This is a genomic window from Bacillus sp. SH7-1 (genome assembly GCF_008042405.1).
In the GTDB taxonomy this organism is placed as follows: Bacteria; Bacillota; Bacilli; order Bacillales; family Bacillaceae_G; genus Bacillus_A; species Bacillus_A thuringiensis_N.
The window spans coordinates 1-56,472 of record NZ_QNUD01000016.1 but is presented as its reverse complement, the minus strand read 5'-3'; the positions used below and the strand labels follow the sequence as shown (position 1 = coordinate 56,472).

Below are 56,472 nucleotides of genomic sequence, written 5' to 3'. Positions count from 1 at the left end.
AATAGATAATTGGATAGAGGAAGAGGTTGAATATGCTTTTGATGAATCACTTGGATATATTACGAGTTGCCCTACTAACGTTGGTACTGGATTAAGAGCTTCTGTAATGATTCACTTACCGGGACTCGTTTTAACGAAAAGAATTAGCCGTATTATACAAGTAATTCAGAAATTAGGGTTAGTAGTAAGAGGAATATACGGTGAAGGTAGCGAAGCGTTAGGTAATATATTTCAAGTGTCAAATCAAATGACGCTAGGAAAATCTGAAGAAGATATTATTGCAGATTTAAAGAGTGTCATTCAACAAATCATACAGCAAGAAAAAATGGCTAGAGAATTAATTGTACAAAATTCAAGTATTGAGCTTGAAGATAAAGTTTATCGCTCTTATGGCATACTAGCAAACAGTCGGTTAATTCAATCTGCGGAAGCGGCCACTTGCTTATCAGATGTACGACTTGGTATTGATTTAGGATATATAAAAGGTGTATCGAGAAATATTTTGACTGAGCTAATGGTCCTTACACAACCAGGCATTTTACAACAATATGCAGGAGGACCTTTAGGACCAGAAGAAAGAGATTATCGAAGAGCAACCTTAATCCGTGAGCGATTACGTATTGAAAAAAACTAAGCGCAAGTAGGAGGCGATTTCTATGATGTTTGGAAGATTTACAGAAAGAGCACAGAAAGTATTAGCTTTATCTCAAGAGGAAGCAATTCGCATTGGGCATAATAATATTGGAACAGAACATATTTTACTTGGGCTTGTACGCGAAGGGGAAGGAATTGCAGCAAAAGCGTTAATTGCTCTAGGATTAAGTCCAGAGAAAGTTCAAAAAGAAGTAGAAGCGTTAATTGGACGCGGAACAGAAGCTTCTCAAACGGTACATTATACACCGCGTGCTAAAAAGGTTATTGAGTTGTCTATGGATGAAGCTCGTAAATTAGGTCATTCTTACGTTGGAACAGAACATATCTTACTTGGTTTAATCCGTGAAGGTGAAGGTGTAGCAGCACGTGTTTTAAATAACTTAGGTGTTAGCCTAAATAAGGCAAGACAACAAGTATTGCAACTTCTTGGAAGCAATGAAGCAAGCTCAGGTCACCAAGGTGGTTCTTCAACAAATGCAAATACACCAACACTGGATAGCTTAGCACGTGATTTAACAGTTGTTGCACGTGAAAATCGTTTAGACCCTGTTATTGGGCGTGGTAAAGAAATTCAACGTGTAATTGAAGTGTTAAGCCGTAGAACAAAAAACAATCCTGTATTAATTGGAGAGCCTGGTGTAGGTAAAACGGCGATCGCAGAAGGATTAGCACAACAAATCGTAAATAATGAAGTTCCTGAAACTTTAAGAGATAAGCGTGTTATGACACTAGATATGGGTACAGTGGTAGCTGGAACGAAATATCGTGGTGAATTTGAAGATCGTTTGAAGAAAGTAATGGATGAAATCCGTCAGGCAGGAAATATTATTCTATTTATTGATGAACTTCATACATTAATTGGTGCAGGTGGAGCAGAAGGTGCCATTGATGCATCGAACATTTTAAAACCATCTTTAGCTCGCGGGGAGTTACAATGTATTGGGGCGACAACGTTAGATGAATATCGCAAATATATTGAAAAAGACGCGGCTTTAGAGAGACGTTTCCAACCAATTCACGTTGATGAGCCAAGTTTAGACGAATCAACTCAAATCTTGAAAGGTTTACGTGATCGCTATGAGGCACATCACCGCGTATCTATTACAGATGATGCAATTGATGCAGCTGTAAAGCTTTCAGATCGTTATATTACAGATCGTTTCTTACCAGATAAAGCAATTGATTTAATTGATGAAGCTGCTTCTAAGGTTCGCTTACGCTCTTATACAACACCACCAAATTTAAAAGAGCTTGAAGTGAAGCTTGAGGAAATTAGAAAAGAAAAAGATGCAGCTGTACAAAGTCAAGAATTTGAAAAAGCTGCTTCCTTACGTGATATGGAACAACGCTTGCGTGAGAAGTTAGAAGATACAAAGCGTCAGTGGAAAGAGAAACAGGGACAAGAAAACTCAGAAGTAACAGTAGAAGATATTGCAAATGTCGTATCTACATGGACGCGTATTCCAGTTTCTAAACTTGCACAAACAGAGACTGATAAATTATTAAACTTAGAATCCATTCTTCACGATCGTGTTATTGGTCAAGATGAAGCAGTAGTAGCTGTAGCGAAAGCTGTTCGTCGTGCTAGAGCAGGATTGAAAGATCCGAAACGTCCGATTGGTTCATTTATTTTCTTAGGACCAACAGGTGTAGGTAAGACTGAGCTAGCAAGAGCGTTAGCAGAATCTATGTTCGGTGATGAGGATGCAATGATTCGCATCGATATGTCTGAGTACATGGAGAAGCATTCTACCTCTCGTTTAGTTGGATCTCCTCCAGGATATGTTGGATATGAAGAAGGTGGACAATTAACGGAAAAGGTTCGCCGTAAGCCATATTCAGTTGTTCTATTAGATGAAGTAGAGAAAGCTCATCCGGATGTGTTTAACATTTTACTACAAGTATTAGAAGATGGTCGCTTAACGGATTCTAAAGGGCGTACGGTTGATTTCCGTAATACAATTGTTATTATGACATCTAACGTTGGTGCAGACGCGTTAAAACGTAATAAACATCTTGGATTTAACGTACAAGATGAGAGCCGTGATTATTCAGATATGAAAGGTAAAGTAATGGATGAACTGAAAAAAGCATTTCGTCCAGAATTCTTAAACCGTATTGATGAAATTATCGTGTTCCATATGCTTGAGAAAAAACATATTCAAGAGATTGTAACACTTATGGTGAATCAGTTAGTGAATCGCTTAAAAGAGCAAGAGATTGAATTGCATTTAACAGAAGGAGCGATTTCAGCCATTGCTGATAAAGGATTTGACCGAGAGTACGGTGCTCGCCCGCTTCGTAGAGCAATTCAGAAACATGTAGAAGATAGACTATCGGAAGAACTTTTAAAAGGTGCTATTGAGAAAGGACAAAAAGTTATCTTTGATGTTGAAGGAGAATCATTTGTCATTCATAGTGCTGAAAAGGTAAAATAAGTATAGACAAACTAAGAGGGCTACGAGATAGCCCTCTTTCTTGTACGAGAAGGATAAATTGTTTATAGATGAAAGTGAAGTGAAATATAAAACGATATGGCTAAAAAGAAAACAAAATTCACATGTCAAGAGTGTGGTTATCAGTCACCGAAATATATGGGGAAGTGCCCCGGATGTGGTCAATGGAATACGCTTGTTGAAGAGATGGAACCGGTTGTATCATCAAGGCGCCTTAATTATGCCAATGCAATTCAAACAGAAGTAACAAAACCAAGACGTCTTACAGAAGTAGAAACAAAGTCTGAGGCGCGTATTGAAACAAAATTTCAAGAATTTAACCGTGTACTTGGTGGTGGAATCGTAGATGGATCTTTAGTACTTATCGGCGGGGACCCTGGGATTGGAAAATCAACGTTGTTATTACAGATTTCATCGCAATTAGCAGATTCTTCATATGATGTACTCTACATATCGGGTGAGGAGTCAGCAAAGCAGATAAAACTTCGTGCAGATCGTTTGGATGTAAAGGGTAGTAATTTATTTGTTGTAGCAGAGACGGATTTGCAGCGAATTGCAACACACATTGAAGAGATGAATCCGGCCTTTGTTGTTATTGATTCCATTCAAACGATACATTTACCAGAAGTGACGTCAGCACCAGGAAGTGTGGCACAAGTACGTGAATGTACAGCAGAGTTAATGAAACTTGCAAAAACGAAAGGAATCCCTATTTTTATCGTCGGACACGTGACAAAAGAAGGTGCAATTGCAGGACCACGTATGTTAGAACATATGGTCGACGCAGTTCTTTACTTTGAAGGAGACCGTCATCATACATATCGTATTTTGCGAGCTGTTAAGAATCGTTTTGGTTCTACGAATGAAATGGGTATTTTTGAAATGAAAGAACTTGGCCTTGCGGAAGTCTTAAACCCGTCTGAAATTTTCCTTGAGGAAAGACCTGTTGGGGTTGCAGGATCAACCGTGGTAGCCTCAATGGAAGGAACAAGACCAGTGTTAGTAGAAATACAAGCATTAATCTCCCCTACTAGTTTTGGAAACCCTCGAAGAATGGCAACGGGAATTGATCATAACCGTGTATCTCTTATTATGGCGGTGCTAGAAAAAAGAACAGGTTTATTATTGCAAAATCAAGACGCATATTTAAAAGTGGCGGGTGGTTTGAAATTAGATGAACCAGCAATTGATTTAGCGGTGGCTTTAAGTATAGCTTCAAGTTTTAGAGATAAATCTACGGCACCAACCGATGCAGTAATAGGAGAAGTCGGATTAACTGGAGAAATAAGAAGAGTATCAAGAATTGAACAACGTGTACAAGAAGCGGCTAAATTAGGATTTCAACGTGCTATTATTCCTAGAAAAAATTTGGGAGGATGGACAATTCCGGATGGGATTGAGGTAGTAGGTGTATCTAATTTAGGGGAAGCGCTTCGTTTGACATTAGGAGGCTAGGCTATGGAAGAAAACAAGCAACGTGTCAAAAGTATGATTAATATTTTACAGCTCGTGGCTCCGGGAACACCACTGCGCGAAGGGATAGATAATGTACTTCGCGCACAAACAGGGGGATTAATTGTTCTTGGATATAACGAGCAGATTAAAAGTATTGTTGATGGAGGTTTTCATATTAATTGTGCATTCTCTCCTGCTAGTTTATACGAGTTAGCAAAAATGGACGGGGCGCTTATTTTAAATGAAACGGGAAGTAAAATTTTAATTGCGAACGCACAATTAGTTCCAGAGGCATCTATTGATTCTATTGAAACGGGAATGCGTCACCGAACGGCAGAGCGTGTAGCAAAGCAGACAGGTAGCCTTGTTGTGGCTATTTCACAAAGACGTAACGTAATTACACTATATCAAGGGAATTTACGTTATACACTAAAAGATATAGGTGTTATTTTAACAAAGGCAAATCAAGCTATTCAAACGTTAGAAAAATATAAAGCCGTATGGAATGATGGGATTACGAATTTGGGTATTCTAGAATTTGAAGAGGTTGTTACAATGTCCGAGGTGGTTCATGTTTTACATAGTGTTGAAATGGTACTACGTATTAAAAATGAAATATTGAGCTATATTCATGAACTAGGAACAGAAGGTAGGTTAATTCGTTTACAACTTACAGAACTACTAGCTGATTTAGAAGCAGAAGCAGCGCTATTAATAAAGGATTACCATCAAGAAAAAACACAAGACCATCATCAAATTTTGAAAAGGTTACAAGAACTTGCAAATACACAACTTCTAGAGGATAGTGATTTAGTTAAATTACTTGGATATCCAGGACAAACGAGTTTAGAAGAAAGTGTGACACCGAGAGGATACCGAATCACCAGCAAAATTTCACGTGTTCCACCACTTATCATTGAAAATTTAATTAACAGATTTAAAACTTTGCAAGGTGTTTGTCGGGCAACTATTAATGAATTAGATGATGTGGAAGGAATTGGGGAAGTCAGGGCGAAGAAAATACGAGAAGGCCTAAAAAGAATTCAAGAGCATCTCTATATGAGTAGACACAATTAAGAATATTACATTGATTCCATAATATAACGACACTAGAACACTTTTGGTATATGATATGATATATTGGTAAATAAAACTATTTATAAAAAAACACGTCCGCTTTTGCATTCGGCGTTTTGATTAGCGAAACAATGGTTAATAATGAGTAGGAGGTGGTTGGATGTTAAAACGGATTGTACAGCTCTTCTTTCTAGTAATTGGTGGAGCGTTAGGGATTTACTTAATCCCAAAAGTTATTAATGTATTAGACATCGGTGCCGTTCCTTTATTGGAAGGATCATATGTTCGAGCAATTATTGGTGCAATTATTTTATTTTTAACAACATTTTGGCTTGTAGATTATATCGTTCAACTTATTAAGCATATTGAAGAGGCTCTTGTAAAGGCGCCTGTAGCAGATGTTTTATTTGGTACATTAGGATTAATCTCTGGTCTTATTGTTGCATATTTAATTTTAATACCAATTCGTGAATTTACAATTCCAGTTATTAGTACAGTGTTGCAAGTTTTCTTTACTCTTTTACTTGGATATTTAGGATTCCAAGTAGGGTTTAAAAAGAGGAATGAATTGCTAGGATTATTTACATTACCACAACGTGGGAAGAAGAAAAATAATAATAGCGAGCATGAAGAAACTGAAACTGAGGTAGAAGAATCTACAACTCATTGGAAAATTCTCGATACGAGTGTAATTATCGATGGACGTATTGCTGATATTTGCCAAACAAAGTTTTTAGAAGGAACAATTGTGATTCCACAATTCGTGTTAGAAGAACTTCAGCACATTGCCGATTCGTCTGATGCTTTAAAGCGTAATCGTGGTCGTAGAGGATTAGACATTTTAAATCGTATTCAAAAAGAGATGCCGATTCCGGTAGAAATTTATGAAGGTGATTTCGATGATATTCAAGAAGTGGATAGCAAGCTTGTAAAGTTGGCGAAAATCACTGGTGGAACGGTAGTAACAAATGATTTTAACTTAAATAAAGTCTCTGAATTACAAGGGGTAACGGTGTTAAACATTAACGATTTAGCTAATGCAATTAAACCTGTTGTACTCCCAGGTGAAGAACTAAGCGTTTATGTTGTAAAAGATGGAAAAGAACAAAATCAAGGTGTTGCATATTTAGATGATGGCACGATGATTGTAGTAGAAGATGGTAGAGAATACGTAGGTTCGCAACTCAATGTACTTGTTACGAGTGTGTTACAAACATCAGCTGGTCGTATGATTTTCGCCAAACGTAAATTATTAGAAAAAGCATTATAAGTAGAGGATTATTAATATGTATACATTAATTATTCCAGCAGCTGGTCAAGGAAAGCGAATGGGTGCTGGCAAAAATAAGTTGTTTTTACTTATTAATGAAGTACCGATTATTGTGCATACGTTACGTGCTTTTGAAAAGGATAAAGCATGTAAAAATATTATCATGGCAATTAACGAAGAAGAGCGCCCATATTTTGAAGAGCTAATGCAGAAGTATCCGGTTGAAAAGCCGGTACAATTTATTCAGGGTGGAGCCGAAAGACAAGATAGTGTGTATAACGCAATTCAGCATACGAGTGATGTTAAGTATGTTCTTGTACATGACGGTGCGCGCCCGTTCGTAACAAATAAAGTGATCCAAGATGTATTAACTGCAGCAGAAAAATATGGAGCTTCCATTTGTGCGGTGCCAGTGAAAGATACCGTTAAGAAAGTACAGCAGGATGTTGTTGTCGAAACGGTAGAAAGATCTCAGCTTAAAGCTGTACAAACACCACAAGGTTTCTCTGTTTCTCTTTTGCGAGAAGCACATAGAAGTGCGAAGCAGAGTTGTTTCCTTGGTACAGATGATGCAAGTCTCGTGGAACGTATTGGGAAGCAAGTAGGTGTAGTAGAGGGGAGTTACTATAATATTAAAGTGACGACTCCAGAGGATTTACTAATTGCTGAAAGCTTTCTTCACATTCAAAAGAAATGATAGCAATGATTATAGCGAAGAAAAGCTCGGCAAAGGCCGGGCTTTTCTTTATAGGGATAGCGATATAATATAGAGTCATAAAGCTCAGTAGTTTAGCTTGAGGAGGATGTAAAGAATGTTTCGAATTGGACAAGGTTTTGACGTACATGAATTTGCGGAAGGTAGACCGTTAATTATCGGTGGAATTACAATTCCTCATGAGAAAGGATTGATCGGTCACTCGGATGCAGATGTATTATTACATACGATCGCAGACGCATGTTTAGGTGCAATTGCGGCAGGTGATATTGGAAAACATTTCCCTGATACAGACCCTGCCTTTAAAGACGCGGATTCAGCTGTGTTGTTACAGAAGGTTTGGGAATTTGTACGTGAACAAGGTTATGAGCTAGGGAACCTAGATTGTACAATTATCGCCCAAAAGCCGAAAATGGCACCACATATTGAAAGTATGCGTAAACGCATTAGCGAACTATTAGAAACGTCTATTGATAATATCAATGTAAAGGCAACGACAACAGAAAAATTAGGATTTACAGGTAGGGAAGAAGGAATTGCTTCTCAAGCAGTTGTTTTATTACAGAAAAAATAATGGTTTTTAATTCGTAAGATGGATAATCACATTTTTTTGGTGTACAATTATAGAATGTGTTGACATTAAGAATGGAAGGTGTACCAATTATGGAAAAGCAAGTGAGAGTGCGCTATGCGCCAAGTCCAACAGGACACTTACATATCGGAAATGCGCGTACGGCATTATTTAATTATTTATTTGCTCGTCATCAAGATGGTAAGTTTATTATTCGTATTGAAGATACTGATGTAAAACGTAATGTTGCTGGTGGAGAAGAAAGCCAATTAAAATACTTGAAATGGCTCGGTATGGACTGGGATGAAGGTGTTGATGTTGGTGGTGAATTTGGACCATATCGTCAAACAGAGCGTTTAGATATGTATAAAAAATTATATGAAGATTTATTAGAGCGTGGTTTAGCTTACAAATGTTATATGACAGAAGAAGAGCTAGAAGCGGAACGCGAAGGGCAAATCGCTCGTGGTGAAACACCTCGTTACGCAGGTAACCACCGTGATTTAACTGAAGCACAAGTGAAAGAATTTGAAGCTGAGGGACGTATTCCGAGTATTCGTTTCCGTGTACCAGCTGACCGTGATTACACATTTAAAGATATTGTAAAAGATGAAGTTGCATTCCATTCAAATGATTTCGGTGATTTCGTTATCGTGAAAAAAGATGGAATTCCAACTTATAACTTTGCGGTAGCAGTAGATGATCACTTAATGGAAATTACACACGTACTTCGTGGTGATGATCATATTTCAAACACGCCAAAACAAATGATGATTTATGAAGCTTTCGGTTGGGATATTCCGCAATTCGGTCATATGACTTTAATTGTAAATGAAAGCCGTAAAAAATTAAGTAAGCGTGATGAATCTATTATTCAATTCATTGAGCAATATAAAGAGCTTGGATATCTTCCAGAAGCAATCTTTAACTTTATTGCACTACTAGGTTGGTCGCCAGTAGGAGAAGAAGAAATCTTCTCTCAAGAAGAGTTTATCAAAATGTTCGATGCAGCTCGTTTATCAAAATCACCTGCATTATTTGATTCTCAAAAACTAAAATGGATGAACAACCAATATATGAAAAAGCAAGATTTAGATACGGTGGTAGAATTAAGCTTACCGCATCTAGTGAAAGCTGGACGTATAGGTGAAACCTTAAGTGAACAAGAACAAGCTTGGATTCGTGATGTAATTGCGTTATATCATGAACAAATGAGTTTTGGAGCTGAAATTGTAGAGCTTTCTGAAATGTTCTTCAAAGATCATGTTGATTATGAAGAAGAAGGACAAGAAGTATTAAAAGGTGAACAAGTACCAGAAGTACTTCGTGCATTTGCCGGTCAAGTAGAAGCACTAGAAGCGATGGAACCAGCAGCAATTAAGGCGGCTATTAAAGCGGTCCAAAAGGAAACAGGTCATAAAGGTAAAAACTTATTTATGCCAATCCGTGTTGCAACTACTGGTCAAACACATGGCCCAGAACTTCCTAATGCTATTGTACTTCTTGGAAAAGAGAAAGTTTTAAATCGTCTTCAAAAAGTAATTGGTTAACATTTTCTAGGTTTAGAAATATAATAAGTATACTTAAAACCTAATAAGGAAAAGCGACGAGAAGGAGAAGTAGAAAATCAGGCTTTTTACAGAGAGAACCACCTTTAGGCTGGAAGTGGTTTATAAGCGGATTTTTGAAATGCCCCTTCGAGTCTTCTGCTGAACAGCAAATCGTTTTGCGAAACGTCTTAGGGCGTAAAGTAAGCAGAAGCGGTGTACACCGTTATCAGAGATGAGTTTGAGGCTTCTTTAGCCTAAACAGAGTGGAACCGCGCTTATAAGGCGTCTCTGTCAATATGACAGAGGCGTCTTTTTTTATATCGTAAAAATGGGTATGAGTATAAGTTTTATCCCCGTGCATACAGATTTAGGGGGATAAATAGGGAGTTAAGGGAGTTAGTTCGCTCGAAAAAGCATCCCATAAAGGGGAGGGAACGTCGATGTTTAAGAGGCTTCGGGAAGATATTGAAGTCGTTTTTGAACAGGATCCAGCGGCAAGAAGTTATTTCGAAGTCATTTTGACTTACTCTGGATTACATGCAGTTTGGGCTCATCGAATTGCACATGCTTTTTATAAAAAGAATTTCTTCTTTATTGCACGTTGGATCTCGCAGGTTAGTCGTTTCTTTACTGGCATTGAGATTCATCCAGGAGCAACAATTGGTCGTCGTTTTTTCATAGACCATGGAATGGGGGTTGTAATTGGAGAAACGTGTGAAATTGGTGATAATGTAACGATCTATCAAGGAGTTACATTAGGTGGTACAGGTAAAGAAAAGGGAAAGAGGCACCCTACAATTCAGGATAATGTATTAATTGCAACGGGTGCTAAAGTACTAGGTTCTATTACAGTTGGAGAGAATTCTAAAATTGGAGCAGGGTCTGTCGTATTAAAAGAAGTCCCTGCACATTCTACAGTTGTAGGTATACCTGGCCGAGTCGTTATTCAAAATGGAGTAAAGATCGGTCAAGAATTAAACCATTCTGACCTTCCAGACCCAATTTTTGATAAATTAAAGGTCATGGAAGTAGAACTTGATAAATTGAAAAAACAACTTGAAGTAAAGGTAGAAAGGAAGGATAAAAATGACTATTCACATTTATAATACGTTAACACGTCAAAAGGAAGAGTTTACTCCATTAGAAGAAAATAAGGTGAAGATGTATGTATGTGGACCTACAGTTTATAACTATATTCACATTGGGAATGCAAGACCACCTATGGTATTTGATACGGTACGCCGTTATTTAGAATATAAAGGGTATGATGTACAGTACGTATCTAACTTTACTGACGTAGATGATAAATTAATTAAAGCAGCAAATGAATTAGGTGAAGATGTGCCGACAATTGCTGACCGTTTCGTTGAAGCATACTTTGAAGATGTAACAGCACTAGGTTGCAAACATGCAACAGTTCATCCTCGTGTAACGGAAAATATGGATATCATTATTGAATTTATTCAAGAACTTGTGAATAAAGGATATGCATATGAATCAGAAGGTGATGTGTACTTTAGAACGAAGGAATTCGAAGGGTACGGTAAATTATCGCATCAACCAATCGCAGACTTACGTCATGGTGCGCGTATTGAAGTAGGAGAAAAGAAACAAGACCCCCTTGATTTTGCTTTATGGAAAGCTGCGAAAGAAGGAGAAATCTTCTGGGAAAGCCCTTGGGGTAAAGGTCGTCCAGGCTGGCATATTGAATGCTCGGCAATGGCGCGTAAATACTTAGGAGATACCATCGATATTCACGCTGGTGGCCAAGACTTGGCATTTCCTCATCATGAGAATGAAATCGCGCAGTCTGAGGCGTTAACAGGAAAAACATTTGCACGTTATTGGATGCACAATGGATATATTAATATTAATAATGAGAAGATGTCTAAGTCACTTGGGAACTTCATTTTGGTTCACGATATCATTAAGCAATATGATCCGCAGTTAATTAGATTCTTTATGCTATCAGTACATTACCGTCACCCAATTAATTTTAGTGAAGAGTTATTACAAAGCACAAATAACGGGCTGGAAAGAATTAAAACGGCTTATGGTAACTTAAAACACCGTATGGGAAGTAGTACGGATTTAACAGATCATAATGAGAAGTGGTTAGCTGAGCTGGAAAAATTCCAGATTGCATTTGAAGAAGCGATGAATGATGACTTCAACACTGCTAATGCAATCACTGAATTATATAATGTAGCAAATCATGCAAATCAATATTTACTGGAAGAGCATACGTCTAAAGTGGTAATTGAAGCATATGTAAAACAACTTGAAACGTTATTTGATATTCTAGGGTTAGAATTAGCGCAAGACGAGTTACTTGATGAAGAAATTGAGGCACTTATTCAAAAACGCATTGAAGCTCGTAAAAATCGTGATTTTGCATTATCAGATAAAATTCGCGATGATTTAAAAGACCGTAATATTATTCTAGAAGATACCGCTCAAGGTACAAGATGGAAAAGAGGATAAGAATGATCGATGCAAAGCAATTAAACAGCTTAGCGTTAGCATATATGGGTGATGCGGTATATGAACAATATATCCGCTATCACCTACTTCAAAAAGGGAAAGTTCGTCCTAATCAATTGCATAGATTAGGGACGAGCTTCGTTTCGGCAAAAGCACAGGCGAAAGTTGTTTATCATTTATTAGAGACAGCATTTTTAACTGAGGAAGAAGAAGCGGTACTAAGAAGAGGGCGTAATGCAAATTCAGGTACTGTTCCGAAAAATACGGATGTACAAACATATCGACATAGTACAGCCTTTGAAGCGCTAATTGGCTATCATCACTTATTAAATAATCGTGAAAGATTAGACGAAATTGTGTATAAGGCAATTGCTGTTTTAGAAGAAAAGGAAGGGAGCACATCATCATGAGTAGTGAATATATTATCGGACGTAACCCTGTAATTGAAGCGTTACGATCAGGAAGAGATATTAATAAAATTTGGATTGCAGAAGGTGCTGCCAAAGGACAAGTACAAATTGTACTAGCACTAGCGAAAGAAAATAAGATTATTTTACAACATGCACCAAAAAAGAAATTAGATCAATTAGTTGAGGGGAACCATCAAGGAGTAATTGCTCAAGTGGCTGCCTACCAATATGCTGAGCTAGAAGATCTATTCAAGGTAGCAGAGAAGCGTAATGAAGATCCGTTCTTCTTAATTTTAGATGAAATTGAAGACCCGCATAATCTAGGTTCTATTATGCGTACTGCTGATGCAACAGGAGCTCATGGAATTATTATTCCGAAAAGAAGAGCTGTGGGACTTACAGCATCAGTTGCGAAAGCATCTACTGGAGCAATTGAATATATTCCTGTTGCACGCGTAACGAATTTATCTCGTACAATTGATGAATTAAAAGAACGTGGACTTTGGATTGCTGGTACAGATGCAAAGGGGAAAACGGATTACCGTAATTTAGATGGTAAAATGCCAATTGGATTAGTAATTGGAAGTGAAGGAAAAGGTATGAGTCGTATTATTGGTGAAAAATGTGATTTCCTAATCACTTTACCGATGGTTGGTAAAGTTACATCCTTAAATGCTTCAGTAGCCGCAAGTTTGTTAATGTATGAGGTATATCGTAAACGTAACGAAATTGGTAAATAAAAAATGAACGATATTTTAATCGTTGACGGTTACAACATTATTGGAGCTTGGGGAGATTTGAAGAAACTACGGGATGTAGATTTGCAATCATCAAGAGATGCATTGATTGATAAGATGGCGGATTACCAAGGTTATACAGGTACAAAGGTAATGATAGTCTTTGATGCTTATACAGTCCAAGGTATTGAAAAAAAGATGAAACAATCGCGTGTAGAAGTCATATTCACGAGGAAGAATCAAACTGCGGATGAAAAGATAGAGCAACTTGCGATTGAGCTTAGAAATATAAATACGCAAATATATGTTGCGACTTCTGATTATACGGAACAATGGGTTATATTTGCGCAAGGTGCCCTTCGGAAATCTGCACGTGAATTAGAGTTGGAAGTACAAGCGATGGAGCAACAAGTAAGAAGGCGTACACAAGACACAAAAGAAAAACAACCTGCCATGCGAAAGATATTTAGTAAAGATATTACAGAAAAGTTAGAAAAATTAAGAAGAGGAGAGCGTTGAAGCATTGACGCTCTTTATCTTTTTACTGTATAATATTGCTAAATAAATAGCGGTCGGAGGGATCAAGGTGGAAGTAGGCTTCGTAAGTGTAGGCGACGTTACATTTCGTGATTTAGAGGATGAGGCAATCGTTGAATTAGTTCGAAAAGGTAATACTGACGCTCTAGAATATTTGATTCACAAATATAAGAACTTTGTTCGCGCGAAATCAAGATCTTATTTCTTAGTGGGTGCCGATCGAGAAGATATTGTGCAAGAAGGTATGATTGGATTGTTTAAAGCGATTCGTGATTATAAAGAGGACAAGCTGTCTTCATTCAAAGCATTTGCTGAACTGTGTATCACTCGACAAATTATTACCGCTATTAAAACAGCAACCAGGCAAAAACATATTCCGTTAAATTCGTATGTGTCTTTAGATAAGCCGATTTATGATGAGGAATCTGATCGGACGTTATTAGATGTTATTTCGGAAGCGAAGGTAACTGATCCTGAAGAAATGATTATAAGTCAGGAAGAATATACAGACATAGAATCTAAAATATCTGAATTATTAAGCGATTTAGAAAGAAAAGTGCTTTCTTTATATCTAGACGGTCGTTCTTATCAAGAGATTTCGGAACAGTTAAATAGGCATGTGAAATCTATTGATAATGCTTTACAGAGGGTGAAGCGGAAATTGGAACGATATATGGAAATGAGAGAGAGTACCACTTTAAATTCATAACAAGTGCTACAGGTGTAAAAAATCACCTGTTTTCTTTTTGCAGAGAGTACAAAAGGCATGTCATTGACATTGTCTTTTGTTGTATGATACATTTTTAGGGACATAATGTTACAAGGTTGGTGTAACTAATGAGGAAAAAAGTTGTACTCTCATGTGAAGAGTGTAAAAATCGAAACTACTCTACGATGAAAGATACGAGCTCGGTAGAGCGACTTGAAATAAAGAAATTCTGTAAAACATGCAATCAGCATACAGTTCACAAGGAAACAAAATAAATAATTGAAATAATACACTGGAGGTCCCGTAGATGCGTTTAACGAACTTTTTCGGCGATGTAGGTCGCGAAATGAAAAAAGTAAGTTGGCCTAAAAAAGATGAATTACTCCGTTCAACAGCGACTGTTATCGCTACAGTTGTCTTCTTTGCGATTTTCTTCGCAGTGGTTGATATGGGCATTTCTTCTTTAATTCGGTTAATTCTTGGTTAATTCTTGAATAAGAAGCACTTATCCATGATATAATGTTATTTATAAGAACTGTGTAAAAGCCCGGTGAACGGGTTTTTTCATTTGCGCAAAAAAATGTACGTCAGGGAGGGAAGGACGCTCGTCCTAAATGAATGGAAAAAAGTTGGTATGTTGTCCATACTTATTCTGGATATGAAAATAAAGTAAAAGCAAACCTAGAGAAACGTGTAGAATCAATGGGTATGCAAGATAAAATTTTCCGTGTTGTTGTCCCGGAAGAAGTAGAAGTAGAAATGAAAAACGGTAAAGAAAAATTAATGAAAAGAAAAGTGTTCCCAGGTTATGTATTAGTAGAATTAATCATGACTGATGACTCTTGGTATGTTGTACGTAACACGCCAGGTGTAACTGGGTTCGTTGGTTCTTCTGGTTCTGGATCTAAACCATCACCTCTATTAGAAGAGGAAGTTGTTACCATTATGAAACATATGGGAATGGACAACGAAGTGGTTGATTTCGACTTTGAACTTCATGAGACAGTACGTGTAAATGAGGGACCATTCGCAGATTATACAGGTGCTATCGAAGAAATTGATGTGGAGAAGAAAAAGGTTAGCGTGCTTGTGGACATGTTTGGTCGCGAGACTCCAGTTGAACTTGACTTCCATCAAATTGAAAAATTATAAAATGAAACTTGAAATGATTTGTAAAAAGTGATAATATCTTTTAAGTCAGTACGTCTTCGTTATCGGAGACGTTTTTTGAAAGATTTTATCCTTACAGATAAAATATGACGTGGGAGGGCAAATCACTGTCCAATTGACCACATCACGGACTTAAGGAGGTGTGTCTCGTGGCTAAAAAGGTAATTAAAATGGTAAAACTTCAAATTCCTGCAGGTAAAGCTAACCCAGCTCCACCAGTTGGTCCAGCATTAGGACAAGCAGGTGTTAACATCATGGGCTTCTGTAAAGAGTTTAACGCTCGTACAGCAGATCAAGCTGGTCTTATCATCCCTGTTGAAATTACGGTATTTGAGGACCGTTCATTCACTTTCATTACTAAAACTCCTCCTGCTGCTGTTCTTCTTAAGAAAGTAGCTGGTATTGAGTCTGGTTCTGGTGAACCAAACCGTAATAAAGTGGCAACTGTTAAGCGTGATAAAGTACGCGAAATCGCTGAAACTAAAATGCCTGACCTAAACGCTGCTAGCGTAGAAGCTGCAATGCGTATGGTTGAAGGTACTGCACGCAGTATGGGCATCGTTATCGAAGACTAATTCGATTTGTTTTTAAAAAAGGTTGCGGGTCTGGAATTCCAATTCGCAACCTTTATTATCGTAAATGATTATCGTTTTTAAATAAATGGATGGCGCGCATCCTCAGGTTATACCTGAAAATAAGCGTAAACGTGGGAGGTTATTCCGCTAAAACCACATTCGAGGAGGAAATAAAAATGGCTAAAAGAGGTAAAAAGTACGTAGAAGCTGCAAAGCTTGTTGATCGTGCAACTGCTTACTCTGCAACAGAAGCAGTAGAATTAGTAAAGAAAACAAACACAGCTAAATTTGATGCAACTGTAGAAGTAGCATTCCGTTTAGGTGTTGACCCTAAGAAAGCTGACCAACAAATCCGTGGTGCAGTTGTTCTTCCGCACGGTACTGGTAAAGTACAACGTGTATTAGTATTCGCTAAAGGTGAAAAAGCTAAAGAAGCTGAAGCTGCTGGAGCTGACTTCGTAGGTGATGCTGATTACATCGGTAAAATCCAACAAGGTTGGTTCGATTTTGATGTAGTAGTAGCAACTCCTGACATGATGGGTGAAGTTGGTAAACTTGGTCGCGTATTAGGACCTAAAGGTTTAATGCCAAACCCTAAAACTGGAACAGTTACTTTCGATGTAACTAAAGCTGTTAACGAAATCAAAGCTGGTAAAGTTGAATACCGCGTTGATAAAGCTGGTAACATCCACGTTCCAATCGGTAAAGTATCTTTCGAAGATGCTAAATTAGTAGAAAACTTCAGCACAATCGCTGACACTTTACAAAAAGTTAAGCCAGCTGCTGCAAAAGGTACTTACATGAAGAACGTAACAGTTGCTTCTACAATGGGACCTGGCGTACGTGTAGACGTTTCTACATTAGCGTAAATTTTGGAAGTTGACTTCATAAAGAAGTTTTTATATAATCATTTATGTTGTGAATTTAATTAGTGTACCGTAGACAGTAGGTGTCAATAGACTTAATTTCCTACCTAGGTGTTAATATACGAAACGGAATTTTTTTCTGTGACTATATGCCTCCATGTCTACAAGTTGGGCATGGAGGTTTTTAGTGCACTTTCGGTACATCTTCTATATAATCTACAGGAGGTGTAATAACATGAGCAAAGTAATCGAAACTAAACAACAAGTTGTAACTGAAATCGCGGACAAACTTCGCGCTAGTAAATCTACAATCGTTGTTGACTACCGTGGTTTAACAGTTTCTGAAGCAACAGAATTACGTAAAAACTTACGTGAAGCTGGCGTTGAGTTCAAAGTTTACAAAAACTCTCTAACTCGTCGTGCTGCAGAATCTGCTGAAATGGCTGAGTTAAATGAATTCTTAACAGGACCAAACGCAATCGCGTTCAGTAACGAAGATGTAGTTGCTCCTGCGAAAGTATTAAACGACTTCGCTAAAGATCATGAAGCTTTAGAAATTAAAGCGGGCGTAATCGAAGGTAAACTTGTAACACTTGATGAGGTTAAAGCTATCGCTACTCTTCCATCACGTGAAGGCTTACTTTCTATGCTTCTTAGCGTTCTTCAAGCTCCAATCCGTAACCTTGCACTTGCTACTAAAGCAGTTGCAGACCAAAAGGAAGAGCAAGGCGCTTAATTTTTTAAAAGATAATTACGTATTATCGATAAAACAATACAAACCTATTTAAGGGAGGATATTTACAATGACTAAAGAACAAATCATTGAAGCAGTTAAATCTATGACTGTATTAGAACTTAACGACTTAGTAAAAGCTATCGAGGAAGAATTCGGCGTAACTGCTGCTGCTCCTGTAGCTGTTGCTGGTGGCGCTGGAGAAGCTGCTGCTGAGAAAACTGAATTTGATGTGGAACTAACTAGCGCTGGTGCACAAAAAATCAAAGTTATCAAAGTTGTTCGTGAAATCACTGGTCTTGGCTTAAAAGAAGCTAAAGAATTAGTTGACAACACTCCAAAAGTAATCAAAGAAGCTGCTGCTAAAGAAGAAGCTGAAGAAATCAAAGCTAAACTTGAAGAAGTTGGCGCTGCTGTAGAAGTTAAGTAATTAACTTTTGATGCTTTAAAAAAAGCTCGCTCTCATGCGAGCTTTTTTTTTAACTGTAAAGAAAAGAGGTGGCCATATGGCAGACCATTATTTTTCTAACGACCCTTCTAGTAAAAGTGATCGTAAGCGATGGGAATTTGCACTTCGTGGATCTCAATTTACTTTCTTATCTGACCGTGGGGTGTTCTCGAAAAACGAAGTGGACTTTGGTTCTCGTCTTTTAATTGAAGCGTTTCAAGTGCCGGATATTAAAGGTGATATATTAGACGTAGGTTGTGGATATGGACCAATTGGTTTATCGTTGGCGAAAGAGTTTCAAGACCGTAAAGTTCACATGGTGGATGTGAATGAAAGGGCACTTGAGCTTGCGAAAGAAAATGCCGCTAACAATAGAATTGGAAATGTACACATTTTTCAAAGTAGCGTCTATGAAAATGTAGATGGTATGTATGCTGCTATTCTATCTAATCCTCCAATTCGTGCGGGTAAAGATATCGTGCATGAGATTTTAGAAAAGGCTGTAGAGTATTTAGTTCCAGGTGGAGAGTTGTGGATTGTTATTCAAAAGAAGCAAGGTGCACCATCTGCACTGAAGAAACTAGAAGAAGTATTTTCTGAAGTCGAAGTTGTAGAAAAGAAAAAAGGATATTATATCATAAAATCAAAAAAACGTTGACGGTTATTTTTGGCTATGTTAACATTATACAATGCCAATATATGATTTTCTGCGTTGAGAAAGATGTATATTTTTGTTTCTCTTGGAAAAGATAGTAAAATCAGCAGATTATGAAACAGAATGATGGTTTTCTTCTAGAAGCCATTTTTCTTTTTTGAGCAGGTAGAAAGACTCAACGTATTTATCTTTAAGAGAAAAAAACTACGCTAATAGCAGTAGTTGTATTTATTTGTGATTTTGCACAAATTTTTTTGTGCATTTATAATACTCATGATTTGAGGGGTGAAGCAGTTGACAGGTCAACTAGTTCAATACGGACGCCACCGCCAACGAAGAAGTTATGCCCGTATTAGTGAAGTATTAGAGTTACCAAATCTTATCGAAATTCAAACCTCTTCTTATCAGTGGTTTCTTGATGAGGGTTTGCGAGAAATGTTCCAAGACATTTCTCCGATTGAAGACTTTACGGGAAATCTATCGCTTGAATTTATCGACTACAGCTTAGGTGAACCTAAATACTCTGTAGACGAATGCAAAGAGCGTGATGTGACGTATGCAGCACCGCTTCGTGTAAAAGTGCGTCTAATCAACAAGGAAACTGGTGAAGTAAAAGAACAAGATGTGTTCATGGGAGATTTCCCACTCATGACAGAGACTGGAACATTCGTAATTAACGGTGCAGAACGTGTTATCGTTTCCCAGTTAGTTCGCTCTCCAAGCGTATACTATAGTGGCAAAGTGGATAAAAACGGAAAACGTGGTTTTACTGCTACTGTAATTCCAAACCGCGGAGCTTGGTTAGAGTATGAGACAGATGCTAAGGATGTTGTATATGTGCGTATTGACCGTACGCGTAAACTTCCTGTAACTGTTTTGTTACGCGCATTAGGGTTTGGCTCTGATCAAGAAATCACCGAGCTTTTAGGTGATAACGAATACTTAAGCAACACATTAGAAAAAGACAACACAGATAGCACAGAAAAAGCATTGCTTGAAATTTATGAGCGTCTACGCCCTGGTGAACCACCAACAGTAGAAAATGCAAAGAGCTTACTTGTGTCTCGTTTCTTCGATCCAAAGCGCTACGATTTAGCAAATGTAGGTCGCTATAAGATCAACAAGAAGTTACACATTAAAAACAGATTGTTTAACCAACGTTTAGCTGAAACATTAGTGGATCCAGAAACTGGTGAAATTTTAGCGGCAGAAGGCACAATCTTAGATCGTCGTACACTTGATCGCATTTTACCTTACTTAGAGAAAAACATTGGATTCAAAACAGCGAAACCAATGGGTGGAGTGGTAGAAGGCGATGTTGAGCTGCAATCTATTAAGATTTATGCTCCTGAGTCAGAAGGCGAACGTGTAATTAATGTAATTGGTAATGCAAATATTACTCGTGATGTAAAACACATCACACCAGGCGATATCCTTGCTTCTATCAGTTACTTCTTCAACCTACTGTATAAAGTAGGAGATACAGATGATATCGACCACTTAGGAAACCGTCGTCTGCGTTCTGTTGGAGAACTATTACAAAATCAATTCCGTATCGGTCTTTCTCGTATGGAACGTGTTGTTCGTGAGAGAATGTCGATCCAAGATACGAATGCAATTACACCACAGGCACTAATTAATATTCGTCCTGTTATTGCATCTATTAAAGAGTTCTTCGGAAGTTCTCAGTTATCTCAGTTCATGGACCAAACAAACCCATTAGCAGAGTTAACTCACAAACGAAGACTATCTGCATTAGGACCTGGTGGTTTAACGCGTGAGCGCGCAGGCTTTGAAGTACGTGACGTTCACTACTCTCACTATGGTCGTATGTGTCCGATTGAAACACCAGAGGGACCAAACATCGGTTTGATTAACTCATTATCTTCGTTCGCGAAAGTAAATGAGTTTGGTTTCATTGAAACTCCATACCGTCGTGTTGACCCAGAAACTGGTCTTGTAACAGGGCAGGTTGATTATTTAACAGCAGATGAAGAAGATAATTATGTTGTAGCCCAAGCGAATATGAAGTTATCTGAAGAAGGAGAATTCCTTAGTGAAGATATCGTAGCTCGTTTCCGTGGTGAAAACATTGTCACAAATAAAGAACGCATCGACTACATGGATGTATCTCCAAAACAAGTAGTGTCGGCAGCGACAGCTTGTATTCCGTTCTTAGAAAACGATGACTCTAACCGCGCACTTATGGGAGCGAACATGCAACGTCAGGCGGTTCCGTTAATGAATCCGGAATCTCCGATTGTAGGTACAGGTATGGAGTACGTTTCAGCAAAAGACTCAGGTGCTGCAGTAATCTGTAAACACCCTGGTGTTGTTGAGCGCGTAGAAGCACGTGAAGTTTGGGTACGTCGCTATGTAGAAGTTGACGGTCAAACAGTAAAAGGCGACTTAGATCGCTACAAAATGCAAAAATTCATTCGTTCTAACCAAGGAACTTGCTACAACCAACGTCCAATCGTAAGTGTTGGAAATGAAGTTGTAAAAGGTGAAATCCTTGCGGATGGTCCTTCTATGGAATTAGGTGAACTAGCACTTGGACGTAACGTGCTTGTTGGCTTCATGACTTGGGACGGTTATAACTATGAGGATGCGATCATTATGAGTGAGCGCCTTGTAAAAGATGATGTGTACACTTCTATTCATATTGAAGAATATGAATCAGAAGCTCGTGATACGAAGCTTGGACCAGAAGAAATTACACGTGACATTCCGAACGTTGGGGAAGATGCATTACGCAACCTTGACGAGCGTGGTATTATCCGCGTTGGTGCTGAAGTAAAAGATGGAGACCTACTTGTTGGTAAAGTAACACCTAAGGGTGTAACGGAATTAACAGCAGAAGAACGTCTATTACATGCAATCTTCGGTGAAAAAGCACGTGAAGTACGTGATACATCACTACGTGTACCACACGGTGGTGGCGGTATTATCTTAGACGTAAAAGTATTCAACCGTGAAGATGGCGATGAATTGCCACCAGGCGTGAATCAACTTGTACGTGCATATATCGTTCAAAAACGTAAAATTTCTGAAGGTGACAAGATGGCCGGACGTCACGGTAACAAAGGTGTTATCTCTCGTATTTTACCAGAAGAAGATATGCCTTACTTACCAGATGGTACGCCAATCGATATCATGTTAAACCCATTAGGGGTACCATCTCGTATGAATATCGGTCAGGTATTAGAGCTTCATCTAGGTATGGCAGCAAGATACCTTGGCATTCACATTGCAACACCAGTATTCGATGGTGCTCGTGAGGAAGATGTTTGGGGCACAATTGAAGAAGCTGGTATGGCAAATGACGCGAAAACAATCCTGTATGACGGACGTACTGGTGAACCATTCGATAACCGCGTATCTGTTGGTGTCATGTATATGATCAAACTTGCGCACATGGTTGACGATAAACTTCATGCTCGTTCTACTGGACCATACTCACTTGTAACGCAGCAGCCTCTTGGAGGTAAAGCTCAGTTCGGTGGACAGCGTTTCGGTGAGATGGAGGTTTGGGCACTTGAAGCTTACGGTGCTGCTTATACTCTTCAAGAAATCTTAACAGTGAAGTCTGATGATGTTGTTGGACGTGTTAAGACGTACGAAGCAATTGTTAAAGGCGAAAATGTTCCAGAACCAGGCGTTCCTGAATCATTCAAAGTATTGATTAAAGAGCTGCAAAGTTTAGGTATGGACGTTAAAATGATGTCTAGCGACGATACAGAGATTGAAATGCGTGATACGGAAGATGACGATGATCATCAATCAGCAGATAAATTGAATGTCGAAGTTGAGACAACTAAGGAATAATTGGGATAACCTGTAGACTAAAAGGGAGGTAGGCCCCTTGATAGATGTAAATAACTTTGAATATATGAAGATTGGACTTGCTTCACCTGACAAGATTCGTTCTTGGTCATACGGTGAAGTTAAGAAACCAGAAACAATTAACTATCGTACGTTAAAGCCTGAAAAAGATGGCTTGTTCTGTGAGCGTATTTTCGGACCACAAAAGGACTGGGAATGTCATTGCGGAAAATACAAACGTGTACGTTATAAAGGTGTAGTTTGTGATCGATGTGGCGTTGAAGTAACGCGTGCAAAGGTTCGTCGTGAACGTATGGGTCATATCGAATTAGCTGCTCCTGTATCTCATATTTGGTATTTCAAAGGTATCCCGAGCCGCATGGGACTTGTCTTAGACATGTCCCCTCGCGCGCTTGAAGAAGTAATTTATTTCGCTTCTTATGTTGTAACAGAAAGTGGAGATACGCCACTTGATAAGAAGCAATTACTTTCTGAAAAAGAATACCGTGCATATCGTGATCGATATGGTAGCACATTCCAAGCTGCTATGGGTGCAGAAGCGATTAAAAAGCTACTACAAGACATCGATTTAGATAAAGAAGTAGACTTCTTAAAAGAAGAATTAAAAACAGCACAAGGACAACGCCGTACTCGTGCTATTAAACGTCTAGAAGTATTAGAAGCATTCCGTAACTCTGGAAATCACCCATCTTGGATGATCCTAGATGTTCTTCCAGTTATCCCACCAGAACTACGCCCAATGGTACAGTTGGACGGTGGACGTTTTGCTACTTCTGACTTAAACGACTTATACCGTCGTGTAATTAACCGTAATAATCGTTTAAAACGTCTATTGGACTTAGGTGCACCAAGCATCATCGTTCAAAACGAAAAACGTATGTTACAAGAAGCTGTAGACGCATTAATCGATAATGGTCGCCGTGGCCGTCCAGTAACTGGACCAGGTAACCGTCCATTAAAATCACTATCTCACATGCTTAAAGGTAAACAAGGACGTTTCCGTCAAAACTTATTAGGTAAACGTGTTGACTACTCTGGCCGTTCTGTAATCGTTGTAGGACCGAACTTAAAGATGTACCAATGTGGATTACCGAAAGAAATGGCGCTTGAACTGTTCAAACCTTTCGTAATGAAAGAGTTAGTTGAAAAAGGATTAGCACACAACATTAAGAGTGCGAAACGTAAAATCGAGCGTGTACAACCTGAAGTTTGGGACGTTTTAGAATCTGTGATTAAAGAACATCCAGTACTTCTAAACCGCGCACCAACACTTCACCGTCTTGGTATTCAGGCGTTTGAACCTACATTAGTAGAAGGTCGCGCAATCCGTCTTCACCCACTTGTATGTACTGCATACAACGCGGACTTTGACGGTGACCAAATGGCCGTTCACGTACCTTTATCATCAGAAGCACAAGCTGAAGCTCGTCTTCTTATGTTAGCGGCACAAAACATCTTGAACCCGAAAGACGGTAAACCAGTTGTTACTCCATCTCAGGATATGGTATTAGGTAACTACTACTTAACACTTGAGCGTGAAGGCGCAATCGGTGAAGGTATGGTCTTCAAAGATGCAAACGAAGCATTACTTGCATACCAAAATGGATATGTGCATCTTCATACACGTGTTGCAGTAGCTGCAAGTGCAGTAAACAACGCGACATTTACTGAAGAGCAAAAGAGTATGCTTCTATTAACAACAGTTGGTAAATTAATATTTAACGAAATCTTACCAGAGTCGTTCCCTTATATTAACGAGCCAACAAATTCAAACCTTGAAAAAGAAACACCGGCGAAATATTTCGTTGAAAAAGGTGCGAACATTAAAGAAATTATTGCTAGTCGCGAAGAAGTGGCGCCATTCAGCAAGAAAATCCTTGGTAACATCATTGCGGAAGTGTTTAAACGTTTCAAAATTACAGAAACGTCTCGCATGCTTGACCGTATGAAAAACTTAGGATTCAAGTACTCTACAAAAGCTGGTATTACAGTTGGGGTATCTGACATTCTTGTATTAGGCGAAAAAGATGAAATTCTCCACGAAGCACAAGCAAAAGTAGATAATGTAATTAAACAATTCCGTCGCGGTTTAATCACGGAAGAAGAACGTTACGATCGCGTTATCTCTATTTGGAGTAATGCAAAAGATGTTATCCAAGGAAAACTGATGAAGTCCTTGAATAAACGCAACCCAATCTTCATGATGAGTGATTCCGGTGCCCGTGGTAACGCATCGAACTTTACTCAGCTTGCTGGTATGCGTGGTCTGATGGCCAATCCATCTGGTCGTATCATTGAACTTCCAATCAAATCAAGTTTCCGTGAAGGTTTAACAGTACTTGAGTACTTCATCTCTACGCATGGTGCGCGTAAAGGTCTTGCCGATACAGCACTAAAAACTGCCGATTCTGGTTACTTAACACGTCGTCTTGTTGACGTTGCACAAGATGTAATCGTTCGTGAAGATGATTGTGGAACAGATCGCGGTTTATTAATTGGTGCGATTAAAGAGGGTAATGAAGTTATTGAGTCATTATATGATCGTCTTGTTGGGCGTTTTGCAAGAAAAACTGTAAAACATCCTGAAACAGGTGAAGTATTAGTTGCTGAAAATCAATTAATTACTGAAGATATCGCTCATATCGTTGAAAATTCGGGTGTTGAAACTGTAAACATTCGTTCAGCGTTTACGTGTAACACTCGCCATGGTGTATGTAAGAAGTGTTACGGTCGTAACTTAGCAACTGGAACAGACGTAGAAGTAGGGGAAGCGGTAGGTATTATCGCAGCTCAATCTATCGGTGAGCCAGGTACACAGTTAACGATGCGTACGTTCCATACAGGTGGGGTTGCCGGAGATGATATCACTCAAGGTTTACCTCGTATCCAAGAGATCTTCGAAGCTCGTAATCCGAAAGGTCAGGCAGTTATCAGTGAAATCGACGGTGTTATCGCAGCGATCAACGATGTTAAAGATCGCCAAGAAGTAGTTGTACAGGGTGAAGTTGAAGCTCGTACGTACGCTATTCCTTACGGTGCTCGTCTGAAAGTAACTCCAGGGCAGCAAATTAGCCACGGTAAAGAGTTAACAGAAGGTTCTATTGATCCGAAAGAATTACTAAAAGTAACGGACATTACGGCGGTTCAAGAGTACTTATTACGTGAAGTTCAAAAAGTATACCGTATGCAAGGGGTAGAAATTGGTGACAAACACGTAGAAGTAATGGTACGTCAAATGTTACGTAAAGTTCGTGTAAGTGATGCAGGTGAAACAGATGTATTACCAGGAACATTACTAGATATCCATCAGTTTACTGATGCGAATGCGAAGGTGTTACTGCAAGGTAAACAACCAGCAACAGCTAGACCTGTTCTACTTGGTATTACAAAAGCTTCACTTGAAACAGATTCATTCTTATCTGCAGCATCGTTCCAAGAAACAACTCGTGTCTTAACTGATGCAGCAATTAAGGGTAAACGCGATGAGCTTCTAGGATTGAAAGAAAATGTTATTATCGGTAAACTTGTTCCTGCTGGAACAGGTATGAATCGTTATCGCAAAGTGGATCTTGTTAAAACAACACAAGATGACATGAATGTAGAAAACGATGAAGTTTATGTGGAACAGTAAAATTTTCCGTCGTAAATTTTGTATAAAAACAGTTAATCCTAGTTGACATTGTATGAGTCAAAATGTTACTATAATCAAGGTTGCTCCTGAACGATGCTTTGGAGGATATTTATATGTCTTATCAAAAAGTGTCAAATGCTGAAAATGTAGTCGTTGGTCATAAACGCACATTGGAAGCAATCAAAAATGGTATAGTTAAAGAAGTTGTCATTGCGGAAGATGCTGATATGCGGTTAACCCATATTATCATTCGTACTGCTTTGCAACATAACATACCCATAACTAAAGTTGAATCAGTTCGTAAGCTTGGAAAAGTTTCGGGGATTCAAGTGGGAGCTTCAGCAATAGGAATAATAAGTTAAAACTGTTTTTGTGAGGAGAGAGCATTTGCTCTCCCTTGCAAAAACTTTGTTTTCAACTAATAATGAACCACCTGGATATGTGGTCATACAAACATGCGAAGGGAGGATAATCAAATGCCTACTATTAACCAATTAGTGAGAAATGGTCGTACTGATAAAGTATGGAAATCTAAATCACCTGCGTTAAACAAAGGATTTAACTCTTTAAAGAAAAAATCAACTGATATCTCTGCACCTCAAAAACGTGGTGTATGTACTCGTGTTGGTACAATGACTCCAAAGAAACCTAACTCAGCGTTACGTAAATACGCTCGTGTACGTTTAACAAATGGTATCGAGGTTACAGCTTACATCCCAGGTATCGGTCATAACCTACAAGAGCATAGCGTAGTATTAATTCGCGGTGGTCGTGTAAAGGATTTACCGGGGGTACGTTACCACATCGTTCGTGGTGCGCTTGACACAGCTGGTGTTGACAAACGTATGCAAGGACGTTCTAAATATGGTACTAAGAGACCAAAACCTGCTAAAAAATAATAACTTTAAAATGAAAGGAGGAACTCAATATGCCTCGTAAAGGTCCTGTTGCGAAACGTGACGTGTTACCAGATCCAATGTACAATTCGAAGCTAGTAACACGCCTTATCAACAAAATGATGGTTGACGGTAAAAAAGGTAAATCTCAAACAATTCTTTATAATGCGTTCGATATCGTAAACGAACGTTCTGGTAAAGAACCAATGGAAGTATTCGAGCAAGCTCTTAAGAACATTATGCCTGTTCTTGAAGTACGCGCTCGTCGTGTTGGTGGTGCTAACTACCAAGTTCCAGTTGAGGTTCGTCCAGAACGCCGTACAACTTTAGGTCTTCGTTGGTTAGTAAACTACGCTCGTCTTCGTGGTGAAAAAACTATGGAAGAGCGTCTTGCTAACGAAATCTTAGATGCAGCTAACAATGCTGGTGCATCTGTTAAGAAACGTGAAGACACTCATAAAATGGCAGAAGCTAACAAAGCATTTGCTCATTACCGTTGGTAGGATTCAACGTAAAATAAATGTAAGCATAAACCGCTTTATTTGTCGCTTATGGAAGTGTGGAGAGGGAGAATGCCTCTCCCTTTCGTTGGGCGCTCGTTTTACATAATGAGGGTACTGGACATACTGACATGTGTAACAATATAAAGTGGCTTTTTTGCTACTTAAAATAAAAAAATCCAATCCATATATGGAAGGAGCAAGACACCAAATGGCAAGAGAGTTCTCTTTAGAAAACACTCGTAATATTGGTATCATGGCTCACATCGATGCTGGTAAAACAACAGCAACTGAGCGTATTCTGTATTACACAGGACGTATTCATAAAATCGGTGAAACTCACGAAGGTGCATCTCAGATGGACTGGATGGAGCAAGAGCAAGAGCGTGGTATCACAATTACTTCTGCTGCAACTACAGCACAATGGAAAGGTCATCGTGTAAACATCATTGACACTCCAGGTCACGTAGACTTCACAGTAGAAGTAGAACGTTCTTTACGCGTACTTGATGGCGCGGTAGCAGTACTTGATGCACAATCTGGTGTAGAACCACAAACAGAAACTGTTTGGCGTCAGGCTACTACTTACGGCGTACCTCGTATCGTATTCGTTAACAAAATGGATAAAATCGGTGCAGACTTCTTATACTCTGTAGGAACAATCCACGATCGTTTACAAGCAAACGCACACCCAATTCAGTTACCAATCGGTGCTGAAGATGAGTTCAATGGTATCATTGACCTTGTTGAAGAATGTGCTTACATGTACGGTAACGATTTAGGAACAGACATTCAACGTGTTGAAATTCCTGAAGAGCACAAAGAATTAGCTGAAGAATACCGTGGAAAGCTTATTGAAGCGGTAGCTGAGCTTGATGAAGAAATGATGATGAAGTACCTAGAAGGTGAAGAAATCACTGTAGAAGAGCTTAAAGCTGGTATCCGTAAGGCTACAACTTCTGTAGAATTCTTCCCAGTAATCTGTGGTTCTGCATTCAAAAATAAAGGTGTTCAAATTCTGTTAGACGCAGTTATCGACTACCTACCATCTCCATTAGACGTACCTGCTATTAAAGGTACTCTTCCGGATACAGATGAAGAAGTAGAACGTAAGTCTAGCGATGAAGAACCATTCGCAGCTTTAGCATTCAAAATCATGACTGACCCTTATGTTGGTAAGTTAACGTTCTTCCGTGTGTACTCTGGTGTGTTAAACTCTGGATCATACGTGAAAAACTCAACTAAAGGTAAGCGTGAGCGTGTAGGTCGTATCCTACAAATGCACGCTAACAGCCGTGAAGAGATCTCAACAGTTTACGCTGGTGATATCGCTGCTGCTGTAGGTTTAAAAGATACTACTACTGGTGATACTCTTTGTGACGAGAAGAGCCTTGTTATCCTTGAGTCTATGGAATTCCCAGAGCCAGTTATCTCTGTAGCTATCGAACCAAAATCAAAAGCTGACCAAGATAAAATGGGTACAGCATTATCTAAGCTTTCTGAAGAAGATCCAACATTCCGTGCTCACACTGACCAAGAAACTGGCCAAACAATCATCGCTGGTATGGGTGAACTTCACCTTGATATCATCGTTGACCGTATGCGCCGTGAATTCAAAGTTGAAGCAAACGTTGGTGCTCCTCAGGTAGCATACCGTGAGACTTTCCGCGCTGCTGCGAAAGTTGAAGGTAAGTTCGCTCGTCAATCTGGTGGACGTGGACAATTCGGACACGTTTGGATTGAGTTTGAACCTAACGAAGAAGGTAAAGGATTCGAATTCGAAAACAAGATCGTCGGTGGTGTAGTTCCTCGTGAATACATCCCAGCTGTTGGAGCAGGTCTTGAAGATGCACTTAAAAATGGTGTACTAGCTGGTTATCCACTAGTTGACATTAAAGCTGCATTAGTTGACGGATCTTACCATGATGTCGATTCATCTGAGATGGCGTTCAAAATCGCTGCATCTATGGCACTTAAAGCTGCGGTTTCTAAATGTAGCCCAGTAATTCTTGAGCCAATGATGAAAGTTGAAGTTGTAATTCCTGAAGAGTACATGGGTGACATTATGGGTGACGTAACATCTCGTCGTGGACGTGTAGAAGGTATGGAAGCTCGCGGTAACGCTCAAGTTGTTCGCGCTATGGTTCCACTTTCTGAAATGTTCGGTTATGCAACGTCATTACGTTCTAATACTCAAGGACGCGGAACATTCTCAATGACATTTGATCATTATGAAGAAGTACCAAAGTCTGTTTCAGAAGAAATTATTAAAAAAAATAAAGGTGAATAATTGATTTTTATCGATTGTTCAAGTATAACTACTTATGTAAGCTTAGAAAGTGGGACGCAAGTTTCACTTTCTAGACTAAATATAAAATAACCTATATAAACTAAGGAGGAATTTAGAATGGCTAAAGCTAAATTCGAACGTTCTAAACCCCATGTTAACATCGGTACAATCGGCCACGTTGACCATGGTAAAACTACATTAACTGCTGCGATCACTACAGTTCTTGCAAAAGCTGGTGGTGCTGAAGCACGCGGATACGATCAAATCGATGCTGCTCCAGAAGAAAGAGAGCGCGGTATCACAATCTCAACTGCACACGTTGAGTACGAAACTGAAACTCGTCACTATGCACACGTTGACTGCCCAGGTCACGCTGACTATGTTAAAAACATGATCACTGGTGCTGCTCAAATGGACGGCGGTATCTTAGTAGTATCTGCTGCTGATGGCCCAATGCCTCAAACACGTGAGCACATCCTTCTTTCTCGTCAAGTAGGTGTTCCTTACATCGTTGTATTCTTAAACAAATGCGACATGGTAGACGACGAAGAATTATTAGAATTAGTAGAAATGGAAGTTCGCGACCTATTATCTGAATACGGATTCCCAGGCGATGACATTCCTGTAATCAAAGGTTCTGCTCTTAAAGCTCTTCAAGGAGAAGCTGATTGGGAAGCAAAAATCATTGAATTAATGGCTGAAGTTGATGCTTACATCCCAACTCCAGAACGTGAAACTGACAAACCATTCTTAATGCCTGTAGAGGATGTATTCTCTATCACAGGTCGTGGTACAGTTGCTACTGGTCGTGTTGAGCGCGGTATCGTTAAAGTTGGTGACGTAGTAGAAATCATCGGTCTTGCTGAAGAAAATGCTTCTACAACTGTAACTGGTGTAGAGATGTTCCGTAAACTTCTTGACCAAGCTCAAGCTGGAGACAACATCGGTGCTTTACTTCGTGGGGTTGCTCGTGAAGACATCCAACGTGGACAAGTACTTGCAAAAAGCGGTTCTGTAAAAGCTCACGCTAAATTCAAAGCTGAAGTTTTCGTATTATCTAAAGAAGAAGGTGGACGTCACACTCCATTCTTCGCTAACTACCGTCCTCAGTTCTACTTCCGTACAACTGACGTAACTGGTATCATCCAATTACCAGAAGGTACTGAAATGGTAATGCCTGGTGACAACATCGAAATGACTATCGAACTTATCGCTCCAATCGCTATCGAAGAGGGAACTAAATTCTCTATTCGTGAAGGTGGACGTACAGTAGGTTACGGTGTAGTTGCTACTATCGTTGAGTAATCTTAACTGATATAAAAAACCCCGAGGGATTTTTCCCTCGGGGTTTTTGTTTGCCATTGTCACGCTTTAATGAGCGGGCCTTAATGGTTCAATTAATAATCATTGGGGGGATGAACAAAACCCTAATGATCAAAGTTTTACTTTATATAATGAATGAATTATATTTTTATGCTTTGACGAGTTTCTTCTATAGTATATAAAAAAGCAATGAAAATAAATCCAGAAACTGTAAAATGAATTCTGGTAGATGAAAACTTGAAATTCTTTAAAGTGCCATGTATAATAGCAAAAGTAGAGAAAAGCAGATGCAAACAAAAAGATGCTTGCATCTAGACGAATAACATTGTATAATAAACAATGTTGGTCTTTGACTGCGATGAAGTGGAAGGTTGCTGACACACCCGGCCGCTTTGCCATGGCATGGTGTGGGGAAATTTCCATGGAGAAGGTCTATTTTAGAAATAGGCGAACGAAGGAGGGAAAATAATGGCAAAAGAAAAAATTCGTATCCGTTTAAAAGCTTACGATCACCGTATTCTTGATCAGTCAGCTGAGAAAATTGTAGAAACAGCTAAGCGTTCTGGGGCAACAGTTTCTGGTCCGATCCCATTACCAACTGAGAAGACTGTTTACACAATTCTTCGTGCTGTTCATAAGTACAAAGATTCTCGTGAGCAATTCGAAATGCGCACGCACAAACGTCTAATCGACATCGTGAGTCCTACTCCGCAAACAGTAGATTCATTAATGCGTTTAGACTTACCATCTGGTGTAGATATCGAAATCAAACTATAATTTATATAACTTAAAAATGTAGGAGGTGTAACTCATGACCAAAGGAATCTTAGGAAGAAAGATCGGTATGACTCAAGTATTTGCTGAGAACGGTGAGTTAATCCCAGTAACAGTTATCGCTGCTAATCCAAACGTTGTTCTTCAAAAGAAAACAACTGAAACTGATGGCTACAATGCAATCCAGTTAGGATTTGAAGATAAACGTGAAAAGTTAACTAACAAACCTGAACAAGGCCACACTGCCAAAGCATCTACAACTCCTAAGCGCTTCATTCGCGAAATCCGCGATGCAGACGTGGACGGATTAGAGGTTGGTCAAGAGGTAAAAGTTGACGTATTCGCTACAGGTGAAATCGTTGATGTAACAGGAATTTCTAAAGGTAAAGGTTTCCAAGGTGTTATCAAACGCCACGGACAATCTCGCGGACCTATGTCTCATGGTTCTCGCTATCACCGTCGTCCAGGTTCAATGGGCCCCGTTGCTCCGAACCGTGTATTCAAAGGCAAAAAACTTGCTGGACGTATGGGTGGAGACCAAGTTACTATCCAAAACTTAGAAATCGTTCAAGTTGACACTGAGCGCAACTTATTATTAGTAAAAGGTAACGTTCCAGGTGCTAAGAAATCTCTTGTAGTTGTTCAAGGCGCTGTGAAGGTTAGCAAATAATTCACAATAGGAAGGAGGAATTCCAATGCCAAAAGTTACTGTATATAACCAAACTGGTTCACAGGTTGGTGAAATCGAATTAGCTGAAGCTATTTTCGGTATCGAACCAAATGAAGCTGTACTTTTCGAAGCTGTAATGATGCAACGTGCATCTTTACGTCAAGGTACACACAAAGTAAAAACTCGCTCTGAAGTTCGCGGTGGTGGTCGTAAACCATGGCGTCAAAAAGGAACTGGACGTGCTCGTCAAGGGTCTATCCGCTCTCCTCAATGGCGTGGTGGTGGTACGGTATTCGGACCTACACCAAGAAGCTATGCGTACAAACTTCCTAAGAAAGTTCGTCGTTTAGCAATTAAATCTGCATTAGCTACTAAAGTAGTTGAGAACAACATTGTAGTTCTTGAAGACCTAGTGTTAAATGCACCAAAAACAAAAGACATGCTAGCAGTACTTAAAGGATTAACTGTTGAGAAGAAAGCTCTTATCGTAACTGCTGATGCAAACGAATCTGTAGAGTTATCTGCTCGCAATATCCCTGGAGTAACAGTAATCACTGCTGATGGCGTAAACGTTTTAGACGTGCTTCATCATGATAAGCTAATCATGACAAAAGCGGCAGTGGAAAAAGTAGAGGAGGTGCTTGCATAATGAGAGATCCTCGTGATATCATTAAGCGCCCAGTTATCACTGAACGTTCTATGGAAATGATGGCTGAAAAAAAATACACGTTCGATGTGGACGTTAAATCTAATAAAACAGAAGTTAAAGATGCTCTTGAAGCGATCTTTGGTGTTAAAGTAGAAAAAGTGAACATCATGAACTACAAGCCGAAAGCAAAACGCGTTGGTCGTCACGCTGGTTTTACTAGCCGTCGTCGTAAAGCAATCGTTAAGCTAACTGCTGACAGCAAAGAAATCGAAATCTTCCAAGGCGTTTAATTCTTACTAAAGAAGGAGGGAAATTGAGATGGGAATTAAAAAGTATAATCCAACTACTAACGGTCGTCGTAATATGACTACGAATGATTTCGCTGAAATCACGACTGACAGACCCGAAAAGTCATTACTTGCTCCTTTAAGCAAGAAGGCTGGTCGTAATAACCAAGGTAAAATTACTGTACGTCATCAAGGTGGCGGACATAAGCGTCAATACCGTATCATCGACTTTAAGCGTAACAAAGATGGAATTCCAGGACGCGTTGCTACGATCGAATACGATCCAAACCGCTCTGCGAATATCGCATTAATTAACTACGTTGACGGTGAAAAACGTTACATTCTTGCTCCTAAATCTTTAGAAGTAGGTATGGAAGTTATGTCTGGCCCAGAAGCTGACATTAAAATCGGTAACGCATTACCATTAATCAATATTCCAGTAGGTACTGTTGTTCATAACATCGAGCTTAAGCCTGGTCGTGGCGGACAATTAGTTCGTTCTGCTGGTACATCTGCTCAAGTACTTGGTAAAGAAGGTAAATACGTACTTGTACGTTTAACTTCTGGTGAAGTACGTCTTGTATTATCTGCTTGTCGCGCTTCAATCGGTCAAGTAGGTAACGAACAACACGAACTTATCAAAATCGGTAAAGCAGGTCGCTCTCGCTGGTTAGGTAAACGCCCAACAGTTCGTGGTTCTGTAATGAACCCGGTTGATCACCCACACGGTGGTGGTGAAGGACGTTCTCCAATCGGACGTAAGTCTCCAATGTCTCCATGGGGTAAACCAACTCTTGGATTCAAGACTCGTAAGAAAAACAAAGCGTCTGACAAATTCATCGTTCGTCGTCGTAAAAAATAATGGGATTGTAGTACGGTTCATTTCTAGAACCGTACGCCAATCACGAAGGGAGGCACCAAAATGGCTCGTAGCTTAAAAAAAGGACCATTTGTCGATGATCACTTAATGAGCAAAATGGAAAAATTAGTTGCATCTGAGCAAAAACAAGTTGTTAAAACTTGGTCTCGCCGTTCAACAATCTTCCCTCAGTTCATCGGACACACAATCGCTGTATATGATGGTCGTAAACACGTACCTGTGTACATCACTGAGGATATGGTTGGCCATAAGTTAGGTGAATTCGCACCAACTCGTACGTATAAAGGTCACCTTGCTGACGATAAGAAAACTAGAAGATAATGAGAGGAGGCACTTCAATGCAAGCTAAAGCAGTAGCGAGAACAGTTCGTATTGCTCCTCGTAAAGTTCGTTTAGTAGTAGACTTAATCCGAGGTAAGCAAGTGGGTGAAGCGATTGCTATCCTTAACCACACACCAAAAACTGCTTCTCCAGTTGTAGAGAAAGTTTTAAAATCTGCAATCGCAAATGCAGAGCACAATTATGAGATGGATATTAACAACCTAGTTGTTGAAAAAGTTTTCGTTGACGAAGGTCCAACGTTAAAACGTTTCCGTCCACGTGCAATGGGTCGTGCAAGCCAAATTAACAAACGCACAAGCCACATCACAGTTGTGGTATCAGAAAAGAAGGAGGGATAATCGATGGGTCAAAAGGTTAATCCAATTGGTCTTCGTGTCGGCGTTATTCGTGATTGGGAATCTCGTTGGTTCGCTGAGAAAGATTACGCTACATTATTACATGAAGACATCAAAATCCGTGAGTACATTAATGTACGCTTAAAAGATTCTGCTGTTGCTAAAGTAGAAATCGAACGTGCAGCAAATCGTGTAAATGTTACAATTCACACTGCAAAACCTGGTATGGTAATTGGTAAAGGTGGTACTGAAGTTGAAGCACTTCGTAAAGCTCTTAACCAATTAACAGGCAAGCGTGTACACATCAACATTTTAGAAGTTAAGAGAGCTGATCTTAACGCTAAATTAGTAGGCGAAAACATCGCTCGTCAATTAGAAAACCGTGTATCATTCCGTCGTGCACAAAAGCAAGTTATTCAACGTGCTATGCGTGCAGGTGCTAAAGGTATTAAAACACAGGTTTCTGGTCGTCTTGGCGGAGCTGATATCGCTCGTGCAGAATCTTACAGTGAAGGAACTGTTCCACTTCATACACTTCGCGCTGATATTGACTATGCAGCAGTTGAAGCTGATACAACATACGGTAAATTAGGCGTAAAAGTATGGATCTACCGTGGAGAAGTCCTTCCTACAAAAAAGAAAGCTTCTGAGGAAGGAGGAAAATAATATGTTAATGCCAAAACGCGTAAAATATCGTAGAGAGCATCGTGGTAAAATGCGTGGTCGTGCTAAAGGTGGAACTGAAATTGCTTTCGGTGAATTCGGTTTACAAGCACAAGCTGCTTCATGGATTACAAACCGTCAAATCGAAGCTGCTCGTCGTGCAATGACTCGTTACATGAAACGTGGCGGTAAAGTATGGATTAAAATTTTCCCTTCTAAACCTTACACTGCAAAACCTCTAGAAGTACGTATGGGTTCCGGTAAAGGGGCACCAGAAGGCTGGGTAGCAGTAGTAAAACCTGGGAAAATTATGTTCGAAATCGCGGGTGTATCTGAAGAGGTAGCACGCGAAGCATTACGTCTTGCAGCTCACAAGTTACCTGTGAAATGTAAATTCGTAAAACGTGAAGAAAATGGTGGTGAATCTAATGAAAACTAATGATATTCGTGAATTAACCACTGCCGAAATCGAAACAAAAGTTAAAGCTTTAAAGGAAGAGTTGTTTAATCTTCGCTTCCAACTTGCTACAGGACAATTAGAGAATCCAACTCGCATTCGTGAAGTGCGTAAAGCAATTGCTCGTATGAAAACTGTAGTTCGTGAAAGAGAGATCGGAATTAATCGATAAATTGAGGGGAGGTTTGCATAGTGAGCGAACGTAACCAACGCAAAGTTTATACTGGTCGTGTAGTGTCTGACAAAATGGACAAAACGATTACAGTTTTAGTTGAAACTTACAAAACTCATTCCTTGTACGGAAAACGTGTTAAGTATTCTAAGAAGTACAAAGCCCATGATGAGCAAAACCAAGCGAAACTTGGCGATATCGTTAAAATCATGGAAACTCGCCCGCTTTCTGCTACTAAGCGTTTCCGTTTAGTTGAAATCGTTGAAGAAGCGGTTATTATCTAAATAGACGAATCGGAATTTTTAGTCCGAAGGGAGGTTTCATAACATGATCCAACAAGAATCTCGTTTGAAAGTTGCTGACAACTCTGGTGCACGTGAACTTTTAACAATTAAAGTATTAGGCGGCTCTGGTCGTAAATATGCTAACATTGGTGATATTATCGTTGCTACGGTAAAACAAGCAACACCAGGTGGCGTTGTTAAAAAAGGTGACGTTGTTAAAGCAGTAGTGGTACGTACGAAGAGCGGAGCTCGTCGTCCGGACGGTTCTTACATCAAATTTGATGAAAACGCAGCGGTTATCATTAAAGACGATAAGAGCCCACGTGGTACTCGTATCTTCGGACCAGTAGCTCGTGAATTACGTGATAGCAACTTCATGAAGATCGTTTCTTTAGCTCCAGAAGTTCTATAATTTAAGGTATTGCCTTGCTAAGGAGGTGCAGAATTAAGATGCATGTAAAAAAAGGTGATAAAGTACAGGTAATCACTGGTAAAGACAAAGGAAAACAAGGCGTTATCCTTGTGGCTTTCCCAAAGCAAAACCGTGTTATCGTTGAGGGTGTCAATATCGTTAAGAAGCACTCTAAGCCATCTCAATTAAATCCACAAGGTGGAATTATTACTAAAGAAGCACCTATTCACGTTTCTAACGTTATGATTTTAGATCCGAAAACAGGTGAACCTACTCGTGTAGGCTTCAAAGTAGAAGATGGTAAAAAAGTTCGTATTGCAAAAAAATCTGGTGAATTATTAGATAAATAATTTTCTTAAGAAAGGAGGTCACTTCATTGAATCGCCTTAAAGAGAAGTTCCAAAAGGAAATTACTCCTGCTCTAGTGAGCAAGTTTAACTATAAATCTGTGATGGAAGTACCGAAAATCGAAAAGATCGTAATCAACACTGGTGTTGGTGACGCGGTATCTAACTCAAAAGCTTTAGACAATGCAGTAGAAGAATTAACACAAATCGCAGGTCAAAAACCTGTTGTAACTCGTGCTAAAAAATCAATCGCTGGTTTCCGTCTTCGTGAAGGTATGCCTATCGGTGCGAAAGTAACTTTACGCGGCGAGCAAATGTATGAGTTCTTCGACAAATTAGTATCAGTTTCTTTACCACGTGTACGTGATTTCCGTGGTGTTTCTAAGAAATCATTCGATGGTCGTGGAAACTATACATTAGGTGTTAAAGAGCAACTTATTTTCCCTGAGATTGATTATGATAAAGTAAGCAAAGTCCGCGGTATGGACATCGTAATCGTTACTACAGCGAAAACTGATGAAGAAGCTCGTGAACTTTTAACACAATTCGGTATGCCATTCCAAAAATAATGGAAGCCAACGCTAAGTAGAGGAGGCGAAAACGTGGCTAAAAAATCTATGATAGCGAAACAAAAGCGTACTCCTAAGTTTAAAGTACAAGAGTATACACGTTGCGAACGCTGCGGTCGTCCGCATTCTGTATACCGCAAATTTAAACTTTGCCGTATTTGTTTCCGTGAACTTGCATATAAAGGTCAAATTCCTGGTGTTAAAAAAGCTAGTTGGTAAAACCCACAAATGGGAAGGAGGTAAAACACATGGTGATGACAGATCCAATTGCAGACATGCTTACTCGCATCCGTAATGCGAACATGGTACGTCATGAGAAATTAGAGGTTCCTGCTTCTAAAATCAAAAAAGAGATCGCTGAACTTTTAAAACGTGAAGGTTTCATTCGTGATGTAGAATACATCGAGGATAACAAACAAGGTATCCTTCGTATTTTCCTGAAATATGGTGCAAACAATGAACGTGTAATCACTGGATTAAAACGTATCAGTAAACCTGGCTTACGCGTTTACGCTAAAGCTGATGAAGTACCACGTGTACTTAACGGATTAGGTATCGCTCTTGTTTCTACATCTAAGGGAGTAATGACAGACAAAGACGCTCGTCAATTACAAACTGGTGGAGAAGTAGTAGCATACGTTTGGTAATATATATTTAAAACGAACGGAGGTGTGACCACATGTCTCGTATTGGTAAAAAGATTCTTGAAATCCCTGCAGGTGTTACTATTACAGTTGCAGAAGACAATACTGTAACAGTAAAAGGCCCTAAAGGTGAATTAACTCGTACTTTCAATGCTGATATGCTTATCAAAATTGAAGAGAATACATTAACAGTTGAGCGTCCATCTGAACAGAAGGAACACCGTGCATTACACGGTACAACTCGTGCTTTAATCGGAAACATGGTTGAAGGTGTAACTGCAGGTTTCGCACGCGGACTTGAATTAGTCGGTGTTGGTTACCGTGCTCAAAAACAAGGTGATAAACTTGTATTAAGCGTAGGTTATTCTCATCCAGTAGAAATGACTCCGGAAGCAGGTCTTGAAGTTGAAGTACCTGCACCAACTAAAATCGTAATCAAAGGTATCGACAAGCAACGTGTTGGCGAATTTGCTGCTAACATCCGTGCTGTACGTGCTCCTGAGCCTTATAAAGGTAAAGGTATTCGTTACGAAGGCGAAGTTGTTCGTCGTAAAGAAGGTAAAACTGCTAAGTAAACCCGTTAGGTGAGAGAAAGGAGTGACAAGAAAATGATCACTAAAGCTGATAAAAATGCGACTCGTAAGAAAAGACATGCACGTGTACGTGCTAAACTTACTGGTACTGCAGAGCGTCCACGTTTAAACGTGTTCCGTTCTAACCAACATATTTACGCTCAAGTTATTGACGATGTGAATGGTGTAACGTTAGTAAGTGCATCTACTCTTGATAAAGACCTTGCTCTTAACGGTACTAGCAATACTGAAGCTGCTACGAAAGTTGGAGAATCAGTTGCTAAGCGTGCTGTAGAGAAAGGCGTTAAAGAAGTAGTATTTGATCGCGGTGGTTACTTATACCATGGCCGTGTTAAAGCTCTAGCTGAAGCTGCTCGTGAGGCTGGATTACAATTTTAATGGTCAAAGGAGGGAAAATTGATGCATCGCATTGACCCAAGTAAATTAGAACTTGAAGAACGTGTAGTTACGATAAATCGTGTCGCGAAAGTTGTTAAGGGTGGTCGTCGTTTCCGCTTTGCTGCACTAGTTGTAGTTGGCGATAAAAACGGTCATGTTGGATTCGGTACTGGTAAAGCACAAGAGGTACCAGACGCAATTCGCAAAGCTATCGAAGACGCTAAGAAAAACTTAATCGCTGTACCATTAGTTGGTACAACAATTCCTCACACAATCAACGGTCACTTTGGAGCTGGTGAAGTATTCTTAAAACCTGCTGCTGAAGGTACTGGTGTTATTGCTGGTGGACCTGTTCGTGCGGTTCTTGAATTAGCTGGTGTACAAGATATTCTTTCGAAATCTCTTGGTTCTAACACACCAATCAACATGATTCGCGCTACTGTGAACGGATTAAGCGAACTTAAGCGCGCTGAAGATGTTGCAAAATTACGCGGTAAATCTGTAGAAGAGCTACTAGGTTAAGGAGGGAAAACAAATGGCGAAAAAGTTAGAAATTACCCTCACTCGTAGTGTAATTGGTCGTCCACAAGATCAACGTGCGACGGTAGAAGCTTTAGGTCTTAAAAAGTTGAATTCAACTGTAGTTAAGGAAGAAACTCCTGCTATTCTTGGTATGATCAACAAAGTTTCTCACCTTATAACTGTAAAAGAAGCTTAAGGATAACTCATTAATATAAGGAGGTGCCTGGGAATGAAACTTCATGAATTAAAACCTGCAGAAGGTTCTCGTAAAGTACGTAACCGTGTCGGTCGTGGTATCGGTTCTGGTAACGGTAAAACTGCTGGTAAAGGTCATAAAGGACAAAACGCACGTTCTGGTGGCGGTGTTCGTCTTGGCTTCGAAGGTGGTCAAACTCCATTATTCCGTCGTTTACCAAAACGCGGCTTCACAAACATTAACCGTAAAGAGTTTGCTATTGTAAACTTATCAACGTTAAATCGTTTTGAAGATGGTACAGAAGTAACACCTGAATTATTGCTGGAAACTGGCGTTATCAGCAAGTTAAACGACGGTGTTAAAATTCTTGCAAGCGGCGCAGTAGAGAAAAAACTAACTGTTAAAGCGCACAAGTTCTCTTCAAGTGCTAAAGAAGCAATTGAAGCAGCTGGCGGATCAGTTGAGGTGATCTAATGTTTCGTACAATCTCCAACTTTATGCGCGTTGCTGAGATAAGACGTAAAATATTATTCACTTTAGCGATGTTAATCGTATTCAGGATTGGCACGTTTATCCCCGTGCCATTTACAAATGGAGACGTACTGAAAGCACAAGATCAATTAAATGCTTTAGGTATTCTAAATACATTTGGCGGTGGAGCCTTGAAAAACTTCTCCATCTTTGCGATGGGAATCATGCCGTATATTACAGCATCCATCATCGTGCAATTATTGCAGATGGATGTTGTTCCTAAATTTTCGGAATGGTCGAAGCAAGGTGAAATGGGCCGTCGTAAGCTAACGCAATTCACGCGTTATTTTACAATTGTTCTTGCGTTTATTCAGGGGTTTGGTATGTCAATCGGTTTTAACGGTATGGTAGGTGGGCAATTAATTTTGAATCCTGGTTGGAGCACTTATTTATACATTGCTACGGTACTGACTGCTGGTACTGCATTTTTAATGTGGTTAGGTGAACAGATTACAGCTAAAGGTGTAGGTAATGGTATTTCCATCCTTATCTTTGGTGGTATTGCCGCAGCGATCCCAAGTGTTATATCTCAAGTGTATCAGCAACAGTTTCAAAATATCGGAGATCAATTGTTCATGAGTATCGTTAAAGTTGCATTGATCTTACTAGCTGTGCTAGCAGTTATTGTGGGTGTTATTTTCATTCAACAAGCTGTTAGAAAGATCCCAATTCAATATGCGAAGCGTGTAACAGGAGCGAATGGGAATCATGCTGGAGCACAAAACACTCATTTACCACTTAAGGTAAATAGTGCGGGTGTTATTCCAGTCATTTTTGCTGTTTCATTCTTAATTACACCACCAACTATTGCACAGTTCTTCCCGAAACATGATGTATCGCAGTGGATTATTGCAAACTTTAACTATTCTCACCCAGTGGGAATGATCATATATGTTGCGCTCATTGTAGCCTTCACATATTTCTATGCGTTTGTTCAGGTTAATCCAGAGCAAATGTCAGAGAATCTAAACAAGCAAGGTGGATATGTTCCAGGTATTCGTCCGGGTAAGAATACGGAACAATATCTAACAAAAATCTTGTATCGTTTGACCTTTGTAGGATCAATTTTCCTAGCAGCGATTGCAATCTTACCAGTTATCTTTACGAAATTGGGAAATCTTCCTCCATCTGCACAGATTGGTGGAACGAGTATGTTAATCGTTGTCGGCGTTGCTTTAGAAACAATGAAGCAGCTAGAAAGCCAACTGGTAAAACGCCATTACAAAGGGTTTATCAAGCAGTGAGTAAGTGGGAAGAAGTGTCTTCCCTACATGCTCATGTACTCTGAGGGGGAACAAGGATGAACTTAATTTTAATGGGGCTTCCTGGTGCTGGTAAAGGTACACAAGCCGAACAGATTGTTGCCAAGTATAACATCCCTCACATTTCAACAGGAGATATGTTCCGTGCAGCTATGAAGGCTGAAACTGAAATGGGTTTACAAGCTAAATCTTTTATTGATAAAGGTGCTCTTGTCCCAGATGAAGTTACAATCGGAATCGTTCGTGATCGTTTAAGTCAAGAAGACTGCGTAAGAGGATTCTTACTAGACGGTTTCCCACGAACTGTTGCACAAGCATCAGCTCTTGAAGAAATTATGAAAGATCTTGGCAAAAAAATCGACTATGTTTTAAACATTAATGTGGATTCAGGGTTGTTATTAAAACGTCTTACAGGCCGTCGCATTTGTAAAGAGTGCGGTGCGACTTACCACTTAGAATTCAATCCACCAGCGAAAGCTGATGTGTGCGATAAATGTGGTGGCGAATTATACCAACGCTCTGATGACAATGAAGAAACTGTAGCAAATCGTTTAGATGTAAATATTAAGCAAACAAAACCTTTGCTTGATTTCTATGAGGAGCTTGGTTACTTAGAAAGCATTAATGGTGAGCAAGATATCAATAAAGTATTTGCTGATATCGATGTTCTCATCGGAGGCTTAGCGTAATGATAATCTGCAAAACTCCTCGCGAGATAGAAATCATGCGAGAAGCTGGCAGGATCGTTGCTTTAACTCATCAAGAGTTGAAACAGCACATTACTCCAGGAATTACAACGAAAGAGCTCGATCAAATAGCGGAAAAGACGATTCAAAAATATGGTGCTACGCCATCTTTTAAAGGATACAACGGATTTCCGGGGAGCATATGTGCTTCTGTAAATGAAGAGCTTGTACACGGAATTCCAGGGAAGCGCAAGCTCAAAGAGGGCGATATCATCAGTATCGATATTGGTGCGAAATACAATGGGTACCATGGAGATTCTGCATGGACGTATCCAGTTGGAAACATTTCTGAATCTGTTCAAAAGCTACTTGATGTCACAGAAAAATCGTTGTATCTTGGTCTAGAACAAGTAAAACCAGGCGAAAGATTATCAAATATCTCACATGCGGTTCAAACCCATGCTGAAGAGAATGGATTCTCGATCGTTAGGGAGTATGTTGGTCACGGAATCGGGCAAGACTTACATGAGGACCCTCAAATCCCGCACTATGGTCCACCAAATAGAGGCCCTAGATTAAAGCCGGGAATGGTCATCTGTGTTGAGCCGATGGTGAATCAAGGAAGACGATATGTAAAAACACTATCTGATGACTGGACAGTGGTAACGGTAGATGGTAAATGGTGTGCCCATTTTGAGCACACGATTGCTCTTACAGAAGCAGGATACGAAATCCTTACCACTTTATAAGTAGCTGGCTCTCCGGGATTTCAGAGCAGTGTAAAATGTTACTGATTTGATGAAGGGAGAACTATTGAATGGCTAAAGATGATGTAATTGAAGTCGAAGGTACCGTTCTTGAAACGTTGCCAAATGCTATGTTCAAAGTAGAATTAGAGAATGGGCATGTCGTATTGGCTCACGTTTCTGGTAAAATCCGTATGAACTTCATTCGTATTTTACCAGGAGACAAAGTTACGGTAGAATTATCTCCGTACGATTTAAATCGTGGTCGTATTACGTACCGTTTTAAATAATATAGCACTCCGTAATCTTTAAGGAGGTTCGAGACATGAAAGTAAGACCGTCAGTTAAACCAATCTGCGAAAAATGTAAAGTTATTCGTAGACGTGGAAAAGTAATGGTTATTTGTGAAAACCCTAAACATAAACAAAAACAAGGTTAATCAGAAGGAGGTGCATTCAGAATGGCACGTATCGCAGGTGTAGATATTCCTCGAGACAAACGCGTTGTTATTTCTTTAACTTACGTATTCGGCATTGGTCGCACAACTGCTGAAAAAATTCTTACTGAAGCTGGTATTTCTTCAGAAACACGAGTTCGTGATTTAACGGAAGACGAATTAGGACGTATCCGTGATATCATCGATCGTATTAAAGTTGAGGGAGACCTTCGTCGTGAAGTATCTCTTAACATTAAACGTCTAATGGAGATCGGTTCTTACCGTGGTCTTCGTCACCGTCGTGGCTTACCAGTTCGTGGTCAAAACTCTAAAAACAATGCTCGTACACGTAAAGGTCCACGTCGTACAGTAGCAAATAAAAAGAAATAATAAGTAAAGGAGGTTGAACTAACAATGGCACGTAAAACAAACACTCGTAAAAAACGTGTGAAAAAGAATATCGAAGCTGGTATAGCTCATATTCGTTCTACTTTCAACAACACAATCGTAACACTTACAGATACTCACGGTAACGCACTTTCTTGGTCTAGTGCTGGTGCACTTGGTTTCCGTGGATCTCGTAAATCTACTCCATTCGCTGCGCAAATGGCTGCTGAGGCTGCTGCTAAAGTTGCAATGGAGCACGGTTTAAAAACTTTAGAGGTTACTGTTAAAGGTCCTGGTGCTGGTCGTGAAGCTGCAATTCGTGCTCTTCAAGCTGCAGGTCTAGAAGTAACAGCAATTAGAGATGTTACTCCAGTTCCTCATAATGGATGTCGTCCGCCAAAACGTCGTCGTGTGTAATTTTTCTGTATAGAATTTTCCCTTTTGTCTATAATGGATATGATGCATTATCGAGAAATTTCGTACAGAAACATCGCTTGTTGTGCACAATCGGGAACTGCCTAAGGGGGACTTTCGGTTAAACAGAGGTTATACCTTTGTTTAACCGGGGTTTCGACGTTTTGAAGGAGGGTTTAGTTAATGATTGAAATCGAAAAGCCGAAAATCGAAACGGTTGAACTTAACGAAGATGCTAAATATGGTAAATTCGTAATTGAACCGCTTGAGCGTGGATATGGTACTACTTTGGGTAACTCCTTACGTCGTATTCTTTTATCCTCACTCCCTGGTGCCGCTGTTACTGCTATCCAAATCGATGGCGTATTACATGAATTTTCAACAGTTGAGGGCGTAGTAGAAGACGTTACGACGATCATCTTAAACTTGAAAAAGTTAGCTCTTAAAATCTACTCTGAAGAAGAGAAGACGTTGGAAATTGATGTGCAGGGCGAAGGTATTGTCACAGCTGCTGATATTACTCACGATAGTGATGTAGAAATCTTAAATCCAGATTTACACATTGCAACGTTAGCAAAAGATGCGCATTTCCGCGTGCGTTTAACTGCAAAGCGTGGCCGTGGGTATACGCCAGCTGATGCAAATAAAAGCGAAGATCAACCAATAGGAGTAATTCCTATTGATTCTATTTATACTCCGGTATCACGTGTGACTTACCAAGTGGAAAAGACACGTGTCGGACAAGTGGCTAATTATGATAAGCTTACGCTTGATGTATGGACGGATGGAAGCATCGGGCCAAAAGAAGCTATCTCTTTAGGTGCCAAAATCTTAACTGAGCATTTAAATATCTTTGTTGGTTTAACTGACGAAGCACAAAATGCTGAGATTATGGTCGAGAAGGAAGAAGATCAAAAAGAGAAAGTTCTTGAGATGACTATCGAAGAACTAGATCTTTCTGTTCGTTCTTATAATTGCCTAAAACGTGCAGGAATTAATACTGTACAAGAGCTTGCGAACAAAACAGAAGAAGATATGATGAAAGTTCGTAACTTAGGACGTAAATCCTTAGAAGAAGTTAAACATAAACTTGAGGAATTAGGTTTAGGTTTACGTAAAGACGACTGAGGATTTAAACCCATCAACAAAGGAGGGAACTACGAATGGCATACAGAAAATTAGGCCGTACAAGTGCGCAACGTAAAGCTATGTTACGTGACTTAGCTACTGATTTAATTATCAACGAGCGCATCCAAACGACAGAAACTCGTGCAAAAGAACTTCGTTCTGTAGTGGAAAAAATGATCACTTTAGGTAAACGCGGAGATCTTCATGCTCGTCGTCAAGCAGCAGCTTTCATTCGCAATGAAGTAGCTAACGCTGAGACTGGTCAAGATGCACTTCAAAAATTATTCGCTGATGTAGCTCCACGCTATGCTGAGCGCCAAGGCGGATACACTCGTATTGCAAAAATTGGTCCACGTCGCGGAGACGCAGCACCAATGGTAATTATCGAGTTAGTATAATGATAATTAAAAGGGCAGGACAGTTCTTTTCAAGAAACTGGTCATGGCCCTTTTTTTTAAATATAAAAATAGGTTAATTTGGCGAAGGAAAGGGTGCCTTGTATTGAAAAAAGAGAAACTTCGGACAGAAAATATATCATTTCAATATCCTGGGGCAGCCACTTATGCATTAAAAGATGTTTCATTTTCCTTATATGAGGGAGAGTGGGTATCTGTTATTGGACAAAACGGTTCCGGGAAGTCTACACTTGCAAAATTATTGAATGGTTTGTTTTTACCGGAAGCAGGGACAATTACAGTAAACGATACAATGATTTTATCAGAGGAAACGGTGTGGGATGTTCGAAAACAAATTGGAATGGTATTTCAAAATCCAGATAATCAATTTGTTGGAACAACAGTGCAAGATGATGTTGTATTTGGTTTAGAGAATATCGGAATGCCAAGAGAGCAGATGATAGAAAGATTAGAACAGGCCTTGCAACTTGTCCGTATGGAAGATTTTCTTAATGATGAGCCTCATTCGTTATCTGGTGGACAAAAGCAGCGAGTGGCAATAGCAGGTGTTTTAGCACTTCAGCCATCTATTTTAATACTAGATGAAGCAACTTCAATGTTAGACCCCCAAGGGAGACGTGAAGTAGTAGAAACGGTTAGACAACTTGTTAATGAAAAAGGTATTACTGTGTTATCAATTACGCATGATTTAGAAGAAGCGGCACAGTCAGACCGTGTCATTATTTTAAATAAGGGAGAGATATTAGAGGAAGGGACTCCAGAGCAAATTTTCAAGTCCTCTCATATGCTCCAAGAAATTGGATTAGATGTACCATTTTCAGTGAAAATGGCAGAATTATTAAAAAGAAATGAAATTCTCTTGCAAAATACGCATCTTACAATGGAAAGCTTGGTGAACGAACTTTGGAGATTACATTCCAAAAAGTAGAACATCGTTATCAATATAAAACTCCGTTTGAAAGACGCGCACTTTATGATGTGGACGTGTCGTTTCCAAGTGGGGGCTATTATGCCATTATCGGTCATACTGGTTCAGGTAAGTCGACGATGATTCAACATTTAAATGGTTTATTGCAGCCGACAAGTGGTACCGTTCAAATTGGTGAACATTTTATTTCGGCAGGAAAGAAAGAGAAAAAGCTAAAGCCACTACGTAAAAAAGTAGGGGTTGTCTTTCAATTCCCAGAACATCAATTATTTGAAGAGACTGTGGAGAAAGACATTTGTTTCGGCCCCACTAATTTTGGAGTATCTGTAGAAGAAGCGAAGCAAAAGGCAAGAGAGGCAATTGAACTTGTAGGATTAGAACCAGAACTGTTAACACGTTCGCCATTTGAGTTAAGCGGTGGGCAAATGAGGCGTGTTGCGATAGCAGGCGTACTGGCGATGGAACCTGAAGTGCTTGTCTTAGATGAACCTACAGCTGGACTAGATCCTAAAGGGCAGAATGAACTTATGGAGATGTTTTATAAGCTTCATAAGGAAAAAGGCCTTACAGTTATCCTTGTAACGCATAATATGGAGGATGCTGCTAAGTATGCGCAGCAGATTGTAGTTATGCATAAAGGAACGGTCTTTTTGCAAGGAAGTGCAGAGGAAGTGTTTTCACATGCTGATGAACTAGAGAAAATTGGCGTGGATCTTCCTATGTCTTTAAAGTATAAACGTGCGATTGAAGAGAAGTTTGGTATTTCAATTCCAAAGGCTACCTTATCTTTAGAGGATCTTACTCATGAAGTTGTGCAGGTATTACGAAAAGGTGGTCATGAATCATGCAGCAGTTGATTATTGGAAGGTATATTCCAGGGAATTCGCTTATTCATCAACTTGATCCACGTACGAAGCTGCTGATTGTCTTTTTATATGTATTTGTTGTTTTCTTAGCAAATAATGCGATTTCATATGGATTTTTATTTTTATATGCACTCATTGCTTTATTTTTTGCAAAAGTGCCGATTCGTTATGTACTTTCGGGCTTAAAACCAATTCTATGGATTTTTCTTTTTACATTTTTCCTGCATATTTTTACAAATAAAGAAGGGGAAGTACTATTCCAGCTTGGTTGGTTTTCGATACATGAAAAAGGATTAGAGCAAGGGATATACATTTCTATACGATTCTTCGTTATTATTTTAATGACGACATTATTAACGCTAACGACGACACCTATTGAGATTACAGATGGTCTGGAGACGTTATTAAAGCCGTTGAAGCGTATAAAAGTTCCTGTTCATGAAATCGCATTAATGATGTCAATTTCTCTTCGTTTTATCCCGACATTAATGGATGAAACGAGTAAAATAATGAAGGCACAAGCGTCACGTGGTATTGATTTCGCAGGGGGACCGATAAAAGATAGGATGAAAGCTATTATTTCATTACTTGTCCCTTTATTTATTAGTGCTTTTAAGCGTGCAGAGGACTTAGCAATTGCTATGGAAGCTCGTGGATATCAAAGTGGCGAAGGACGTACTAAATTTAGGCAACTACGCTGGAAAATAAGCGATACAGTAACGATTATAAGTTTACTTTGTTTAGCTTGTATTTTGGCATGGGTGCGATCGTAATGGAGAATAGAGAAATGGATAGAATAAAATGTACGGTTGCATATGATGGCATGCATTTTTGTGGTTATCAAATTCAGCCGCAGCATCGTACTGTTCAACAAGAGATAGAGAAAGCTTTGCAGAAATTGCATAAAGGAGAACTTGTTCGTGTTCAGGCATCGGGCAGGACGGATTCTACCGTTCATGCTAAAGGACAAGTCATACACTTTGATACACCGTTGTCTCTTGAAGAGTGGCAATGGAGTAATGCGTTAAACACAATGCTGCCAGATGATATTGTTATCAGACAGGTAGAGAAAAAAACAGAAGAATTTCATGCGCGATACGGTGTTGAGAGAAAAGAATATCGTTATCGTGTATTATTATCAAAGACTGCGGATGTATTCCGTAGAAATTATGTATATCAATATCCATATCCGCTCGAAATCAATTCTATAAGAAAAGCGATTCCTTATTTTATCGGAACGCATGATTTCACTTCTTTTTGTTCGGCAAAAACTGACAAAAAAGATAAAGTGCGAACAATTTATGAAATCGAGTTAATTGAGCAAGATGATGAATTAATTTTTCGTTTTGTAGGTAATGGATTTTTATATAATATGGTCAGAATTATTGTTGGTACGTTACTTAGCGTAGGGCAGGGAAAGCTCGATCCTGATAGCATTCCAGAGATTTTAGCGAAACAAAATCGTCAGTTTGCTGGAAAGATGGCTCCAGGTCATGGGCTTTATTTATGGCAGGTAAACTATAACAACTAATCCTGGTGTAACATTTGCTTGACATTAGAAACTCAAAAGTATATCATAACATATGGTATTGTTTCTAAAACCACGATTAGCCCCGGAAGGAAATCGTGTTTAAGATAAACAATAGATTTTTTCTATGGAAAAGATAACGAGGAGGGAAACACATGCGTACGACTTTTATGGCAAAAGCTAACGAAGTTGAGCGTAAATGGTATGTGGTTGATGCTGAAGGTCAAACTTTAGGTCGCCTTGCTAGTGAAGTAGCATCCATTTTACGTGGTAAAAACAAACCTACATTTACACCACACGTTGACACGGGTGATCATGTAATTATTATTAACGCTGAGAAAATTCATTTAACAGGTAATAAATTAAACGATAAAATTTACTACCGTCACACTAACCACCCAGGTGGACTTAAACAAAGAACAGCTCTAGAAATGCGTACAAACTACCCTGTACAAATGTTAGAGCTTGCAATTAAAGGCATGCTTCCAAAAGGACGCTTAGGCCGTCAAGTTTCTAAGAAACTAAACGTGTATGCTGGAGCAGAGCATCCACACCAAGCACAAAAACCAGAAGTTTACGAACTTCGCGGATAATCAATTAAAGGAGGGCTTACTTTGGCACAGGTTCAATACTATGGCACTGGACGTCGTAAGAGTTCAGTAGCGCGCGTACGCCTAGTTCCAGGCGAAGGACGCGTTATCATTAACGGTCGTGATTTTGAAAACTATATCCCATTTGCTGCATTACGTGAAGTAGTGAAACAACCTCTAGTTGCAACAGAAACTTTAGGTAACTACGATGTACTTGTAAACGTAAATGGTGGTGGATACACTGGTCAAGCTGGTGCTATTCGTCACGGTATTTCTCGCGCTTTATTAAAAGCTGATCCAGAATACCGTCTAACACTAAAACGTGCAGGTCTATTAACTCGTGACGCACGTATGAAAGAGCGTAAAAAATACGGTCTTAAAGGCGCACGTCGTGCACCTCAGTTCTCAAAACGTTAATTTTTGCGAACTACAACCCCAACCATTTTGGTTGGGGTTTTTTTATGTTTCATGCTTCTTTTGTAATTTTTGTAGTTTGGAATATTTTAGTGCTATCCTCTCGCGTATGCTTCTTCTTTAGAAGTTTAGACTAATACGTATTAGGGAGGTTTATGAGTACTATGAATGTCATTGTCAGCTTACAAGAAAAACAAAAAGAAAAGCAGTTGAAATATGAACGCAAGATGCTGCGGGAATTATCGTTAAAAACATTACGTTCAAATATTAGGGATGCCTTTCAGATGCAGGAACTTCATCGTCAGTATGAAGATTACTGCATTGAATTAGGGATAGAATCGTATTTATTAGGAGCGAGGTATAGTAAATTTGGTTATTATGGTGAATCGTTCTTTGATGTGAAATATAGAGCCTTAGAAGAAGAGCAACAATTAACGGAAACGTTATTTCAATTTTTAACGAGCATGACTATGCGGGAAATTAAGTTACAAGATGAGGAATTACTTTTTGAATCTTGCCAGCAGTTTATCGGCTTATGGTGGCAGGAAGGGTATGAAAAAGGTGAAAGAAGATATCGTTTAAAGCTTCATTAAGACAAGCATAAACTTTCCTCTTGTCCCATATAAGTAATTAGAGGGACTAGCTGGAGGAGGAAAGGTATGAAGAGAATTCGAATTATCTCTTTTGCACTCGCTGCGGTTGTTTTGTTTTTTTTAGTCAAACAAGAGTTTCAAATTACAAAATCGTGGCGAGCTTGGAATTTACCCTTATCAGGGAAAGTAATTGTATTAGATGCTGGGCATGGTGGACCAGACGGAGGGGCTGTTGGTGGAAAGGATATTGTAGAAAAAGATATTACGCTTGAGATTACAAAGAAGGTACAAGATTATTTACAAGAACAAGGTGCGCTAGTTATTTTAACACGTGATGGAGATTATGATTTAGCTCAGAAAGATACAAAGTCATATAGTAGACGTAAAGCAGAGGATTTAAAAAAGCGTGTAGAGATCATTAATAAACCTGATGTAGACTTTTTTGCAAGTATCCATTTAAATGCTTTAACGAGTAGTGGATCGAAAGGCGCACAAACGTTCTATTACCGTTCTTCGATTGAAAATGAACGTGCTGCGAAATTTATCCAAGCTGAATTGAGAACGAGTTTAGAGAATACGAATCGTTCTGCTAAAACAATTTCTCATGTGTATTTATTAAAGTATGCGAAAACACCAGGCGCTTTAATTGAAGCTGGCTTTTTATCGAATGTAAATGAAAGGTATATGTTAAATTCGGAGAAATATCAGCAAAAGGTAGCGGCTGCAGTATATCGTGGTATATTACGTTATTTCACGGAAAAAGGAAATCCTCCAGAATAAGGAGGATTTTTTGAGTTTCTCTCGTTAACGAAGTTTTCCGAAAATATGTTATACTGGAAATGTAAACGCATTTATTTCGAAAGTAAAGAGAGATAAATTTAATTAACATTACGTTATTTTTCATACAGGGGGTTGGGCTAATTATGGTAACGAAAGAGCAAGTAGTGGAAGCGTTAGAAGGGATTGTAGATCCGTTTTTACATAAAACGTTAAAAGAAACAGGTGCAATTAAAGAGGTAACAGTCAAGCCTGAGAAGGAACATGTAAGTGTGAAAATTGCAATTGTAAAAACCGGTACAGCGGAACAAATGCAGTTGCAATCTGGAATTGTAAAATTAGTAAAAGAACTAGGGGCAGCAACAGTAGGGCTTCGCTTTGCAGAATTTACAGAAGAGGAATTAGCTCAGTTTGCACCGGAACAGGAAGAAGAGCAAAATGAATCTTTATTGTCACCAAATTCAAAAACGACATTTTTAGCAGTAGCGAGTGGAAAAGGTGGAGTCGGAAAATCAACAGTTTCTGTTAACCTTGCCATTGCTTTAGCTCGTCTAGGGAAAAAGGTTGGTATAATTGATGCCGATATTTATGGTTTTAGCGTACCGGATATGATGGGGATAGAAAAACGTCCTGTTGTAAGAGGAGATAAAATAATTCCAGTGGAGCGTCTAGGTGTAAAGGTAATCTCAATGGGATTCTTTGTAGAAGATAATGCACCGGTTATTTGGAGAGGGCCTATGCTTGGGAAAATGTTAAATCATTTCTTTACAGAAGTGGAGTGGGGCGATTTAGACTATTTAGTTTTAGATTTACCACCGGGTACAGGTGATGTTGCGTTAGATTTACATTCAATGTTACCGGCTTGTAAAGAGATTATTGTAACAACGCCGCATCCAACAGCGGCATTTGTGGCAGCGCGTGCTGGAGCTATGGCTTTACGTACAGAACATAGTATTCTTGGGGTTGTTGAAAATATGGCTTATTTCGAAAGTAAAACAACCGGTGAAAAAGAATATGTGTTCGGAAGAGGTGGAGGAGATAAATTAGCTACAGAACTTCAAACAGAAGTACTTGGCAGAATCCCGCTTCAACAACCCGATTGGAATAAAGAAGACTTTGCACCGTCAGTATATGAAGATACACATACGACAGGTCTTATTTATCGCACGATAGCTGAGACAGTAATTGATAAAACAGCTGTTGCACAAAAATAAAATAATAATGAGTGGGCGATACATATATTGTCCACTCATTATTATCGTTATTATTTTTACTGCTGTTCCTTTTTACCGTCTTGGGAACCACCCTCACCGCCTGCTTCTTTCTTATCAGATCCACTTTTTTCAGCTTTTTGTACACCTTTACTAATAATATCAATCATCTTAGCTTGGAAAAGTGGGCTTTCAGCAGTTTCTGTTAGTACTTGTTGTAAATATTGACGGTATTCTTTGCTCTTCATTGTTTGTAACATCATTTTTTCTACTTCAGGGTTTTTCATAATTTCTATAACGCCTGCTTGGTATTCAGGGTCTTTTAGTAATGTTTTCATTAAGGTTGTTTGTTCTTTCCCCATACTTTTAGCAAATTTTGATGAGAACTCAGGGTCTTTAAAGAGCTTTTCCCAGAATTGTTGCCCTTTGTCGGAGACCATTGCATCTTCAATCGTTTTCTTTACTACTGTTTCATCTAGTATGAGTGCTTGTTTCATTTTTTCATCAGTTAATACATCTTGAATGGCTTTCTTACCTTGATCGGTTTTTAAGATATCAACAATCATTTTCTTCGTTTGATCATAATCAAGTTCGGACTTTGCTTCTTTTTCTTGTGCACATGCTACAAGTACAAGTAATAGAAAAGAAGAAGTCAAAACGAGCAGCATCCGTTTCATAAGTTGGAACTCCTTTCAGCACAGTTCTCTCTTTTTAATATAAATATCTTTAAGGAATTTATACATGAACATGGCTAGCTTTTTGAAATTGTCATTGATACAATTTAATTAGAAATATAAGGATAATGGGGGATGTGTTGTGAATAGCCGCAAGTGGGTACGACTATTTTTTACGACGTTGTTTCTTGGTGGGATTAGTACGGTCATTATTGGGTTTGTTTTGGAGTGGGACAAGTACGCTAAATTTTTTCAAAATTTCGACGGAAAGGAGATTTTAGCAGTTTCCTTTTGGTTGATGGGTGTAGGATTTATTTTTAGTGTTATAAGTCAAATGGGGTTCTTTGCCTATTTAACAATCCATCGTTTTGGGCTAGGTATGTTCCGGTCATCTTCTTTATGGAATGCAGTGCAGCTTTTCTTTATTGCATTCGTTTTATTTGATTTCGTGTATTTAAGATCCGTACTAATTGCGAATGGGGAAGTCTCATTAGGGAATAACATACTTGTTGCTGGAATGTTATTTGTGTTCGGAGCAATTGTTGCTTATGTAAAGAGCAAAGAAACGAATAAAAAAGCATTTGTGCCTGCTTTGTTCTTTATGGTTGTTGTAACAATTCTCGAATGGGTACCAGCGCTTCGGATTAATGATACTGATTGGTTGTATTTAATGGTTATACCGCTATTATTATGTAATTCATATCAGTTACTTATATTACATCGTTTAATTGGGAAGACGAGTAAGTCGGCCTAATGAAGATAGTTTTTAAGTAGAGTAGTTGTTTGAATGCAAATATCAGGATAAAAAAAGCTCTACTACCTTAATGAAAGGTAGTAGAGCTTTTTATGAGTAAAGGCACGAGGGAAAAGAATTACTGTACATCTTCACTTTTTGTACTTGTGTTGGAAATAAGTTGTGATACTGATATTTGTTCATATCCATCACTCTTTAATTTTTGTAGGAGCAGTGGTAAAGCTTTATTTGTTTGAAGAGCAGAATCGGATGCGTGTAATAAGACGATATCTCCACCTTTCAAATTGTTAGAGACAGTGGAAACGATATTGTTTACACCAGGGTTTTTCCAGTCGTTTGAGTTATTACTCCAATGAACGACAGTGTATCCGAGTGATTCTGCTATTTTAAGTGTTGCTTTGTTAAAGTCTCCACTAGGTGGACGCAATAGCTTGACTTGTTTCACACCAAGTTTTGTAAAAACATCTTGTGCACGCAAAAGATCTCTTCGTATTTCATTTGTCTCTAGAGAAGTGTAGGATGTGTAATTATAACCCATACTACCGATTTCATGTCCATCTTTTATGATGCGTTCAACAACATCAGGGTGTCTTTCTGCCCATGCAGCAGAAAGGAAGAAGGTTGCATTCTTAATGTCCTTTTCTTTAAGTGTATCAAGGATTGGAATTGCTTTTTTGTCTCCCCAACTAATATCAAACGTGAATGCAACTTGTTTTTTAGAGGTGTCGCCTTTGTAAATAACTTTAGGTCCTGTAGCAGTTGAAAAAGCAGACTCATGTGAATATGTTTTCAAAAAGAGTAGCCATGCTGTAAATAAGGAAAGTATCACTATTAAGCTAATGTGTTTAAAGTTTCTTTTACTCGTAATAAAAAAGAAAAACATAATATTACGCCCCTTTGTCCAATCCTTTTCAGTTACATATATGCTGTAAATATAAAAAAGAGAACAAGGGATTAATATCGTAAGTGGTGGATATAATGAATGATAAGATTTTGATAAGTGAAAATGAGCGGAATGTTTATTGCTCTGTAAGAAATGATTGAGGTGATGAGTTGCTTGGATTTATGTTAACGAAAGAAGAGAAAAAAGAAATGGAATACATATTGAAGAGAGAGTTAGAAGAACTTTTATTTGACTTTGAAGATGAACGCATTCATGACGTTGTAAAAAAGGCGATGGAAGAGAGATATAAAATTATTTTTTGTTTGTTTCGAAGAGTTGCTAATGCAGAGGAATGTATTCGTTATGTAAGAAAAAGAACTTTTTATTAAAAAGTATTGACGTTAATAGTTATTATATGATAAATTAATAACCGTCGCTGATGCAGAAACGCAGAAGACGACAAAAAAGAAAATGAAAAACTTAGTTGACATCGAAAAACGAAGATGTTAACATAAG

72 protein-coding genes and 2 other annotated features (1 of these 74 only partly in view) are annotated in these 56,472 nt (G+C 39.1%); of the genes, 70 read left to right on the top strand and 2 right to left on the bottom strand.

Annotation, left to right across the window (positions count from 1 at the left end):
• The 68 genes from DN390_RS15845 to DN390_RS15505 form a co-directional block, all read left to right on the top strand.
• On the top strand, positions 1-634 hold the 3' portion of the coding sequence (locus DN390_RS15845) for a protein-arginine kinase McsB (RefSeq protein ID WP_060629198.1). Its footprint begins 431 nt before the window's first position; the window shows 634 of its 1,065 coding nt (coding positions 432-1,065); its start codon lies beyond the left edge, outside the window; the stop codon is at positions 632-634.
• A gap of 22 nt (positions 635-656) precedes the next feature.
• Positions 657-3,092, top strand: coding sequence for an ATP-dependent protease ATP-binding subunit ClpC (clpC, locus tag DN390_RS15840; RefSeq protein ID WP_060629199.1), 2,436 nt, complete (start codon positions 657-659; stop codon positions 3,090-3,092).
• 96 nt (positions 3,093-3,188) lie between these two features.
• Entirely contained in the window at positions 3,189-4,565 is a 1,377-nt protein-coding gene (radA, locus tag DN390_RS15835; RefSeq protein ID WP_060629200.1) for a DNA repair protein RadA, read from the top strand.
• A 3-nt stretch (positions 4,566-4,568) separates the two neighbouring features.
• Entirely contained in the window at positions 4,569-5,642 is a 1,074-nt protein-coding gene (gene disA, locus DN390_RS15830; RefSeq protein ID WP_060629201.1) for a DNA integrity scanning diadenylate cyclase DisA, read from the top strand.
• A gap of 160 nt (positions 5,643-5,802) precedes the next feature.
• On the top strand, positions 5,803-6,912 hold the full coding sequence (locus DN390_RS15825) for a PIN/TRAM domain-containing protein (RefSeq protein ID WP_060629202.1): 1,110 nt from the start codon (positions 5,803-5,805) through the stop codon (positions 6,910-6,912).
• Positions 6,913-6,928: 16 nt separating this feature from the next.
• Entirely contained in the window at positions 6,929-7,609 is a 681-nt protein-coding gene (ispD, locus tag DN390_RS15820) for a 2-C-methyl-D-erythritol 4-phosphate cytidylyltransferase (RefSeq protein ID WP_147807758.1), read from the top strand.
• A gap of 115 nt (positions 7,610-7,724) precedes the next feature.
• Entirely contained in the window at positions 7,725-8,201 is a 477-nt protein-coding gene (ispF, locus tag DN390_RS15815; protein ID WP_000488386.1) for a 2-C-methyl-D-erythritol 2,4-cyclodiphosphate synthase, read from the top strand.
• Between the two features lie 89 nt (positions 8,202-8,290).
• Positions 8,291-9,748, top strand: a complete 1,458-nt coding sequence (gene gltX, locus DN390_RS15810; RefSeq protein WP_060629204.1) for a glutamate--tRNA ligase — start codon at positions 8,291-8,293, stop codon at positions 9,746-9,748.
• Positions 9,749-9,795: 47 nt separating this feature from the next.
• Positions 9,796-10,041 (top strand) — a binding site (T-box leader).
• 147 nt (positions 10,042-10,188) lie between these two features.
• Positions 10,189-10,854, top strand: a complete 666-nt coding sequence (gene cysE / locus DN390_RS15805; protein WP_000476500.1) for a serine O-acetyltransferase — start codon at positions 10,189-10,191, stop codon at positions 10,852-10,854.
• On the top strand, positions 10,835-12,232 hold the full coding sequence (cysS, locus tag DN390_RS15800) for a cysteine--tRNA ligase (RefSeq protein WP_147807757.1): 1,398 nt from the start codon (positions 10,835-10,837) through the stop codon (positions 12,230-12,232). The genes cysE and cysS overlap by 20 nt, the downstream gene beginning before the upstream one ends.
• Positions 12,233-12,234: 2 nt before the next feature.
• Positions 12,235-12,642, top strand: coding sequence for a Mini-ribonuclease 3 (locus DN390_RS15795; protein WP_097949120.1), 408 nt, complete (start codon positions 12,235-12,237; stop codon positions 12,640-12,642).
• Positions 12,639-13,382: a 23S rRNA (guanosine(2251)-2'-O)-methyltransferase RlmB gene (gene rlmB / locus DN390_RS15790; protein WP_000093759.1), complete on the top strand. Its 744-nt coding sequence runs from the start codon at positions 12,639-12,641 to the stop codon at positions 13,380-13,382. The genes DN390_RS15795 and rlmB overlap by 4 nt, the downstream gene beginning before the upstream one ends.
• 3 nt (positions 13,383-13,385) lie before the next feature.
• Positions 13,386-13,898, top strand: a complete 513-nt coding sequence (locus DN390_RS15785; RefSeq protein ID WP_000997888.1) for an NYN domain-containing protein — start codon at positions 13,386-13,388, stop codon at positions 13,896-13,898.
• A gap of 67 nt (positions 13,899-13,965) precedes the next feature.
• The gene (locus tag DN390_RS15780) at positions 13,966-14,625 is read left to right on the top strand and encodes an RNA polymerase factor sigma-70 (RefSeq protein WP_098151008.1); all 660 of its coding nucleotides are present in this window, start codon (positions 13,966-13,968) and stop codon (positions 14,623-14,625) included.
• Positions 14,626-14,753: 128 nt separating this feature from the next.
• On the top strand, positions 14,754-14,900 hold the full coding sequence (rpmG, locus tag DN390_RS15775; protein WP_002070160.1) for a 50S ribosomal protein L33: 147 nt from the start codon (positions 14,754-14,756) through the stop codon (positions 14,898-14,900).
• A gap of 32 nt (positions 14,901-14,932) precedes the next feature.
• Positions 14,933-15,112 carry a preprotein translocase subunit SecE gene (secE, locus tag DN390_RS15770; protein WP_001241321.1) on the top strand — a complete coding sequence of 60 codons (180 nt, stop codon included), beginning with the start codon at positions 14,933-14,935 and terminating at the stop codon, positions 15,110-15,112.
• Positions 15,113-15,243: 131 nt separating this feature from the next.
• On the top strand, positions 15,244-15,777 hold the full coding sequence (nusG, locus tag DN390_RS15765) for a transcription termination/antitermination protein NusG (protein ID WP_000415794.1): 534 nt from the start codon (positions 15,244-15,246) through the stop codon (positions 15,775-15,777).
• Between the two features lie 167 nt (positions 15,778-15,944).
• Positions 15,945-16,370, top strand: coding sequence for a 50S ribosomal protein L11 (rplK, locus tag DN390_RS15760; protein WP_001085872.1), 426 nt, complete (start codon positions 15,945-15,947; stop codon positions 16,368-16,370).
• Between the two features lie 176 nt (positions 16,371-16,546).
• Positions 16,547-17,239 (top strand): 50S ribosomal protein L1, encoded by a 693-nt coding sequence (gene rplA, locus DN390_RS15755; protein WP_002070162.1) that lies wholly within the window; start codon positions 16,547-16,549, stop codon positions 17,237-17,239.
• A 49-nt stretch (positions 17,240-17,288) separates the two neighbouring features.
• Positions 17,289-17,432 (top strand) — a sequence feature (ribosomal protein L10 leader region).
• A gap of 39 nt (positions 17,433-17,471) precedes the next feature.
• On the top strand, positions 17,472-17,972 hold the full coding sequence (gene rplJ, locus DN390_RS15750) for a 50S ribosomal protein L10 (protein ID WP_029439120.1): 501 nt from the start codon (positions 17,472-17,474) through the stop codon (positions 17,970-17,972).
• A gap of 67 nt (positions 17,973-18,039) precedes the next feature.
• The gene (rplL, locus tag DN390_RS15745) at positions 18,040-18,399 is read left to right on the top strand and encodes a 50S ribosomal protein L7/L12 (RefSeq protein ID WP_000159736.1); all 360 of its coding nucleotides are present in this window, start codon (positions 18,040-18,042) and stop codon (positions 18,397-18,399) included.
• A 76-nt stretch (positions 18,400-18,475) separates the two neighbouring features.
• Positions 18,476-19,075, top strand: a complete 600-nt coding sequence (locus tag DN390_RS15740) for a class I SAM-dependent methyltransferase (protein WP_060629207.1) — start codon at positions 18,476-18,478, stop codon at positions 19,073-19,075.
• Positions 19,076-19,366: 291 nt separating this feature from the next.
• A complete protein-coding gene (gene rpoB / locus DN390_RS15735) occupies positions 19,367-22,900 on the top strand; it encodes a DNA-directed RNA polymerase subunit beta (RefSeq protein ID WP_060629208.1) in 3,534 nt (1,177 codons plus the stop codon).
• Positions 22,901-22,937: 37 nt separating this feature from the next.
• Positions 22,938-26,549 (top strand): DNA-directed RNA polymerase subunit beta', encoded by a 3,612-nt coding sequence (gene rpoC, locus DN390_RS15730; RefSeq protein WP_060629209.1) that lies wholly within the window; start codon positions 22,938-22,940, stop codon positions 26,547-26,549.
• Between the two features lie 113 nt (positions 26,550-26,662).
• Positions 26,663-26,911, top strand: coding sequence for a ribosomal L7Ae/L30e/S12e/Gadd45 family protein (locus DN390_RS15725; RefSeq protein ID WP_097949121.1), 249 nt, complete (start codon positions 26,663-26,665; stop codon positions 26,909-26,911).
• Between the two features lie 114 nt (positions 26,912-27,025).
• Entirely contained in the window at positions 27,026-27,448 is a 423-nt protein-coding gene (gene rpsL, locus DN390_RS15720; protein ID WP_001142341.1) for a 30S ribosomal protein S12, read from the top strand.
• Positions 27,449-27,477: 29 nt separating this feature from the next.
• Positions 27,478-27,948, top strand: a complete 471-nt coding sequence (rpsG, locus tag DN390_RS15715; RefSeq protein ID WP_060629210.1) for a 30S ribosomal protein S7 — start codon at positions 27,478-27,480, stop codon at positions 27,946-27,948.
• A gap of 208 nt (positions 27,949-28,156) precedes the next feature.
• Positions 28,157-30,235: an elongation factor G gene (gene fusA, locus DN390_RS15710; RefSeq protein WP_060629211.1), complete on the top strand. Its 2,079-nt coding sequence runs from the start codon at positions 28,157-28,159 to the stop codon at positions 30,233-30,235.
• A gap of 117 nt (positions 30,236-30,352) precedes the next feature.
• Positions 30,353-31,540, top strand: a complete 1,188-nt coding sequence (gene tuf, locus DN390_RS15705; RefSeq protein WP_001029614.1) for an elongation factor Tu — start codon at positions 30,353-30,355, stop codon at positions 31,538-31,540.
• A 486-nt stretch (positions 31,541-32,026) separates the two neighbouring features.
• Positions 32,027-32,335: a 30S ribosomal protein S10 gene (gene rpsJ, locus DN390_RS15695; protein WP_001040596.1), complete on the top strand. Its 309-nt coding sequence runs from the start codon at positions 32,027-32,029 to the stop codon at positions 32,333-32,335.
• A gap of 34 nt (positions 32,336-32,369) precedes the next feature.
• Entirely contained in the window at positions 32,370-33,002 is a 633-nt protein-coding gene (rplC, locus tag DN390_RS15690) for a 50S ribosomal protein L3 (protein ID WP_000160207.1), read from the top strand.
• A gap of 25 nt (positions 33,003-33,027) precedes the next feature.
• Positions 33,028-33,651: a 50S ribosomal protein L4 gene (gene rplD / locus DN390_RS15685; protein ID WP_001127258.1), complete on the top strand. Its 624-nt coding sequence runs from the start codon at positions 33,028-33,030 to the stop codon at positions 33,649-33,651.
• Positions 33,651-33,941 carry a 50S ribosomal protein L23 gene (rplW, locus tag DN390_RS15680; protein ID WP_001205558.1) on the top strand — a complete coding sequence of 97 codons (291 nt, stop codon included), beginning with the start codon at positions 33,651-33,653 and terminating at the stop codon, positions 33,939-33,941. The genes rplD and rplW overlap by 1 nt, the downstream gene beginning before the upstream one ends.
• Positions 33,942-33,969: 28 nt before the next feature.
• Entirely contained in the window at positions 33,970-34,800 is an 831-nt protein-coding gene (rplB, locus tag DN390_RS15675; protein ID WP_000511583.1) for a 50S ribosomal protein L2, read from the top strand.
• Positions 34,801-34,860: 60 nt separating this feature from the next.
• On the top strand, positions 34,861-35,139 hold the full coding sequence (gene rpsS / locus DN390_RS15670; RefSeq protein ID WP_000124454.1) for a 30S ribosomal protein S19: 279 nt from the start codon (positions 34,861-34,863) through the stop codon (positions 35,137-35,139).
• Positions 35,140-35,156: 17 nt separating this feature from the next.
• Positions 35,157-35,498, top strand: coding sequence for a 50S ribosomal protein L22 (rplV, locus tag DN390_RS15665; protein ID WP_001148024.1), 342 nt, complete (start codon positions 35,157-35,159; stop codon positions 35,496-35,498).
• A gap of 3 nt (positions 35,499-35,501) precedes the next feature.
• Positions 35,502-36,161 (top strand): 30S ribosomal protein S3, encoded by a 660-nt coding sequence (gene rpsC, locus DN390_RS15660; RefSeq protein ID WP_000529956.1) that lies wholly within the window; start codon positions 35,502-35,504, stop codon positions 36,159-36,161.
• A 1-nt stretch (position 36,162) separates the two neighbouring features.
• Positions 36,163-36,597: a 50S ribosomal protein L16 gene (gene rplP, locus DN390_RS15655; protein WP_000928969.1), complete on the top strand. Its 435-nt coding sequence runs from the start codon at positions 36,163-36,165 to the stop codon at positions 36,595-36,597.
• A complete protein-coding gene (gene rpmC / locus DN390_RS15650) occupies positions 36,587-36,787 on the top strand; it encodes a 50S ribosomal protein L29 (RefSeq protein WP_000855718.1) in 201 nt (66 codons plus the stop codon). The genes rplP and rpmC overlap by 11 nt, the downstream gene beginning before the upstream one ends.
• A gap of 20 nt (positions 36,788-36,807) precedes the next feature.
• Positions 36,808-37,071 (top strand): 30S ribosomal protein S17, encoded by a 264-nt coding sequence (gene rpsQ, locus DN390_RS15645; protein ID WP_000004106.1) that lies wholly within the window; start codon positions 36,808-36,810, stop codon positions 37,069-37,071.
• Positions 37,072-37,114: 43 nt separating this feature from the next.
• Entirely contained in the window at positions 37,115-37,483 is a 369-nt protein-coding gene (gene rplN / locus DN390_RS15640; RefSeq protein WP_000615912.1) for a 50S ribosomal protein L14, read from the top strand.
• Positions 37,484-37,521: 38 nt separating this feature from the next.
• Positions 37,522-37,833, top strand: a complete 312-nt coding sequence (gene rplX / locus DN390_RS15635) for a 50S ribosomal protein L24 (protein WP_000558200.1) — start codon at positions 37,522-37,524, stop codon at positions 37,831-37,833.
• Between the two features lie 26 nt (positions 37,834-37,859).
• On the top strand, positions 37,860-38,399 hold the full coding sequence (gene rplE / locus DN390_RS15630) for a 50S ribosomal protein L5 (protein ID WP_001080829.1): 540 nt from the start codon (positions 37,860-37,862) through the stop codon (positions 38,397-38,399).
• 33 nt (positions 38,400-38,432) lie between these two features.
• Complete coding sequence (rpsN, locus tag DN390_RS15625) at positions 38,433-38,618, top strand: 30S ribosomal protein S14 (RefSeq protein WP_001085700.1); 186 nt, start codon at positions 38,433-38,435, stop codon at positions 38,616-38,618.
• A gap of 29 nt (positions 38,619-38,647) precedes the next feature.
• Positions 38,648-39,046, top strand: a complete 399-nt coding sequence (rpsH, locus tag DN390_RS15620; protein WP_000245511.1) for a 30S ribosomal protein S8 — start codon at positions 38,648-38,650, stop codon at positions 39,044-39,046.
• A 32-nt stretch (positions 39,047-39,078) separates the two neighbouring features.
• Positions 39,079-39,618, top strand: a complete 540-nt coding sequence (gene rplF / locus DN390_RS15615; RefSeq protein ID WP_000086556.1) for a 50S ribosomal protein L6 — start codon at positions 39,079-39,081, stop codon at positions 39,616-39,618.
• Positions 39,619-39,651: 33 nt separating this feature from the next.
• Positions 39,652-40,014, top strand: a complete 363-nt coding sequence (gene rplR / locus DN390_RS15610; protein WP_000628818.1) for a 50S ribosomal protein L18 — start codon at positions 39,652-39,654, stop codon at positions 40,012-40,014.
• A 21-nt stretch (positions 40,015-40,035) separates the two neighbouring features.
• Positions 40,036-40,536 carry a 30S ribosomal protein S5 gene (gene rpsE / locus DN390_RS15605; RefSeq protein WP_000554646.1) on the top strand — a complete coding sequence of 167 codons (501 nt, stop codon included), beginning with the start codon at positions 40,036-40,038 and terminating at the stop codon, positions 40,534-40,536.
• Between the two features lie 13 nt (positions 40,537-40,549).
• Positions 40,550-40,732, top strand: a complete 183-nt coding sequence (gene rpmD, locus DN390_RS15600; protein WP_001085231.1) for a 50S ribosomal protein L30 — start codon at positions 40,550-40,552, stop codon at positions 40,730-40,732.
• Positions 40,733-40,765: 33 nt separating this feature from the next.
• Positions 40,766-41,206: a 50S ribosomal protein L15 gene (gene rplO / locus DN390_RS15595; protein ID WP_000766080.1), complete on the top strand. Its 441-nt coding sequence runs from the start codon at positions 40,766-40,768 to the stop codon at positions 41,204-41,206.
• The gene (gene secY / locus DN390_RS15590) at positions 41,206-42,507 is read left to right on the top strand and encodes a preprotein translocase subunit SecY (RefSeq protein ID WP_060629212.1); all 1,302 of its coding nucleotides are present in this window, start codon (positions 41,206-41,208) and stop codon (positions 42,505-42,507) included. The genes rplO and secY overlap by 1 nt, the downstream gene beginning before the upstream one ends.
• A gap of 56 nt (positions 42,508-42,563) precedes the next feature.
• Complete coding sequence (locus tag DN390_RS15585; protein WP_060629213.1) at positions 42,564-43,214, top strand: adenylate kinase; 651 nt, start codon at positions 42,564-42,566, stop codon at positions 43,212-43,214.
• Positions 43,214-43,960: a type I methionyl aminopeptidase gene (gene map, locus DN390_RS15580; RefSeq protein WP_000582539.1), complete on the top strand. Its 747-nt coding sequence runs from the start codon at positions 43,214-43,216 to the stop codon at positions 43,958-43,960. The genes DN390_RS15585 and map overlap by 1 nt, the downstream gene beginning before the upstream one ends.
• A 68-nt stretch (positions 43,961-44,028) precedes the next feature.
• Positions 44,029-44,247, top strand: coding sequence for a translation initiation factor IF-1 (gene infA / locus DN390_RS15575; RefSeq protein ID WP_001029884.1), 219 nt, complete (start codon positions 44,029-44,031; stop codon positions 44,245-44,247).
• A 35-nt stretch (positions 44,248-44,282) separates the two neighbouring features.
• Entirely contained in the window at positions 44,283-44,396 is a 114-nt protein-coding gene (rpmJ, locus tag DN390_RS15570; protein WP_000868344.1) for a 50S ribosomal protein L36, read from the top strand.
• Positions 44,397-44,417: 21 nt separating this feature from the next.
• Positions 44,418-44,783, top strand: coding sequence for a 30S ribosomal protein S13 (rpsM, locus tag DN390_RS15565; RefSeq protein ID WP_000090790.1), 366 nt, complete (start codon positions 44,418-44,420; stop codon positions 44,781-44,783).
• 24 nt (positions 44,784-44,807) lie between these two features.
• The gene (rpsK, locus tag DN390_RS15560) at positions 44,808-45,197 is read left to right on the top strand and encodes a 30S ribosomal protein S11 (RefSeq protein WP_000101797.1); all 390 of its coding nucleotides are present in this window, start codon (positions 44,808-44,810) and stop codon (positions 45,195-45,197) included.
• 180 nt (positions 45,198-45,377) lie between these two features.
• Positions 45,378-46,322 carry a DNA-directed RNA polymerase subunit alpha gene (locus DN390_RS15555; RefSeq protein ID WP_000569643.1) on the top strand — a complete coding sequence of 315 codons (945 nt, stop codon included), beginning with the start codon at positions 45,378-45,380 and terminating at the stop codon, positions 46,320-46,322.
• A gap of 35 nt (positions 46,323-46,357) precedes the next feature.
• Positions 46,358-46,720 carry a 50S ribosomal protein L17 gene (gene rplQ, locus DN390_RS15550; protein WP_000331490.1) on the top strand — a complete coding sequence of 121 codons (363 nt, stop codon included), beginning with the start codon at positions 46,358-46,360 and terminating at the stop codon, positions 46,718-46,720.
• A gap of 103 nt (positions 46,721-46,823) precedes the next feature.
• A complete protein-coding gene (locus DN390_RS15545) occupies positions 46,824-47,666 on the top strand; it encodes an energy-coupling factor ABC transporter ATP-binding protein (protein WP_147807756.1) in 843 nt (280 codons plus the stop codon).
• On the top strand, positions 47,642-48,523 hold the full coding sequence (locus DN390_RS15540) for an energy-coupling factor ABC transporter ATP-binding protein (protein WP_060629215.1): 882 nt from the start codon (positions 47,642-47,644) through the stop codon (positions 48,521-48,523). The genes DN390_RS15545 and DN390_RS15540 overlap by 25 nt, the downstream gene beginning before the upstream one ends.
• Positions 48,511-49,305 (top strand): energy-coupling factor transporter transmembrane component T family protein, encoded by a 795-nt coding sequence (locus tag DN390_RS15535; protein ID WP_097949123.1) that lies wholly within the window; start codon positions 48,511-48,513, stop codon positions 49,303-49,305. The genes DN390_RS15540 and DN390_RS15535 overlap by 13 nt, the downstream gene beginning before the upstream one ends.
• 14 nt (positions 49,306-49,319) lie before the next feature.
• Positions 49,320-50,063: a tRNA pseudouridine(38-40) synthase TruA gene (gene truA, locus DN390_RS15530; RefSeq protein ID WP_060633077.1), complete on the top strand. Its 744-nt coding sequence runs from the start codon at positions 49,320-49,322 to the stop codon at positions 50,061-50,063.
• A gap of 152 nt (positions 50,064-50,215) precedes the next feature.
• Positions 50,216-50,653 (top strand): 50S ribosomal protein L13, encoded by a 438-nt coding sequence (rplM, locus tag DN390_RS15525; RefSeq protein WP_001260793.1) that lies wholly within the window; start codon positions 50,216-50,218, stop codon positions 50,651-50,653.
• Positions 50,654-50,674: 21 nt separating this feature from the next.
• Positions 50,675-51,067, top strand: coding sequence for a 30S ribosomal protein S9 (rpsI, locus tag DN390_RS15520; protein WP_000079986.1), 393 nt, complete (start codon positions 50,675-50,677; stop codon positions 51,065-51,067).
• Between the two features lie 161 nt (positions 51,068-51,228).
• Positions 51,229-51,657 carry a YbaK family protein gene (locus tag DN390_RS15515; protein WP_001101006.1) on the top strand — a complete coding sequence of 143 codons (429 nt, stop codon included), beginning with the start codon at positions 51,229-51,231 and terminating at the stop codon, positions 51,655-51,657.
• Between the two features lie 66 nt (positions 51,658-51,723).
• Positions 51,724-52,437 carry an N-acetylmuramoyl-L-alanine amidase CwlD gene (cwlD, locus tag DN390_RS15510; protein WP_060629217.1) on the top strand — a complete coding sequence of 238 codons (714 nt, stop codon included), beginning with the start codon at positions 51,724-51,726 and terminating at the stop codon, positions 52,435-52,437.
• A 143-nt stretch (positions 52,438-52,580) separates the two neighbouring features.
• Positions 52,581-53,648 carry an Mrp/NBP35 family ATP-binding protein gene (locus tag DN390_RS15505; RefSeq protein WP_016089666.1) on the top strand — a complete coding sequence of 356 codons (1,068 nt, stop codon included), beginning with the start codon at positions 52,581-52,583 and terminating at the stop codon, positions 53,646-53,648.
• 56 nt (positions 53,649-53,704) lie between these two features.
• Here DN390_RS15505 and gerD read toward each other — a convergent pair whose 3' ends face one another.
• Complete coding sequence (gerD, locus tag DN390_RS15500) at positions 53,705-54,322, bottom strand: spore germination protein GerD (protein ID WP_060629218.1); 618 nt, start codon at positions 54,320-54,322, stop codon at positions 53,705-53,707.
• Positions 54,323-54,461: 139 nt separating this feature from the next.
• Between gerD and kbaA the strand changes: the two genes are divergently transcribed.
• Positions 54,462-55,073, top strand: coding sequence for a KinB signaling pathway activation protein KbaA (kbaA, locus tag DN390_RS15495; protein WP_147807755.1), 612 nt, complete (start codon positions 54,462-54,464; stop codon positions 55,071-55,073).
• Positions 55,074-55,191: 118 nt separating this feature from the next.
• Here kbaA and pdaB read toward each other — a convergent pair whose 3' ends face one another.
• Positions 55,192-55,956 (bottom strand): polysaccharide deacetylase family sporulation protein PdaB, encoded by a 765-nt coding sequence (pdaB, locus tag DN390_RS15490; protein ID WP_097949125.1) that lies wholly within the window; start codon positions 55,954-55,956, stop codon positions 55,192-55,194.
• 170 nt (positions 55,957-56,126) lie between these two features.
• On the opposite strand from pdaB, the gene DN390_RS15485 reads away from it, so the two are divergent.
• The gene (locus tag DN390_RS15485) at positions 56,127-56,345 is read left to right on the top strand and encodes a hypothetical protein (RefSeq protein ID WP_000900296.1); all 219 of its coding nucleotides are present in this window, start codon (positions 56,127-56,129) and stop codon (positions 56,343-56,345) included.
• Positions 56,346-56,472 lie beyond the last annotated feature (127 nt).

Bases quoted from the DNA above. Each gene is read 5' to 3' on its own strand.
- clpC (WP_060629199.1), top strand. From the start codon at position 657: ATGATGTTTGGAAGATTTACAGAAAGAGCACAGAAAGTATTAGCTTTA.
- radA (WP_060629200.1), top strand. From the start codon at position 3,189: ATGGCTAAAAAGAAAACAAAATTCACATGTCAAGAGTGTGGTTATCAG.
- disA (WP_060629201.1), top strand. From the start codon at position 4,569: ATGGAAGAAAACAAGCAACGTGTCAAAAGTATGATTAATATTTTACAG.
- DN390_RS15825 (WP_060629202.1), top strand. From the start codon at position 5,803: ATGTTAAAACGGATTGTACAGCTCTTCTTTCTAGTAATTGGTGGAGCG.
- ispD (WP_147807758.1), top strand. From the start codon at position 6,929: ATGTATACATTAATTATTCCAGCAGCTGGTCAAGGAAAGCGAATGGGT.
- ispF (WP_000488386.1), top strand. From the start codon at position 7,725: ATGTTTCGAATTGGACAAGGTTTTGACGTACATGAATTTGCGGAAGGT.
- gltX (WP_060629204.1), top strand. From the start codon at position 8,291: ATGGAAAAGCAAGTGAGAGTGCGCTATGCGCCAAGTCCAACAGGACAC.
- cysE (WP_000476500.1), top strand. From the start codon at position 10,189: ATGTTTAAGAGGCTTCGGGAAGATATTGAAGTCGTTTTTGAACAGGAT.
- cysS (WP_147807757.1), top strand. From the start codon at position 10,835: ATGACTATTCACATTTATAATACGTTAACACGTCAAAAGGAAGAGTTT.
- DN390_RS15795 (WP_097949120.1), top strand. From the start codon at position 12,235: ATGATCGATGCAAAGCAATTAAACAGCTTAGCGTTAGCATATATGGGT.
- rlmB (WP_000093759.1), top strand. From the start codon at position 12,639: ATGAGTAGTGAATATATTATCGGACGTAACCCTGTAATTGAAGCGTTA.
- DN390_RS15785 (WP_000997888.1), top strand. From the start codon at position 13,386: ATGAACGATATTTTAATCGTTGACGGTTACAACATTATTGGAGCTTGG.
- rpmG (WP_002070160.1), top strand. From the start codon at position 14,754: ATGAGGAAAAAAGTTGTACTCTCATGTGAAGAGTGTAAAAATCGAAAC.
- secE (WP_001241321.1), top strand. From the start codon at position 14,933: ATGCGTTTAACGAACTTTTTCGGCGATGTAGGTCGCGAAATGAAAAAA.
- nusG (WP_000415794.1), top strand. From the start codon at position 15,244: ATGGAAAAAAGTTGGTATGTTGTCCATACTTATTCTGGATATGAAAAT.
- rplA (WP_002070162.1), top strand. From the start codon at position 16,547: ATGGCTAAAAGAGGTAAAAAGTACGTAGAAGCTGCAAAGCTTGTTGAT.
- rplJ (WP_029439120.1), top strand. From the start codon at position 17,472: ATGAGCAAAGTAATCGAAACTAAACAACAAGTTGTAACTGAAATCGCG.
- rplL (WP_000159736.1), top strand. From the start codon at position 18,040: ATGACTAAAGAACAAATCATTGAAGCAGTTAAATCTATGACTGTATTA.
- DN390_RS15740 (WP_060629207.1), top strand. From the start codon at position 18,476: ATGGCAGACCATTATTTTTCTAACGACCCTTCTAGTAAAAGTGATCGT.
- DN390_RS15725 (WP_097949121.1), top strand. From the start codon at position 26,663: ATGTCTTATCAAAAAGTGTCAAATGCTGAAAATGTAGTCGTTGGTCAT.
- rpsL (WP_001142341.1), top strand. From the start codon at position 27,026: ATGCCTACTATTAACCAATTAGTGAGAAATGGTCGTACTGATAAAGTA.
- rpsG (WP_060629210.1), top strand. From the start codon at position 27,478: ATGCCTCGTAAAGGTCCTGTTGCGAAACGTGACGTGTTACCAGATCCA.
- fusA (WP_060629211.1), top strand. From the start codon at position 28,157: ATGGCAAGAGAGTTCTCTTTAGAAAACACTCGTAATATTGGTATCATG.
- tuf (WP_001029614.1), top strand. From the start codon at position 30,353: ATGGCTAAAGCTAAATTCGAACGTTCTAAACCCCATGTTAACATCGGT.
- rpsJ (WP_001040596.1), top strand. From the start codon at position 32,027: ATGGCAAAAGAAAAAATTCGTATCCGTTTAAAAGCTTACGATCACCGT.
- rplC (WP_000160207.1), top strand. From the start codon at position 32,370: ATGACCAAAGGAATCTTAGGAAGAAAGATCGGTATGACTCAAGTATTT.
- rplD (WP_001127258.1), top strand. From the start codon at position 33,028: ATGCCAAAAGTTACTGTATATAACCAAACTGGTTCACAGGTTGGTGAA.
- rplW (WP_001205558.1), top strand. From the start codon at position 33,651: ATGAGAGATCCTCGTGATATCATTAAGCGCCCAGTTATCACTGAACGT.
- rplB (WP_000511583.1), top strand. From the start codon at position 33,970: ATGGGAATTAAAAAGTATAATCCAACTACTAACGGTCGTCGTAATATG.
- rpsS (WP_000124454.1), top strand. From the start codon at position 34,861: ATGGCTCGTAGCTTAAAAAAAGGACCATTTGTCGATGATCACTTAATG.
- rplV (WP_001148024.1), top strand. From the start codon at position 35,157: ATGCAAGCTAAAGCAGTAGCGAGAACAGTTCGTATTGCTCCTCGTAAA.
- rpsC (WP_000529956.1), top strand. From the start codon at position 35,502: ATGGGTCAAAAGGTTAATCCAATTGGTCTTCGTGTCGGCGTTATTCGT.
- rplP (WP_000928969.1), top strand. From the start codon at position 36,163: ATGTTAATGCCAAAACGCGTAAAATATCGTAGAGAGCATCGTGGTAAA.
- rpmC (WP_000855718.1), top strand. From the start codon at position 36,587: ATGAAAACTAATGATATTCGTGAATTAACCACTGCCGAAATCGAAACA.
- rplN (WP_000615912.1), top strand. From the start codon at position 37,115: ATGATCCAACAAGAATCTCGTTTGAAAGTTGCTGACAACTCTGGTGCA.
- rplX (WP_000558200.1), top strand. From the start codon at position 37,522: ATGCATGTAAAAAAAGGTGATAAAGTACAGGTAATCACTGGTAAAGAC.
- rpsH (WP_000245511.1), top strand. From the start codon at position 38,648: ATGGTGATGACAGATCCAATTGCAGACATGCTTACTCGCATCCGTAAT.
- rplF (WP_000086556.1), top strand. From the start codon at position 39,079: ATGTCTCGTATTGGTAAAAAGATTCTTGAAATCCCTGCAGGTGTTACT.
- rplR (WP_000628818.1), top strand. From the start codon at position 39,652: ATGATCACTAAAGCTGATAAAAATGCGACTCGTAAGAAAAGACATGCA.
- rpsE (WP_000554646.1), top strand. From the start codon at position 40,036: ATGCATCGCATTGACCCAAGTAAATTAGAACTTGAAGAACGTGTAGTT.
- rpmD (WP_001085231.1), top strand. From the start codon at position 40,550: ATGGCGAAAAAGTTAGAAATTACCCTCACTCGTAGTGTAATTGGTCGT.
- rplO (WP_000766080.1), top strand. From the start codon at position 40,766: ATGAAACTTCATGAATTAAAACCTGCAGAAGGTTCTCGTAAAGTACGT.
- secY (WP_060629212.1), top strand. From the start codon at position 41,206: ATGTTTCGTACAATCTCCAACTTTATGCGCGTTGCTGAGATAAGACGT.
- DN390_RS15585 (WP_060629213.1), top strand. From the start codon at position 42,564: ATGAACTTAATTTTAATGGGGCTTCCTGGTGCTGGTAAAGGTACACAA.
- map (WP_000582539.1), top strand. From the start codon at position 43,214: ATGATAATCTGCAAAACTCCTCGCGAGATAGAAATCATGCGAGAAGCT.
- infA (WP_001029884.1), top strand. From the start codon at position 44,029: ATGGCTAAAGATGATGTAATTGAAGTCGAAGGTACCGTTCTTGAAACG.
- rpmJ (WP_000868344.1), top strand. From the start codon at position 44,283: ATGAAAGTAAGACCGTCAGTTAAACCAATCTGCGAAAAATGTAAAGTT.
- rpsM (WP_000090790.1), top strand. From the start codon at position 44,418: ATGGCACGTATCGCAGGTGTAGATATTCCTCGAGACAAACGCGTTGTT.
- rpsK (WP_000101797.1), top strand. From the start codon at position 44,808: ATGGCACGTAAAACAAACACTCGTAAAAAACGTGTGAAAAAGAATATC.
- DN390_RS15555 (WP_000569643.1), top strand. From the start codon at position 45,378: ATGATTGAAATCGAAAAGCCGAAAATCGAAACGGTTGAACTTAACGAA.
- rplQ (WP_000331490.1), top strand. From the start codon at position 46,358: ATGGCATACAGAAAATTAGGCCGTACAAGTGCGCAACGTAAAGCTATG.
- DN390_RS15535 (WP_097949123.1), top strand. From the start codon at position 48,511: ATGCAGCAGTTGATTATTGGAAGGTATATTCCAGGGAATTCGCTTATT.
- truA (WP_060633077.1), top strand. From the start codon at position 49,320: ATGGATAGAATAAAATGTACGGTTGCATATGATGGCATGCATTTTTGT.
- rplM (WP_001260793.1), top strand. From the start codon at position 50,216: ATGCGTACGACTTTTATGGCAAAAGCTAACGAAGTTGAGCGTAAATGG.
- DN390_RS15515 (WP_001101006.1), top strand. From the start codon at position 51,229: ATGAATGTCATTGTCAGCTTACAAGAAAAACAAAAAGAAAAGCAGTTG.
- cwlD (WP_060629217.1), top strand. From the start codon at position 51,724: ATGAAGAGAATTCGAATTATCTCTTTTGCACTCGCTGCGGTTGTTTTG.
- DN390_RS15505 (WP_016089666.1), top strand. From the start codon at position 52,581: ATGGTAACGAAAGAGCAAGTAGTGGAAGCGTTAGAAGGGATTGTAGAT.
- gerD (WP_060629218.1), bottom strand. From the start codon at position 54,322: ATGAAACGGATGCTGCTCGTTTTGACTTCTTCTTTTCTATTACTTGTA.
- pdaB (WP_097949125.1), bottom strand. From the start codon at position 55,956: ATGTTTTTCTTTTTTATTACGAGTAAAAGAAACTTTAAACACATTAGC.